Source organism: Syntrophomonas sp. (genome assembly GCF_028707975.1).
GTDB lineage: Bacteria > Bacillota > Syntrophomonadia > Syntrophomonadales > Syntrophomonadaceae > Syntrophomonas.
Genome location: NZ_JAQVZX010000010.1, coordinates 1 through 46504, shown reverse-complemented (window position 1 = coordinate 46504; position 46504 = coordinate 1). Strand labels below are relative to the sequence as shown.

Here is a 46504-nt window from a genome sequence, read left to right as displayed (position 1 = left end):
CCTGGTCAGGGCTTCCAATACCGGTCCTGAATTAATTGTTCGTTGTGAGGGCCGAAGTCCTGAAGCCCTGGAGCAGATAAAAGCCGAGCTATTTGGCTGCCTGCAATCCCTGGGCATGGAAGAAAAGGGAAACCCGGCCGGGTTTCCCTTTACCCCGGTTTACAATTATCCTGAGAGCGGATTTCAAGATCAGGTATAGTTAATTGTGTAATACGGGAAGATTTATTATAGTACCTTTGCTAAAGGAGTGTAGAACAATGATCCTACTCAATCTGGGAACCTATCCCCCCAAACAATGTGGTATCGCCACCTTTTCCATGGATTTACGCAACAGCCTGTTAATCAATGGTAATGAAGTTAAAGTTATGGCCGTATCGGATAATAGTTATCAATACCATTATACGGACGAAGTGCTTTTCAACCTGAAGCAAAACCAGAAACAGTCATATATACGAGCAGCTAATTTTTTAAACAAATCACCGGTGGAATTGATAATAATACAACATGAATACGGAATTTACGGAGGCAGGGAGGGCGAATATATAATGGAGTTGGTGCGACTCCTGCATAAACCCTTTGTCCTTATTACCCATACTGTTCTACCCCGGCCCTCTAAACGCCAGAAGCAGGTCTTAAATTACCTTTGTTCGCGGGCTTCAGCGATCGTTTGTATGACCAGGCGCTCGGAGCATCTCCTCTCCGACCTCTATGAAGCTCCACCCGAGCTTATCCAGGTAATACCGCATGGGGTACCAGAATTCAAAAAACAAGCGCAAGATAGCTTAAAAGAAAAACACGGCCTGCAGGGGCGGGATTTAATAAGCACCTTCGGGCTTATAGGACCGGGGAAGGGCCTGGAGCTTGGCATCCAGGCTATAGCTCAAATCGTAAAAGAACATCCCCAAACAACTTATTTAATCCTGGGCCAGACTCATCCCATGCTAAAAAAGCAGGAAGGTGAAAAATACCGGCATATGCTGGAAGATATGGTAGTTAAGCTGGGATTGGAGCATAATGTTGTTTTTGTCAATAAATTTTTGAGCGATGAAGAGCTGGGCGAATATCTCTATATGAGCGATATTTATCTTAGCCCCTATCCTAATAAAGACCAGGCCGTGAGCGGAACCATGGCTTTCGCTATAGGCTGTGGCCGGGCTATAGTATCAACCTCTTATGCCTATGCTTGTGAATTCTTAAGCGGTGGAAGAGGTCTTTTAGCCGCCGAAGCAGACCCCGAAGAACTGGCTGAGCTGATGAAAAAGATTCTCACGAATCCAGATCTTAAACAAAGCCTGCAGGATAATGCTTTAAAACTAGGTAAGAGCTGGAGTTGGCCCAGTGTTGGCCAAGAATACACTCGTCTGTTCGAAAAGTTATTAGCCGAGACTCCATTAACAAAGGAGCCCAGGATAAGTTATGCCAGACTATAGACATATGCAAGAAATGAGCCGGGAAAACGGCATTTTGCAGTTTTCTCATCTGGATAAAGCTGATTCTGCCAGTGGTTTTACCCTGGATGATAATGCCCGAGCCTTGATACTTGCCATGGAGATGCCGGGAGGTCGCGAATATGCCGTTTGCTATACTTCTTTTCTCGACCAATCCCAGCAGAAAGATGGAAGCTGGTCCAATTTTATGCTAGATGGACATTACTCTTCCCTTTTTAATTCCGATGACAGTGTGGGGCGGGCTCTGCTGGCCTGCAGCCTGGGGAGTTCCAGTCCCTGGCCGGAAATAAGTGAGAAATGCCAGGAAATGCTCTTAAGAAACCTGCCCCGGGCCTTTTCTTTTCAATCGCCCCGGGCCATTGCCTATACTTTAATTGGCCTGTGCAAGTGCCAATGGGCCGGATTGGGGGCCAGGCAACAGGATTCCATAAAAAAGCTGGGAGAGTTCTTAATCAATCTATATCAAGGGCAACATTCCCGAAAATGGCTGTGGTTTGAAGATTACCTCACTTACTGCAATGGTATTCTTCCCCAGGCCATGTTCGCACTGTACCAGCAAACTGCTGATAAAAAAGCCCTGAAAATAGGCTATGACTCCCTTAATTTTTTGAATAGCATCCTTTTTCGCCAGGGTTATCTCAATATTATAGGTAATGATGGCTGGTATTTCTGCGATCAAGAAACAGCTCTTTTTGACCAGCAACCAGTAGACGCCGCATCTACTGCTTTTGCCTGTATGGAAGCCTATGAAAGCATAGGTGAAATTGAGTTTTTAGAGCTGGCCATCCTGGCGCATAAATGGTACCGAGGTCATAATATTCATGGCTTATCTCTCTATAATGCAGAAACGGGCGGCTGTTATGATGCTCTTACTCCGGAAGGGGTTAATTTGAACCAGGGAGCGGAAGCGGTTTTATCTTTATTGTTAAGTGATAAACTTATGAAGAATTTTATCGGGGAGAAAGTTGATATTGACCAGTCTTCATAGGAAAAGTAGGATATCTAAGAAGATAAATCAAAATTGACTCTACTGCAAAAACCCCTCTTGTTGCATAAGGGTTGCATAAATATACAAAGCGCTGGCGAAGCCTGATTCGGAACGACACGGGGGTCGTTCCCTACACACCCTTCGGTCGCTTTTAATGTAGCTGAGCGGTATATTTATGCATGCTAATGCATATTTATAACTTTTTGCAGTGACATCAAAATTGAAATTTCAATATTCCCTCCAGCATATCCACTTCAAAACATACCTCAAAGGTAGTACCCAGGCTGCTGCTGTCTACCCTGATGCTGGCATTGTGCCGACGGGCAATGCTATAGCATATAGCCAGGCCCAGTCCCGTACCATCATCCTTGGTAGTAAAAAAAGGTGTGCCCAACTTTTCCCAATGACTTTTTTCTATTCCTTTGCCCTGATCCTTTATCGATAATATCACTTCATCTGCTTCCAGCCGGGTACTAATCTCCAAAGTCTGCCCAGTTTCCATGGCCTCCAGTCCATTGCGAACCAGGTTAATAATAAGCTGGCGCATCTCTTTATCATCCAATAATAAATTAGGGATTTCCCCTAATTCCAATAGAATATACTTGTCAGATATCATGGCATCAGCCAGAAGTAAAGGGTACAATTGCGTTATGATATCATTCAGGTTCAGGTTATGAAGGTTTACCATTTTATTCTTGGCCAGGGACAAAAATTCAGAAATAATTGAATTGGCCCGATCCAGTTCTTCCAACATAGTATCAAAATATGCCTGGTATTTGGATAATTCTGTATCCTGAGACATTAGCTGCAGGAAACCCTTTATTGTTGTCATGGGATTTCTTACTTCATGACCAATCCCGGCGGCCATTTCCCCCACTGTCTGTAGTTGGGCGAGTCTGAGCATCTCTTTCTCTATCCTGCGCTGCTCCGTGATATCTTCGGCCAGGATCTGCACCCCCTTTACAGATCCGTCCTTTATAATAGAGGAACCCTTTACCCGCACGAGCAATTCCCGTCCATCCCGGCACAAGACCCGGTGTTCATAGGTTTTTACCTCCCCCCAATGTTCGCGTTCTAGTACGCGAGCTTTAACCAATTCCAGGTCTTCTGCAGGGACAAAATCAAAAATTGACTTGCCTATCATCTCTTCCCGGCTGTAACCTAAACTCTCTATCGTCTTGCGGTTAACAAAACGCAGGCGAAAATCAGGCCCGTAGATATAGAAAAGCTCATTGAGATTATTGATAAGCTCCTGCTGCTCCTCAAGCTGGCATTGCAATTTATCCCGGGCCTCTCTGAGTTCGCTCACATCCCGGCTGAAAAACAACACTTCCAGCTTGCCCGCGGGGTTTCTTATAAGCTTTCCCTGGGCTTCAATCCATATATAGGAACCATCCTTCCTTTGATGCCGGCATTCACAGCTTCCCTCACCATTTTCCAGGACTTCCTGGAATGCAGAGCAAGCCCGGGCATGGTCCTCGGGATGAATCCAATAGAATAAATCCCGCCCCAATATATCTTCTGCAGTTAAACCCAGCATTTTATAAACTGTGGAATTCCAATATATATATTGCATGCTATCAGGACAAAATATGGAAATCATCAGGAAGGAGCTATCGGCAATAATGCGGTATCTCTCTTCCGAATACCTTAGGTCCTCCTCAGCCTGTTTTCTGTCGCTGATGTCGCGGGATATACAAAGCCATTCGGCCTGGCCGTCCCGGTAAATCACTTTGCCATTGTTATCCAACCAGATATAATTTCCGTCTTTTTTACGATAGCGGAATTCCCCGCTGTTTTCTCCGGTTTTTTCTCCTTCCTTTACTGCCTTAAAGATTCTCTCGCGGTCTTCCGGGTGAACCCGATCAAAAAGGTTAACATAGCGATACTCTTTGCTGGAATAACCCAGCATTTTTTCCAGGGTAGGATTTATGTATTTAGGACGGTAGCTGTCACAATCAACTACGGTTATTCCATCAGCAGCAGAATCCACTATATAGCGATATCTTTCTTCCGATGATTTAAGTGCCTCCTCCGCCTTTTTCCGGTCGCTGATGTCCCGGGTAACCAGTAGTATTTCTTCTTCTCCATGCTGATTCCAAATTATTCTACCTATCGCTTCCAGCCAGATATAGGATCCGTCTTTTTTTGCTGAGCGGTATTGCGCCCGACCATAGCCTGCATTTAATCCTTCTTCCAGCTTTTTGCTAACCCGGATCCGGTCATACGGGTGCATATGTTCAAAGCAGTTTTTCCCTATCAGTTCTTCTGGCGAATAACCCAGCATCCTTTGATGAGAAGGACTAAGATATCGATAGCAATGCGTCCTGGAGTCAATTAAGGTAATAAGGTCGAAGGCATTGTCCGCAATCAGACGATAACGCTCCTCCGACTTTCTTAATTTTATTTCAGCCTGTTCCTGCTCGCTGATATCATCCACAAATATATAGTAATACCGGCCATCACTGCTGCGTTTAACCACATATTTTAGCATTAAATCTTCACCATTTTTACCAGCAATCTTTAGCTTGTTTTTCTTTTTTCCTGGTCTAGAATTCTCATATTCAGCAATAATTGCAGATATAATTGCTTTAAGATCTTTGCGCTCATTTAACAACCTTAGTTCCTGCCGGCTATATCCCAAAGTGTTAAAGAGAGCCTGGTTTACCGCCTTAAAGGAAGTATCCTTGTTGACGGCCAAAAAGGCCTGGCTGGAATGTTTGAAAGCCCCCAGCATTAAGCGCAAGCTGTCACCTGGGGTCTCCCGGGACTCATCATCCGGATAAAAAAAGATTTCACTATTTGTATTGGCTTTCGTACTCTTTTCAGTACTTTCCGTTTTACCCGCCATTATTTCCCTCCATGGACTACAATCAAATTTAATTAGTACCATGCCATATTCTGCTTTTATTTTCTTTTTCCTGCTTATTTCTCTTTTTTTACATTACTCCACTGCCCGGCAATTTGCATTGATATCAACTATGAAACAGCCATACTTAGAGACCGAATACAAGCCATAGGTGATGTCACTGCAAAAAGTTATAAATATGCATTAGCGTGCATATTTATACCGCTCAGCTACATTAAGAGCGACCGAAGGGTGTGTAGGGAACGACCCCCGTGTCGTTCCGAATCAGGCTTCGCCAGCGCTTTGTATATTTATGCAACCCTTATGCAACAAGAGGGGTTTTTGCAATAGAGTCATAGGTAATAAGTGAAATAAGAAAGACTATAACAAAAGAAAAAGCTGGATCTCATTGAACCAGCTTTAAGCATATTTGACTTACTGCAAAAACTCTAAGCCTGAACCTCGATGCGGAAGGCCTCGGGTATCAGGTCGGCCAGGGTAGCCCGAGCCATTCCTATGTTGGTATCAGCCGCCCCATAATAGACCAGTATTTCATCATTGTCCTCCAGTATTTCCTTATCTGAAGCGGCTACTGCGCCACAGGTGAAAACTACATTGGGCACCCAGGCTCCTGAAAGTCCGATTTCATAGTCTTCTTCTGGTTCCAGAACGGGATTGGGTGAACGGTAAATTACCTTGGCCGGATCATTTAGATCAACCAGAATTACTCCCAAGCGGTAAACATAATTATAGTCCACCCCGTGGTAAATCAGAAGCCAACCATATTTGGTCTTCAAAGGCTGCGCCCCGGCTCCGATTTTTAGCGAATCCCACATTCGTCCCGGGCGGGGGCCAATGATAATAGCATGGTTTTCTTTCAGGGGAAAACTTATTTCTTTCATATACGTAGCCCATATACTGGGTTCGATGCGGTGGTAAATCACATATTTACCGTTGATTTTTTCCGGGAAAAGTATAGCATCTTTATCCCAGATGTTCTTAAAGGCCAGGCCTTCCCGCTTCCAGTTCTCATATTTCCCGGCCAGAAAATCCTCTACCTTTATGGAAGCGGCGGCTATTTGCGCAATATTCCCATCATAGGCGGTGTAGAGCATGATAATTTTATCTTCAATTATAATTAAGCGTGGGTCTTCACAGCCCCTCTTCTCCTCTGCGGTGGACGGAGAAAAAATAGGGCGGGGCAATCGCTCCAGAACCTTATAGCCATCCGAGATGGCAAGGCCGACATGAGAGATATCATCGCTGCCCACAGCCCGATAAAACAAATAGACCTTGTCCTTGATCCGTAAAGCTCCCGGATTCAATACATATTTAGATTCCCAATCATTATCCTCAATAGGTTCGAGAATAGGATTACCTTCATAGCGCTTCAAGTACTTGCTGGGCTCATTGGTGGTTTCCTGTACCACCACCGCTACATCGCGGGGTCGGGCGGGCAAGAGGGTATCCAAGAGGTTCTGGCTGCCCTTGTTCGCCTGGATAAGGCGAAAGATGATCTGCGCTATTTCTTGCGCTTCGTAGCCCAGTTCCTGATAAAGCAATTCCAGTAAATCATGATTGAACCAGCGGTTTTCCACGCTGGTAGTCATGGGGGTGGGAATCCTTATTCCGCCCTTGAAGCTATAACTGGCCCAGCTCCAGGCGGTGCAAGTAAGGAAAGTTTCATCTTCCAGAACCTGACTGAGTCCATAACCATCAGCCATCAGAGTAAATATCCGGGATTTTTCTTCATTTCCCTGTTCTGAAAGCCTTCTAGCCAGGTATCTCAGTTTTTCTACCAATTTGCGGTGGTGCTGGTTTTCAAAAATATTGAAGGCCGACAACTCATCGCCTTTTTGCAGTTTTAACAAAGAATTACCCACCTTGAGCCCCAGGTTTTTTCGTTCCCGTACAATCACTTGAAATAGCTGAGAAAAGTTCTCCGCTACCGCCAATCGCCGAATAATACTGGTAAAATACCTTAAGCGCGGGTATTTTCCTCCTTTCCCCTCTTCCAGATACTTGATGGTAATTCGACCGGTGACCCGGTTTAAATAGGATAAGCGTATCTGAGCCAATTCCCCCGGATGCAGCTCTTCTTTCAAAATGATAGGCTTCAAGTCCACCCATTGAAAGCTTTCCGGTTTAAGATTATCCAGCAGCCATAATAGGGTCCGATCAGAGTATAAGCGGCCCTCCACCAGGTTGGCATAGGTAAGAGCATCACGCGCTTCCATTTTCTTGATCAAGTCGGCCGGTTTGTAACAAGCCAAAGGAATCATAATATTAACCGGAGGGAAACGGACCAGCATTTCTCGTAAGAGGTCTTCCCCCACCGTAAACATGGAATGCTGAGGAAAAACCGCAAAAAGAGCCTCAACAAATTCTTCCAGTCCTTCCTCGTTATACAGGTCACCGGGGAAGAGCTCCTCCAGGCTCTGTTCCAGTCGCTCCATAAAATCCTCTATAGCTGCCACGATGATTTTGGGAGGAGCATTTACATCCACTGCTAATCCCTGCTCCAGGAAAGTATTAAAGGAATTCTCATAGCGTTTTCTTAATTCCCGGAATATACAATCCGTGTTAATCAAGCAGTGATCTTTTCCTAAGATTTTTTTAGGAACTACTATGGGTTTACCCGGAACATATTCCATGTATCCCAGCGGAACTATGGCTGGTTTGACCTGTTCCCGCCGGTGCAGCCATTGCCGGCTTAATTCGGGTTTTAACAACCAGAAACGGTTAGACAGGCATTGTCGTATATTATCCATCTTGCCTACCAATATGGCATCCTTTTCGCGAGTAGTGAGAAAGCCCAGCTGCTCGCTGAAGCTGCGCATTTCCAGGACATAGCTGGCTACTCGCCCATTATATAATGTAGTCAGAGCCGCCAGTATCTCCCGGCGATTTGCTCCCTCATCGAAGGAATAGGCCAGGAGAAAGCAAAAAAGCGTTGAGACCCATAGTTCATCGGAAAGGTGAAATTCTTCCGGGGGCAGTCGCAACTGCTTTTCGATCTCCTTCTCATGATCACAGCTTTGCAAAAGGCTGTGGTATTTCTGGTAACCTTTCTGAAAACTCTGCCAGAGGTCGGGAAAAGAATAGCTCTCGAAATCGGGCTGCTTGACTTCACTACGGGCCAAAATATCAGCCACCCTGATTACCAGACGATCCTGCAACCAGATGGCGCTGTCCCGCTTCAGCGCCTCAAATATGGTACCCAGGTTATCATAAAAAATCCTGTTTCTAGTTTCCAGACGGTGCGGTTTTATGACTCCCCCCATATTTACTTCGCAAATACTCTTGCCCCAGCAAAGAGCGCGGGTCAAGAGCCAAAAATCCACCCCATAGCCCCGGATATTATCGCCCCAGAAACGAGCTTCATGCGCCAGTTCCTCACAGAAGTCGTGCGAAATAGCATAGGTTCCTCCCAGGGGATCGCCCACCCGGCTGCCATAAAAAGCTTCCAGTACCGGTGCTGCCAGCATATGAGCGATACTGTCTATACCCAGATGACGGCGCAGGCTCCCCAAAACCAGGTCATAGTGCCCCTGTATGGGGGTTAAAAGGCTTTCCAACCAGGCTCCATCAATTCCAGGCCCCCTTTCGGTAGCCATATTAGCACTGAAAAGCAGCAGGTCCGCATCCAGGCGCGCACTTATTTCTATGATGGCTCTGATGCTCATACCCCGGCCGCTTATTTCCCGGGGTAAAAGGAACTCAATGTGCGGGTGTTTCAATTCCAGTTTTTTTATAGAATCGATAACCGCCTGGCCCGAGTTATCACCTATACAAACTATCAATTGCCGGCGTCCGATCCAGGACTGTAAAACCTGGTCCACCGATTGCAGTATTAAAGGTAGTGCCTCCACTTCATTGTGGAAAGGGATGCCAATAAGCAGGTCATAGTTGGCAAACTGCTCAAGTTCAGGCGCTATTTCCCTTAAAACTTCATCAAAGAGGCTTTCGGTATTTAAATTGCTCAATTCCTGGCCCCTCCTCGTCATTATGTGGCAAAAAAGCTAAAACCCTTTTGTTACCCGGTTACTATAATAATATGTTCATTTCGGCATCTTAATATTTATTTGCCGCTGATTAATTGCCAGCTGTAAAAGCACCTTTTATTAAAAATTGATTAACCAACACGGCCCAGGGGGTCACAACCACCGATAAAAAGTGGGTAAGTATGCGCTTGTATAATAAGATGTAGTTGGGATACCCTTCTAATCCCCGGCGTCTGGTGACCATACCGTCCTCCGATTTTCGCCTTCTGTCTTCCGTCTCCCGACGCCTGACGACCAACGACCAATAACCCCTCACCTCTCACCTCTCACCCCTCGCCCCTCACTTTCCTTACTAAGCAAAAAAAGCGCCAGGGCTCGTTCCCTGACGCCTGTTGTTGGGGCTCAGATGCTTAAATGTTCAACACTGCTTCCATTTCCGCCACCAGCCGGGCAAAAATATCCAAGGCTTTTTCTACCGGTTCAGGGGTAGTAAGATCAACCCCGGCTTTTTTAAGCAGATTAAGCGGGTAATCAGAGCTGCCCGACTTGAGAAATTCCAGGTAGCGGTCAACGGCCGGCTGACCTTCCTGCAGTATCTGTTCCTTCAAAGCTACCGCAGCGGAAAAACCGGTAGCATATTTATAAACATAGAAAGCAGAATAGAAATGAGGTATACGAGCCCATTCCATATCTATTTCTTCATCCAATACCGTATCCGGGCCATAGTACAAACGGTTTAAATCACGGTAGCTCTGGCCAAGACCTTCTGCCGTCAAGGTCTGGCCCTGTTCCACCTGCTCATGAATCTTCTTCTCAAATTCGGCAAACATGGTCTGGCGGTACACAGTGCCCCGGAACTGTTCCAGGTAGTGATTGATAAGATAGGCCTTTTCCCGGGGTTCGCGGCTTTGGGTTAAGAGGTAATCGATGAGTAGTAACTCATTTACTGTAGACGCCACTTCTGCCACGAAAATACTATACTGGCTGTAAACATAGGGCTGGTTTTCATTGGAATAATAGCTGTGCAGGGCATGACCCATCTCATGAGCCAGAGTAAAGACATCATCCAGTTTATCATCATAGTTCATAAGAACATAAGGATGGGAGTCGTAACAACCCCAGGAATAAGCCCCGCTGGTCTTTCCCTCGTTCTCATAAACATCAATCCAGCCGCTATTCAGCCCGCCATGCAAAATTGCCCGATATTCATCCCCCAAGGGCTGCAGGGCCTTTAACACCATTTCCCGGCTGTTCTCATAGCTTACCTTGCTTTTAAATTCCTTAACCAACGGAGCATAGATATCGTACATATGCAGTTCATCCAGGCCCAGAGCCTTTTTCCGCAAACGCAGGTAACGATACATGGGTTCCATGTTATTATGCACTGTTTCCACCAAACGCTCATAAACTTCACGAGAAATATTGTCTTGATCCAACGAAGCTTCCAGGACCGAGGGATACTTGCGCACCCGGGCGTAGAAAATATCATTTTTAACATTGGAAGCAAGGCTCATAGCCAGGGTATTTTTCACTTTACCATAAGAGCCATATAAAGCCGTAAAGGCTTCTTTTCTCACCCGGCGCTCATTACTCTCCATAAAGCTGCCATAGCGTCCTTTGGTAAGCTCCACCGCTTTGCCTTCTTCATCTTGAATTACCGGGAACTTGATATCGGCATTATTGAGCATTCCAAAGATGTTTTTGGCCGCCAAGGACAAATCCGCACTCATAGCCAATATGCGCTCTTCCGCCGGGGAGAGTATATGTTCTTTTTGCCGCATCAGTTCATCCAGCCAACGCGAATACAATTGCAGATCTTGATTTTCGTCCAAAAAAACACTTATTTTCTCCGGGGCCAGGCTGATTATCTCCGGAACAATATAGGAGCTGGCACTGCCCAGTTCTATACTTAGTCGCTGCACCCGGTCAAAGAGGGCCTGATAATGGGAATTGCCGTTATCCTCATCCCGCCTCATACGGGCATAAACATAGAGCTTTTCCGCCTTGCGTTCCAAGTCATGGGAAAAATTCAATACTTGCACGAGTTGGGCGGAAGAACTACCCAGTACTCCCTTATACTTCTCCAGCGCCGGTATCTGTTCTTCCAGCTCTTTATATTCCTCTTCCCATCTATTTTCGTCCGCATAAATATCTTCCAGCTTCCATTGGTATTCCGGGCTGATTTCTTCCCGTTTCTTGCTCTCGCCTTCCATTCTATTCCCCCTTTTCTTCCTGGCTTCGTATTATTCTTATTTTTCAAGCCTTTTAGCATTATACCCCATTTACCAGCTTATTTTGCAGTAGTATTCGATATAGGGTCGGGAAGACCCCTTCCTGAACGGGAGCGAAGGGAGTGATAGTTCACGAGCAAATAATCACTTTCTAAATTCGCCATACTACACATATAGTTGTTGAAACAAGATTTGGAAGGTGATATGATTTGAACAATAAGAATAACTGTGATGTTATTGATGGTTCTCCAGAGGAGGGCAATAAAATGTCAGTAATTGCAAAAACAGAAGAGGTATATAAGGACTTTCCTTGTCATCAAAAAAATTAAACGATATAACAGTTAAACCCAAAGTTAAATACGGAAAGTATTATTAGATAAAGAAAATAAAGACCATCGCTATATTGTTGAAGAGGAATGTTTATCCCTAATGCTTCTTGATATCGGCCCCCCCTCCAGGAGGGGTTTTACTTTTTTCTGAGACCCATATATGGTATAACGCTTGTTTTGTTAGGACTCTAGCCGCTTAAAGAAGCCGGAAAGATATTTCACTTCGTGTAGGCTGGTGGAAGCTACAGCAAGGGATTGGACTGGATGCTATCCGGCTGTTTCTGTCCCTCATCCGGCAGTACCGGAGCCGGTGTCGTCCCGCTTCCTCCACTATTATCCGGTGAATTCGCTCCCTCGACCGGCCCTGGCGCAAGCGGGGAATGCTCGGCTTCTTCCCCGCTGATATTTTCCTTTTCACCTGGAATAACCGGCTCTAAATAACCTTCAGGAGAAGAAAATTCTTCTGTTTCCGCAGCCTGTTCCTCCAGCAGCCCTGGTTCAAGCTCGCTGGCTTCAACCGACTCCTCGGAGCTTGGGGATGAGGCCGAAATCGGTTTCTGTTTAACCCAACTGGGCTTGGCTTGAGCCACCTCAAAGGTCTTGCCGGCAAAAAGGGCTGCCACTATACCATTGGCTATCTTTTCATCAGCCTGCCAGTAGCTGGCGCCGCTGGCCGGGTCGGTATAAGAATAGCCGGGCAAGGTCTGGGTGATCATATCCTCGGCCTTAAAATCCCGAGCGGTCTTCGCCAGGTAAATCATGTCATCCGCTGGTATATTGGTTTTAACATTTTTTGCTATCTCCGGCAGCAGACGGGGAAGTTTAAGGATGGTACTACCTTGTAGTACTTCATTCGCCAGAGCCTTGACAAAGGTCTGCTGCAAACCCGTACGGCCAATATCTGCGGTGGGCACATCCCGGAAGCGAACAAAGCTCAGGGCTTGCTGTCCGTCCAGGTGCTGCTGTCCCCGGGAAATATTTATCTGCAGCTTGGGGTCGGGATCCCAGTGGTCCATATCATGCTCCACATTGATGTCTACCCCTCCCAGGATATCAATAATCTTGGCAAAGCCATTAAAATTGCTTACCACATAGTAATTAACCGGGGTACCCAGCAATTCGCTTACTGCTTTACAGGCCGCCTCGGGCCCCTTGATATAATTCACACTATTTATCCTATCATGGCGGTTACGGGAAACCTCTATCCTGGTATCCCGGGGAATCCAAACCAGGGCCACTTTCTTATTCTTGCCGTCTATACTGGCCAGAATCATGGTATCACTGCGAGAATTTGCCTCATTGGAACGAGCATCAATACCCATAAGGAGAATATTTACCTGCTTGCCGCCGCTGACTCTAGTCTGCACTGATTGGTCGGTAAACTGCTCACCAATAAATTTTCCCAGCCCAAAAGTAGCCAAAAATATTAGACCAAATAAGACTATCTTCTTCCTGAAAATCTGTTTTATTCGCACCAAGGACTGCCTCACTTCTTTTAATATTTATTCAGCAAAATTTTCCCCACTCATTTTAACGCCGCCACTTTATCACTCATTTTAGCGCCGCCACTTTATATTGTCTATGCTTTTATGGCCCGGCTTCTTTCACATGATTTATCAGCCATGGAAAAACTTCACGAAAAACAGACTCTTAGAAATGAAATGGGGAGAAGCACTCAGCTATTGCAAGATAAGGTTTATCGCATGGCTTCCAACTGGGCTCTGATTTGGCCAAGCAAGTCCTCTATCCCCTGGCCAGTGCGGGCAGATACATAGTTGGGAGTAGCCTGCTTGGGATTTATTCCTTCCAAGAGGTCAACTTTATTGAAAACCGGCATAATTCTTTCTTTTTCGGCTCCCAATTCTTCCAGCACCCCTTCCACCACCTTGATCTTATCCAAGTAAGAAGGGTCGGCCAGATCGATTACATGTAAAAGCAAATCAGCTTCCACCGCTTCCTCCAGGGTAGAGCGAAAGGCGGCTACCAGGTGGTGAGGCAGGTTTTGAATAAAACCAACCGTGTCCGTAATGAGAACCTCATAGTGGGAATCCAAATTAATTTTCCGGGTAGTAGTATCCAGGGTTTGAAAAAGGCGGCTGTCAGCTTCAACCTGGGACTGCCCACTACTGTGGGCCACCCGGCACAGGGCATTAAACAACGAGGACTTACCTGCATTGGTATAGCCCACCAAAGATATAACCGGATATCCGGCCCGGCGCCGCTTTTTTTTGTGTAATTCCCGGGTCTTTTCCAGCTTTTCCATCTGCCGTTTTATTTCCCGAATACGACCTCTAATATGACGCCGATCCAATTCCAGTTTCTGCTCCCCAGCACCCCTGGTTCCTATTCCTGCCCCCAAGCGGCTCATTTCTTTTCCTATACCTGTAAGCCGTGGCAAACGGTATTCCAGAGTGGCCAGTTCCACCTGTAAAAGACCCTCCCGGCTTCTGGCCCGCTGCCCAAATATATCCAGAATCAAAAGAGTCCGATCAACTATTTTGCTCTGGAGTTTTTCCTCCAGATTTCTGAGCTGGGTGGGAGACAACTCACTACCGAACACCAAGAGATCAGGCTCCACTTCAGATACCAAGTGCTCCAGTTCCTGTAGTTTACCTTTACCGATATAAGTAGAAGCATGAGGCTTGTCCCGGGCCTGAGTCAAGGTAGTCACCACTTTCGCCCCAGCAGCCTCAGACAGCCCGGCCAGTTCCTGCATAGAGGAATTAAAATCCGAATCCCTTGTAGCCTCGGTTTTTACAGCTACCAATATCGCCTTCTCCCAAGCAGTTTTTTTATACAATGATTCAGCTCCTTATTCGTTTTCTTGATCCAAATGCGCTTAGTATGAAAATAGATTTTTTAGACGCTGAAGTACGCTGATTTTTATGATTCACGTTGATAACTATAACAAAAGAAAAATCATATTAAATCTGCGTTGATCTGCGTCAAAAACAGCCCCCTATGTAAGGCCAGTATATTTTAATGGGTGGTTGTGGCCCCTGAGCATGGGAGGGAGATACCCTTAATAGTTTTAGGCATTTAGCTTGGCCTGCAAGCGCTTGTAGGCAGTTTTTTCGATACTGCGTTTCATAATGGTATTCTTTAACTCAGGAAGCACCTCAACTATCTTATCCAAATCTTTAAAAGGTACCCCCAGCAAAACCTCATCTTCCCTCTGGTCGGTAGAGCCGCGCCCCCCAAAACAGCTGAGGCTCAAGTTGATATTTCCCTCTAAAAAGGGTATAACCGTGGCATCTACGCAAACTCCCTGTGAAACAGCGGTGCTGAAAGAGTAGCGTCCTCCTTTATGATAGTTGTCGGCTATCAGTACCCACATTAACATCGCGGGCTTACCCTGTAAGATAACCACCTGGGGCTCAAAATCCGCCTCATCCAGTGCTGCCAGCAATATCCCGGGATAAGCTCCCAGGGGAATTCGGGGGGTAAGTGCGGAGACCTGGGCCGCCATTTCGGGGGAGGCGAATAGATTCAGTCGGCTATGCATTTCCCCACTTCTTATTTTTTCCGGCAGAGGCCTTAAGCCCAGAGCAGCAGCACCATTGGCACAAGCCAGGTTATCGGCAGTAGCCATGAGTTTGTCACCACTCTGGGCCAGCATCACAAACTGGCAAAAACTAAGATCCCAATCGGAGCGGTAATCCGGTGGAACTTCCTCCTCATCGGAGAGAAAACGGATCGCCACCGGTCGCCGATACAATTCCAAAAAATACTTCAGCGCCTGGGCATAATCATAGTAATCCATTATCAAGCACCCCTTTCCCTTCCCCATCACTAATATTCGGCAACTTTGTCAGCAGTTTTTTAATTTACCCAAACCATATCTTTTTAATTAGCTTAATCTTTTTAAAACCACTAAATAGCGTAAATACCATTATTATAGCACAGCTTTTCCTCCCCTCCGTATCAGGAATATCTGCTTTACTTTTCTTTTTAGGAAGGAATAACCATGTTTTTAGCCAATAAATATATATGTGACTCCACTGCAAAAAACCTTTTTTGTTGCATAAGGGTTGCATGAATATACAAAACGAGCGTTGGCGAAAGTGAAAGCGGGCGGTCGAAGACCGCCCTTACAATGCCTTGCAGTCGCTATTAGGGTTGTTGCGCCTGATTCGGAACGACACGGGGGTCGTTCCCTACATGCCCTGCGATCGCTATTAAGGTTGCACCCTGCGGGCACTTCTGGTGCTCCCTTCGGTCGCTATTAAGGTTGCTGAGCGGTATATTTATGCACACTAATGCATATTTATTACTTTTTGCAGTGACATCATATGTAGATTTTCTGATTGTGGAGCTATTGCTAAAGAGTAAATTTTCAAAGGAGGTTCATTATGCAAAAAAAATTCTGGGCAGTCCTGTTATTCCTATCCCTTGTTCTTAACAGCTTTGTGTTTTCCGGGCCGCCCCTTTCCGCCGCTCCAAGCTTCCCGGATACCAGCACTCACTGGGCCAAAGATTATATCCAACAGTTATCCAGCTTGAATTATCTTTCCGGCTATCCTGATGGAACATTTAAACCCGACCGGGATATGAGCAAAGCTGAATTTATCACCGTATTAACCCTCTGCCTGGAGGCAGAAGCCGGTGACAAGAGCACTGTGAACTACAGTGATGCCAAAAAACACTGGGCTCTGGCGCGCATAAACGAGGCTGTCAAGCGAGGAATACTAATCCCCGCCGAGAATCCTGACGGTTTGCGCCCGGATGAAAGCATCAAACGCAGCCAGGCAGCAGCCATGCTGGTCAGGGCTCTGGGTAAACCGGCAGATAACGGCACTCTGCCCTTTAATGACCGGGCTACAGTGGAAAAAAGCGATTACCGCGGTTATATAAAAACCGCTTATGACCTGGGGCTAATATCGGGTTTCCCCAACGGCAACTTTGAGCCATTTCGCAATATGACCCGGGCCCAGGTCTGTACTGTAATGTCCAAATTTTTAGCTGCGCGGGGCATTTCCACTCCAGTCACTCCCCCGTCCAGTTCCGTCACCGGCAATATAAACACCCTGGCATTGGGAGAAAGATTGTTTAACCTGCAAACAACTCCCATTTATATCAAGATCAATTTTACCGACCTCAAAATCTCCTCTATTGTTGCCGCTGGATCTTCCGTTTTAATCAATGGAAATCAGAAGCTGCAACTGGAGTCCTTAAGCGATAATCCCGACCTTATTATCGACAACAACCGTTATGCTATTAGACGGTATTCGCTTAGCGGCAACAAACTGGTAGCCTACCCCGGCTGCCGCAAATTCAACCGGATCAGCCCCGGGACTTATACCTATAACTCAGATTATATCAAGCTCTATATTAATTCGGCGAACAGTGAACGCTATCTTTCTGACCTGGAGATAGTTGATGAGTATACGGTAAAACTGGGGGAGAAAAGCTATAATTTGAGCCAGGACAAGATTACCATCCAATTGGATAAGGAATTTTACGATATCAAGCGCGCAATCCTGGGGGACAGCGACACTTCACCCCAGCTCAGTAAAACCGATCCGGTGGTTTTTGAGGGTCTTTCCATGAGTGATATTCTGGCTATCTTTACCGGTACATCCACTGTAAACCTACAATCCAGCAGCCGCGTGGACTTCATTGTTAACGGGAAACGCTATACCATGTCGCAGGTGAAGGTGGATGCCAAAGGGAATTTTACGGTCGATGCCACGAACTACCCCTCAGCCAATGTCATAATGATTATTGACGGTACTCAGTACAAGATAAATCACATCGATATAAACAATAACAAATTCATATTTTATTGCGATGCCGGCAGCACTCACGAGTGGGTAATTATAAACAATGAATACCGCAACCCGGACGATGTAAGAATACTCTGGGACGGTGGTGTCTATGAGCTAGATGAGATAATTACCGTAAAGCGCAATGTCCTGCGCATAAAGGGCCGGCAATATGATCTTGATTCCAGCTTCAAGGTGCGCTTTGATAACAAAACCTATGATATTGACCGTATCGACTATGACGCCAGCATGCAAGCTACCGTAATAGAAACGGGTAAAACCAGCACTGGTTACCTGGCCAACCAGCCCCAGAAGTTTGTCTTCTTCAAAGGCAGCCGCAAGCTCCAGGAAGGAGCCAGCAATGTCACCATATATGTAAATTATGCCTGGGTGGATTTCAATCAAATCCTAATAGTGGATCCCTCGCACCTGACCTATAAGAACAGCAACTATGAGCTGATTGGAAGCCGCATAAAGATTGACCGTATTGAATACAAGATTGTAGACAGCTCATGGCATGGCCTGAGCCAGGTGCTGGATTTGTACCTGGAAGAAACTTGATAAAAAATAGTAGGCGATTTCCCAAATCCCTGAATAAAATTAGCCCGGGTAGGGATACAGAAACTTCCCTGCCCGGGCTAATTTGGTGCTTTCATGATTGCGGCCTTGGGTAGGCAGCAGTATATTATTTAACTGCTTTATACCATAGGGGGCAAGGTTATGGCATTTTGAACCGCCCTGTTGGGCAGAAATGATGATAAGGTAGATGATAAACGCTATAGTAAATATACAGCAAAATTTTCAAAACCACTGATAGGTCTTTTTTTAGGGAATACTATGTCCTCTTAAGGGTTTGAGAGGAGCAAAATAACCCTTTATGCAATTTGGATTTATGATACAAATTTGAATATGATTTTTTTCCTTAAAACCAGCGTTTGGGTATAATTCTTTTCCTTCTATAAAGCCGCCTTTAACGGAATCATAGGAACGATATCCATTTAATTTATTATAAGCATGTAGGTATTCTATTACGGCACAATCAAGATACCTTAATAATAAGTCCGAGTCGGAACCGACTGACTTGTTTTGGGGGAGTTCAGTAGTGGACTTGGAAAGCAAATCGTATGACTGTTTCATGAGCATCAGAGATTTTGATTCGAACAAATTTAAACAATAACCCAGGTCAATTATTGCTCCCAAGACAGCTGGTTCTTGGATAAAGCCTTTCCCTAGATGGGGATTTTTGCTTAAGGTTTGAGCATATTCTAAGGCCCTTTGAGGATTATTTTCCCAAAAATATATACCGTGACCAAGCCAATCATAATCATTATTGCTTGACTTAAGTCTCGTTTGGTCATACAGTACTTCTTGAACAATGCTTTTATCACACCCGTGAAACCCTAAAACGAAACTTGGATGAGAGGAGTACATTGAAGCATACATATTATTTATACCTATCTTTAAGTCTTCCTGCTTTGTCATACATTCCGGTCTGACTGAGTATCGAAGCGGCGCAAGCTTTTGAAGACTCAAGTTTTTGACCATATTGTTTCATTTCTTTCACTTGCTTCTGAGCATCACTATAAGTTTTGACTTGCTTTTGAGACTTTGCCATGAAAATCAACTCCTTAAGAGATGGACAATTTTCTATTAAACATATTATATCATATCCAGGGAGAATTAAGGATGATTCAATAGCTTAGACGGCTTATAGGGATTGTTATATAAACTCAAATAATTTCCGCCATTTTAAGCAATGCACACCCTTGTATAGCTTTGGACAAGCTGGAGAAAATAAAGATGCTTTTACCGACAAGCAGGATAGGGCAACGCAGGAGTGCAACCCGAGCGGCTTAGCGGATTTGGCTAAGTGACAGGGCGGCGAGCAATTGCCGTTTCATCAGAGCCCTGAACCGCGGCAGGATCACTGAAGCTGTGATGAATAACCTGTCGTCCAGGAAAGTAGGGACAGTTTTCTCGGGCATTATCACAGACCGTTACAACATAATCAAATTCCAAATCCTTAAATTCTTCGATACCCTTAGAACGGTGGCCTGACATATCTACACCGAGTAGCTCTAAAGCTTTAACTGCGAATGGATTGACCCTGAAGGGGTTGGTTCCAGCACTATATGACTCATATTTATCCCCATACATCATACGCAGCAAGGCTTCTGCCATTTGAGAACGTGCGGAATTCTGAGTGCATAGAAACAAAACCTTTTCTTTTTTGTCGTCAACCATTGAACTCTCCCCTTATAACTCAGCTATACCGGTAGCAAAGTACTTACGTCGGAATCTAAGAGCTACATTAACTAGACCTATCATAATCGGCACCTCAATCAACGGACCAATGACAGCAGCAAAGGCCTGACCGGACTGAATACCGAATACTGCAACTGCAACCGCTATAGCCAGCTCAAAGTTGTTACTAGCAGCAGTAAATGACAGCGTAGTTGTTTGCTCATAGTTGACACCCATCTTCTTGGAGATGAAGAAGGAAGCCATAAACATGACTAGGAAGTAGATACACAAAGGAATAGCGATACGAACCACATCCATTGGCAATGCCACGATATATTTACCCTTTAGGGAGAACATAACGATTATGGTAAAAAGAAGAGCGAGCAGAGCTATCGGTCCAATAGTCGGCACGAATTTGGTATCATACCAATCGGCACCTTTCATGGGGCGCAGGATAACGCGGGTCAAAAATCCAGCCGCGAAAGGTATGCCAAGGTAGATAGCTACACTCTTGGCTACTTCCCCCATCGAAACGTGAACCGCAATTCCCTCTAATCCCAGCCAGGTTGGGAACACTGAAATAAACAGATAGGCATATATAGAAAAGAAGATAACCTGGAATACCGAATTTAGAGCAACCAGAGCTGCGGCATACTCATTATCGCCATCTGCCAAGCTATTCCAGACGATAACCATCGCAATGCAGCGAGCCAGGCCTATTAAAATAAGCCCAGCCATGTATTCAGGGTAATTGTGCAGAAAAATTACAGCTAGGATGAACATTAAGATCGGACCCAGAATCCAGTTCTGCAGCAGTGACAATAGCATGACCCTACGGTTTTGAAATACCTTACCAATCTCCTCGTATCTGACCCTTGCCAAGGGCGGATACATCATAACTATCAGTCCAATGGCAATGGGAATGGATGTTGTGCCTACCGACATACCACTGAGCCATTTAGAAAAACCTGGAGAAAAGTACCCCAATCCAACTCCTACTGCCATAGCCAGGAAAATCCAAACCGTAAGATACCGATCCACCACCGATAATCTCCGGGTTACCGATTCTGACATTATCCAACCTCCTCAAAAAGTATTAGTTACAGGTCTTAAATGGTTTCCTTACAGGATCTTTTCAAGCATGTTTCACCAGTTACAGCAGGTATTCGTGCAACTTCTTCCGCCATTTCTGCAATTGATTCAATTGGTTTAGCTATATACTGAAGGAATTCATTAATTGTGTTGTTTAACGAAATCTGATTTAAACTGCATATTGTTCGCTGACCTTCCTTCCAATCGTTAACAAGTCCTGCATGCTTTAAAACTTTAAGATGTTGAGAAATACGAGGTTGGCTCATTTGCAGAATTTCCTCCAGGTCACAAACACATAGCTCCCTATGAGCTAACAGTTTAATGATCTTTAATCGGGTAGGCTCTCCCAAAGCCTTAAAAACCAATTCAAACACACTCCCACCTCCCCTATAAATATCTTACGTTATTTACGGTGATTGCTGATCGTTCATTTCGTCAATAACCCACAGGATCATCTCCCAACTTTCATCCATAAGTGTTTCAAAGTTAAGCTCTATGTACATAATAGATTAATTATATAAGTATTTTATTATGTGTCTATTATTCTGTCAATATGTACACTGAAATATGTAAAAAGTGGGTCTTTTCGAAAGGCTCAAAAAAAAGGTTTGCTGCCATCAAGGGATAGCAGCATTATTAATATTCACGTCTAATAAGATAGGTCCTATAGAAGAAATATCTGCGCTGATGTATCACATTAGCTGCAGCAGGGTTTACCGCCATCTTTGTCAGATTTCTTCTCTTTTTTGTCATCGTTCTCCGGTATCTCTTCGATCTCGAAACTACAACAGGAACTTTTCTTTGGCTTAGTTACTTTAATCAAGCGTCCAAATAACCCTTTCTTTTCATTATTGTTCTCTTTATCCATCGATTTATTTCCCCTTTCGTTTATTAATTGATACATTGCAAATACCTAAATTCCCATGCTGTTTGTGCTTAAATCATATTAAAAACATATCCACAAATTATCGCCGTAAGAAAAATAACGACTACAATTGATGCAACTAATTTCTTTTTAAAGATGCCTGCAAGCATGCTCATTTCAGGAATTGCCATCCCTGCGCCGCCAATTACCAAAGCAATTACAGCCCCAAGACTCATGCCTTTTTGCATTAATGACAAACCGATTGGTATCGCTGTTTCCGCTCTAATATAAAGCGGAACGCCGATTAACGCTGCAATCGGGATGGCAAATGGATTGTCACGTCCAGCATATTTTAATACTAATTCTTCTGGAAGATATCCATAAATTACTGCTCCTATGCCCACACCAATGAGCAAATAACCTAAAATACCGTAAAAATCCCCCCATGCTTTCATAAATGACAGTTTCAGTTTACTTTTGAATGCATGAGGGATCTCATTATCAGCATAACCACCTCCTTTAATACGTACATTCTTAACAAGTTTCGACATGCCGGTTTTCTCTAGGATAATTCCAAAAATAATAGCCGCGCCAAAAACGACGATAAAGTAGGTTATTGCTACCTTTAAGCCCATCAAAGCTAATAATATTGCTAAGATGATTGGATTAAGCAAAGGGGATGCAATGACAAATGACATAGTCGCGCCAAAAGGAACTCCTATTTCAAGAAAACCAAGCGTCATGGGGATCGTTGAGCAGGCGCAAAAAGGTGTTAATGCCCCAAATAAAGCCCCCACAAAATTGCTTAATATACCTTTGTTAGACATCCAGGCTTTGATTTTTTCCTGGGGCAAATACATAAGTATTAATGCTACGATTGTACTGATTCCAAGAAACAGTACCGTAAGCTCTGCTGTGATAACAAAAAAATACTTAATTGTGTTCATCAATGTGTTCACAGGAATACTCCTCCCTTTTCATCATAGGCTTTTAGAATTTATAATGTCTTGTCGATGCACTGATTTTATTAAAATTTCCATGGCGGTTTTTATATTATCGATCACTTGGGGTTCCAAATCCTGCAATAACTCTTCAACACAAATGGTGTTTTTCCTAATTATTTGGGAAATAACTTGAGAGCCCTTATCGGTAACCGGTACACAGCAAACCCTCCCGTCTGTTGAAGATCGTTCCCGCTTAACATAGCCCTTGGTTTCCAGACGATCGATAATTCTGGTGGCTCCGCTTTTAGTAAAATTTATGGCATTACCTATATCTTGGATGGAAAGATTACAATTCTCATAGGCTGCTTTTAATGCCATAAACTCAGCCATCGAAAGATCCTCGCAGCATTCTCCATTGATACCATGATCACCGAAGTGCCAGGCAAGCTCCTGCAACAAGCTATAAATATCAGAAAAGCTATTTTTCATCTTATCTACTCCCCGTATTTATTAGTTGACGCCTTCAACTATACTTTTATATTATGCAAGTTTCAGTTGACGTTGTCAACCACTGTAAATAAATCTCAAAAGCGAAGATTGCCCGCGAGTAACGGGACTCGATGAATACCCGCAAATATAGCTACAGCGTATAACAGGAGTCCGGATACTATCCAAAGGGAAAGCTAAACCTCCTGCTAATAGAAAAAACCTATAGCAACGGTTTCCAAAGAGCTTACCACAGATAGAATACAAAAGTTATATAATCCTAAATCTAAAGATGGCCGAAAAGACGGCAAGGGTGGGTTGGCTCCGCGAGTGTATAGAGAATCCATACAGTACTTCATAAGGCGTTGGAACAAGCAGTTATTACCCGAAGAATACCCTTTAACCCTGCTAAAGGGACAACCCTTCCGAAGCGGATACAGAAAGAAGTAAGAGCTTTAACGCCTCAGGAGCAGCAGGAGTTTGAAACAGTTCTAGTGGGAGAACGTTTGTAAGCGGGGTTTTTATCAGGGCTTTATGGTGGTTTAAGGCGTGGAGAGATACTAGGCTTACAATGGCCAGATTTTGATTTCGAGAAGTCTCAAGTTGCTGTTCGCCGAGCTTTGCTCAGAATTAAAGACAAAGAAACTGGTAAATCCAAATTAAGCATTGAACCACTTAAATCCAAAAAGACTTATCGAACTGTGCCTCTTCCCGAAGAATTTATGAACCAGTTAAAGAAACATAAGGCACAGCAGGCTAAAGAAAAACTCAAGGCCGGTCCTATGTCTCAAACACTGGTGGAGACGAGGGGATTCGAACCCCTGACCCCCTCGTTGCGAACGAGGTGCTCTCCCAGCTGAGCCACGCCCCCACGCCGACCATTATATCACAAAAAAATTTATTGCAGCTATAGTTTCGCTGTAATAATTAAAAGATAGCAATTTAGACGCTCCACCAGCATTCTACAATTCCTGTTCTCATTCTGTCTGATAGGCTTCCAATACCTGCCGATGCAGTTCATAGGCTGGGCGGTCAAAGAGAACAATGCGAATTTTCTTGATATGTTTTAATTCAGGTATGACCTCTATTATGGTCTTAAACATCACCTGCGCGGCTTCCCGCATCGGATAACCATAAACCCCGGTAGATATGGCGGGAAAAGCAATGGAATCGAGCTGTTTCTTTTCCGCCAGACGCAGGGCATTACGATAACAGCTGGCCAGGAGTTCTTCCTCGGGTTTATGCACCCCGTATACCGGTCCCACACAATGAATTACAAAGCGATTGGGCAAACGATAGGCCCCGGTAATAACCGCCTGGCCCGGACCTAAAGGAGCCAGGGCGGAGCTTTCTTTCTTTAATTCCGGACCCGCTGCCCGGTGTATAGCTCCATCAACCCCGCCGCCACCCCGAAGGCTGGAATTAGCTGCATTTACAATAACTGCCACATCTTCCTGCCGGGTGATATCCCCCTGAACAACTTGAATTTCCACACGCGATATCTTCATTATTCTTCCCTCCCAATAACTCAATAATGGTTCCGCCTCAGCTATGGTTATAAACTGCCAGCTTCTACATATATTTATAGCATATTTAAGCATGTCTCCACATGGCATCTTACACCGTTGATTCTGGTCATCGTGATGATCGCGAGCCTGCTCTCCGCCGCAGCAGATTAATCAGCAGCGGGACATACGATGAGCACAGGTATATTGAATATGAGGAACGACCGGGCGAATTTAAAAAGCACGATTATGTAACCGGTGTCCATGAGGTGGGCTCCGCTGCGAAAGATGTGGAAAACATAACACTTTGTGGCTACCAGGTCTTCACGAGCCTGTTCTGCTTCTTCATTCTATTTTGAATTATAGCAATAGCAGCTAAAACAATCCAATCGGCATTTGTTGGACTCTTTAATTGAAGCACAGTGTACCATATAAGCTTGCAAAAAATAATATTTCCTCATTGAGGCTATTGCTTTCAAACTCAAGCTATGCTAAACTAGCAAAAAAGAATATATCTCCGAGCTGGGGAGTCTAAGGCAAAGCTAGGATTCACCAAGCCTGTAGGTGTAAACTGGAAACGGTTGCGCCTTCCCGTATTGTGAAAAGGAGTAAGGATTAACTGTTCGAAATGCAGACAGATGTTGTGTGCTCTTATTCACATGCATCTGTTTTATTATTTTAACTGAATATTTGTTTCCAAGCCTTTGAACCTAAGGTTTAAAACTATGGTTCCCGGGCCGATGGGTATAGAATGGAAACGGCTATGCCTCCCCGTATTGTGGAAAGGAGACGACGAGAGCTTATTTTATATAGGTTTAAGTGGTCGTGTCCTTTTCCAGGACACGACCTTCTTGTTTTAGGAAGGTCAAAGCGGGATTCTTGCTGGTTCTCCCTATAAAAGGTTTTGGGAAGCAAACGGGTACATGTAGGCATAAAAAGCTAAAGTCTCAATTTTAATTCGGTAATATGCTGAAAGGCTATTACATACAATCCCAATCTTTTTCTCCCCGCTTGCAAAAAACAAGCGGGTTTTTTTTAAATCTCATCCATGAAGGATTTATATAGAAGTTTTTATATTTTCATTAACTTGCAATAGAAGCATGCATAGTAACTTAAACGGTCTCATGGTCAGCGCTTTGCACTTATAATCCCGGTATTTGTTTGCTACTAGAATCCTTATTTTCATAGAATGAGCAGCAAATACCTGACGGAAATATAACTACATAAACGAAATTATATCAATAATCTTGTTTATGCAAGTGTTTCCCAGAAGGGTTTATAGGAAGGTAATTCAATTAGCTCAATGACCTTGTTCATGAAGAATAGGGCATATTATATCTGGTCCAGTTTTTCTTAATAATATTATCCATGAAGGATATCGCTTAGATCCCTGAGTTGATCGATTCCAGGAGTGGATTTTATTAGAAGGAGGTGGGCCGTTTTTTATTGGGTTTATCCAGTTTAAAAGGAGGGAAAAGATTTGAGTACGGTTTTAAGTGATGGAGTGATTCATGTAAGTGATGACTGTAAAGCCTGCGACCATTGTACCTTTATTTGTCCAACCGGTGCTATTTCAGGAGTGCTCGGGCAAAAGCATCACATAAACCCGCAAAAATGCATTAACTGCGGGCAATGTTTGATAAACTGTCCTTTTAATGCCATCTATGACCTGTCCAAAGTTGAAGAACTGAAAAAGGTTCTGGCTGATTCCCAGAAGTTCGTGGTGGTACAGGAAGCGCCAGCGGTCAGGGTTGCTCTGGGTGAGGAATTCGGGCAAGCTCCGGGAACCAATGTCAAGAACAAAATGTATGCGGCCCTGCGTAAATTGGGTTTTGACAGGGTCTATGACACCGAGTTTACAGCTGACCTCACTATTATGGAGGAGGGTACCGAGCTTATTCATAGAGTTTACGGCGCCCTGGGGGTAGCTGGCTTTGAAAATGTCGGTCCCCTGCCCCAATTTACTTCCTGCTGCCCAGCCTGGATCAAATATGCGGAGGACAACTACCCCCTGGTATTACCTCATATTTCCTCAGCCAAATCGCCCCAACAAATGTGGGGAGCAGTGGCTAAAACCTATCTGGCGGAAAAACTTAATGTGAATCCGGCCAATATCTTCTCAGTATCAGTCATGCCCTGTACGGCTAAGAAATATGAATGTGAGCGTTCCGAATTTATTGCCAGTGGATATCAGGATGTGGATCTGGTAATAACTACCCGGGAATTGGCGCAAATGATCAAAGATGCCGAAATCGATTTCATGGGACTGGCTGATGAAGAAGCGGATCGTTTTGTGGGCCTTTCCACCGGTGCCGCCACCATATTCGGCGCTACCGGAGGGGTTATGGAAGCAGCTCTGCGCACCGCCTATGAGATTCTCAGCGGGGAAAGCCTGGGCAAAGTAGAATTCGATGCGGTCAGAGGATTGGATCCGGTCAGAGAAGCAACGGTAGAAGTCCCGGTCAAGGCGCTGGGCACAAGCCTGCCTGTCAGTGTTTGTATAGTAACCGGAACCAAGCATGTGGCCGAGGTAATTGAAGATGTCCTGGCCGGGCGCAGCAACTACCACTTCATAGAGGTCATGAATTGCCCAGGCGGCTGTATAAACGGTGGGGGCCAACCCATCCGCAGAGATACCTATTAGAAAGGAGGGCATTAATTAATGAAGTTATTCCATGAAAGTGAAGGCATCACCAGAAGACAGTTTTTTAAGGGCGCCGGCATGTTAACTGTTGCTGCTGTAATCAGCGGTGTTTTTGCTAAATTCGGCTTTGACGTCTTTGCTGCCAGCGATGACTACATCGCTAAAAGAGTGGCAGGCCTCTATACCCTGGATGAGTCCATGGCGATAAGAAAGTCGCATGAAAACCCTGAAATAATCCAAATATACAAAGATTTTCTCTCCCCGGGCAAGGTGGAGTGCGTGAGCCCCAAAGCCCACCACCTACTGCATACCAAATACGGCAATGATATTCCCGGCTTTATAGCTGAATTAAAGAATCCCCATCTTGTGCACGAAGCGGAACCGGCTGCTAATGAAGAGACCAGCACTGAAGAACCTGCAGCCTAGCTAGAAGGGAGGAAAACAGATGAGTAATGTAAATGGAAAAGTATTAAAACATGGTACCCAGACCAGAACCATGCACTGGATTCACTTGCTGGCCTTCATTATTCTGGGTCTGACAGGAATTGGCTTTTACTGGGATATAGGCGGCATAGCCAGTATCTTTGGCGGGGAAGCCAACGCCTCTCTGGTTCATCGTTGGGCCGGGGTTGTCTTTGTTGTAGGGCCACTACTATATGTCTTATTGAATTTTGACCGGTTTTCCCGTTTTATGGACAGCATTTCTCATTTCAGCAAAGACGATTTTGCCTGGCTTAAAGTGATGGGAGGATACCTCCCCTTTATCAAAGTAGATGAGGTTCCTCCGCAAGACAAATACAACGCGGGCCAAAAGATTCTGGGCTGGTTGATAATTATCGGCTGCCTTCTGATAATCCTCACCGGCTTCCCCATGTGGTTATGGCGTCATTCTGTACCTGCGGTATTTCTCGCCTTCTGTTACAATGTTCATTTTTGGACTGCCATTATCCTGATCTTGCTGGTGGCGGGACACTTCTTCCTGGCCGCCATTCACCCCAAATCCCGGGTTGAATTCTCCTCCATGATGCTGGATGGCTATATCGATGCCCAGATTAGCGCTCATCACAATGCCAAATGGTTTGCAGAACTTAAAGAATCACCTTAAAAGCTTCTCCTTAACATATCTTAACCCGCCTGCGGGCGGGTTTTTTTTACTCCAAGCTTATTTTGAAGCCTTGCATTATCCACTCTTTTAAATTACCATATTCTATAGTTCTTTTAGGTCAAAATCCCAGATGTTTTGAGTATTATATTTCTATTTGGGACAGGAATTTATTATGGCTTTGTCCTTGGGGAAATGGAGGTTTTAATTATGACATTTGATGCGGCCGTGATTACAGAAAAGGGTGTTACTTTTGTAATAATAATTGTAAAACCAGAAGTATTAAAACATGATTTCACCATAAACGAAGCCAGGAAAATTTTTTCCAAGTTTTTTCCCACTATGCCCATTGTTTTAATGGCTCAGGAATCAGCTACCACTCCTACTTACCAGGGACGGCAGGATTTGGTTAAGTTCTTAAATACAGTAGACTTTATGCTCCTTCCTTGGAAAACCTACACGGTAAAGGAAGGCTAGAATTTTGACAGTTAAATCATTAAGATATAATATTTAAAAACAAAACTCCAAGATAAGGAGAATATAAATATGATTCACAAACTTACTTTATTAAGAGATTTACCGGAAGCTGAGGCTGGCTTTAGTTTTTATTTAAAAGGCGGACTTGCTTCCAAAGATGGCGAAGATTGGTTTTCCTGGATTACGCGGGAGAGTATTTACACCCGCATTTATCATCTTTTTTTGGAAGAGCGTAATGATTGGGTTCTGGTAGAAGATAGCAACATTCCTGATAACCGCTACGACTTGCAGGATTGTTTCCCCGATCACCGGCTCCTTGGTTTCAAGGAAGCCCTGGACAGTCAGGGCTTTGTTTACGATGAAAGTTCTTATGGTATAAATAATATCCGCTGCTGTGGGGAACAGCTGCAAATGCTGGGAGCTACCAAAGCCGACTGTATTTTTTGTCATAATTGCGGCAAAGGGGTTCAGGATGCGGTAAATTACCTGGTTTGGGGATTAAAGGATGTCCCCCCTCCACGCACCTACCTTTACGAGTTTCGTTATGATCCTTTCAAAAAATACCTGGCGGGAACCATCAAGGACGAAAACCTGAAGAAAGAGTAAAAGCTTACTCTAATCATAATAAAAACAAAGATAGTGATTCATAATGTAATCGTTTTGATTCGTTTTTGAATCACTTTTTTGATTCGTAATTGTATCATTCGATTTTTCCCCCTGGCTTGCTTTGGTCTCAAACTCTTCTGAGACCGGGCTTTTGGCTATTTTTTCATCTTTCTTTTTCTTTTTCCTCGTTTTTTGGCATGCTATTTGCAGCATGATATATATAGAGGAATAAATTCAGCAAAAAATAATGTTTTACGATTTGGCAACGACTATAGAACAAGTCCTCCGTTGGAGTGAAAATAACCGGGGTACCAAAACCCTGGAATTAAAGGAGGTATTCTTTATGAAGAAGAATGATGAAAGAGTGAGAGAAGATTGGGTCAACTCCTACCTCGACATCATGGAACAGCTTCAAGGACCTGTTATGGAACAGGAAGCAATGAACTATGCAGAAATGAACGAAGTCTTGAGGCTAAATTGTATGCAGGAGGAGGAAGTGGGAGAATACTCCATGATTGACCGCTGGGTACAGCTCTACCTGGGGCTGATGGATCTCCTGCACGGGATATTCAAGCAGCCGAGCCCGGATATTGAGGCCATCAACCAGGAGTGGATACGCTGCTTCCAGCCCGCTGCAGTCCCCGTAAGCGAGCAGTTAACCGCGAAATGGGTCAACACTTACCTTGATTTTGTGGAGCAGTATCAAGGTCGGTTAGAACCAGAGAAAGCTGTGGCTATTGAGGAGATCAACCGAGAATGGATTCGCTGTTTCCTTCCTCAGGTGGCAGAGCAAGAGGGACAATTGATAGAAAAATGGGAGGCCATATTCCTGCAGCTTAGCAATGAACTGCGGGGAATAACGGAGACGAAGCCCGCGTTAAGCATTGAAGAAATCAACGATGAATGGTGCCGCCTGTTCTTACAAGGTGAAGTTATGACTCTCAGCCTCAAGAAGAAAGTGGCTTGATATGGACGGTATCTCTAAATGCTAATGCCATTTTATGTGTATCCGTTATTAGTCTTAAGCATTAATCGAATATCCCTGTTTATCTGACAAAGCCAATTCTATATCGCAGTTATAAGCTTCTCAAAATATAAGACTAAGCAAATGACATCAAAGTACCCGACCTGTACGCAGGGTCGGGTACTTTGATGTCCAGAAAATGCCGTCCTCTTCTCTCCTCTTACTTGTGATATAATGAGTTCGACAGGAGGATGAAATTGGATGAATTCCAGCAAAACAAGTATTAACCCTTATATAGTCGGGTATGATACCAGCCTTGAAGATATATCCTTAATTTTTGACCAGGGTGATAGCGAATTCCTACTGGTATGTGATGCAACAAAGCACATTATTGGCAGAATTTTTCCTATAAATATTGCAGAAGCGATAGAGCACGAACTGGCATTCGATACCCCGGTTCAACAGTTCATGCCTTTTGAGCAGCAATTTACTGAATTTATCCGTGATCTACAGAGTGTTCTGGAAGACCCTTTTGCGGCTGATTTTCATTCTACAACAGGCAATGAGACTGAGGATAATTATTTTCAGCTAATCTGGAAGTTATGCCGAATATGGCAAAAAAACGTATCGGAATGGGAGGCCTGTTTTGATTCAGTTTACAACCCGGTTATTTCCGTTGATGAAGAAGGTAGAATTAACCTTTTTAACCGTGCCCTGGAAAGGGTTTCCGGTATTAGTGCCTCCGACGCCCGTGGGCAAAAAGTCACCGATGTCTTTACCAACAGCAAACTGATCGATGTCTTGAACACGGGCCAAACCCAGGCTACCCGCAAGATTCAATACCAGGACAAGATCCTCCTAACTAACCGCACTCCTTTGTACAAGAACAGGAAGATTACCGGAGCAGTAGCTGTACTGCAAGATATCTCTGAACTGGAGCATATTGCCGAACAACTGGCTCGTACCCGGGAACTTAACCGGCAGTTGGATGCCATTTTTGAGTCTTCTTTTGATGGTCTCTATTTGACTGATGGGGAAGGAAATACCTTGCGCCTCAACCAGGGATTTGAGCGTATTACCGGGATTCGTATAGAAGAATGCGTTGGCTCCAACATGCGTGAATTAGTAGATACCGGGGTCTTTTCCGATTCCGGAACCTTACTGGCCCTGGAAAAACAGGAACGCGCTACCATCACTCTGGTAGCCAGAACCGGCAAGGAGGTTCTGGTTACCAGTACTCCTATTTTTGATGAAAATGGCAAAATTGCTTTTATTATTACCAATGTTCGCGACATTACCGAACTGAACGAGCTGGAACGCAAGCTCAAGCATGTGGGTTTGCGCGATCGGGAACTGGATACTATACTGGATTCCTCTTTTGATGGCATTTTTATAACCGATGGTGAAGCCAACACTCTGCGCCTAAATCAGGCCTTTGAACGCATTACCGGAGTCACGGCAGAAGAGTGCGTCGGGCGCAATATGAAAGAGCTGGTGGCCAAAAGTTATTTTTCCGGTTCCGGGAGCCTGCTGGTTCTAGAAACGAAGGAAAGAACTACCATTACTCTGGTAACCCGAACCGGGAAAGAGGTCCTGGTTACCAGTACACCCATCTTTGACGACCAGGGTGATATTATGCTTATAGTTACCAATGTCCGCGATATAACAGAATTAAATGAGCTGGAGCGGGAATTTAAAAAGATGGTGGGCCTGCGGGAGCAAGAATTGGATGCGGTTTTCGAATCCTCCTATGATGGGCTTTACATTACCGATGGTGAAGCCAATACCCTGAGGCTTAATGAGGCTTTTGAGCGCATACTCGGGGTAAAAGCTGAGGAATGTATAGGACGCAACATGAAAGAGCTGGTGGCCGAAGGTGTCTACTCCCGCAGTGGCACCCTATTGGCCCTGGAGGAACAGGGTCCAGTAACTATTACTTTACAGGCTAAAACCGGGAAGACCGCCCTGGTAACCAGTACACCCATACGCGATGAACATGGCAATATTATCCTGGTGGTAACCAATGTTCGGGACATCAGCGAGTTAAACGAACTGGAGGAAAAACTCGGGCACGCTGAAGGACTGAGCCGTTTCTTCCAAAGTGAATTACAGGAAATGAAACTTCGTACCCAGTGTGTAATTCACTCCAGCAAAATGCGGGAATTAATCAGTATGGTAGTCCGGGTAGCAGCAGTGGATTCCACTGTACTAATACAGGGTGAATCCGGGGTGGGCAAGGAACTGGTGGCCAACACCATACACAGCAACAGCAACCGCAGAGAGCAGCCAATGATAAAGATAAACTGCGGGGCCATTCCGGAAAATTTACTGGAATCAGAGCTCTTTGGCTATGAGCCGGGAGCCTTTACCGGAGCCAGCAAGCAGGGCAAGGTCGGTATGTTTGAGGTGGCGGATCAGGGAACCTTGTTTCTGGACGAAATTGGCGACCTTCCTCTGGGCCTGCAGGTTAAACTTCTGAGAGTACTGCAGGATAAAGAGATTTTGCGGGTAGGCGGTACCAAACCCATAAAGGTAGATGTACGTATACTGGCCGGCACCAATTATAATCTCCTGGAAATGGTGGATAAAAAGCTGTTCCGCAAAGACCTGTTTTATCGCTTGAATGTTATACCCATTACCGTTCCGCCCCTGCGCGAACGCCGGGATGATATCCCTATTCTAGCCAATCATTTTCTGGATAATTTTAATCAGAAGCATGGACTGAACAAGAAGCTGTCCGGCAGTATTCTGGCTTATTTTATGGAATACGACTGGCCAGGCAATGTTAGAGAGTTGGAAAACCTGATCGAGCGCCTGGTAGTAACCAGCCTCAACCAAACTATTACCGCTCACGATCTCTCGGCCTGGTCGGAACTGAAACCCCAAAACAAATCTGATGATGAACACGGAATCGTTCCTCTGCAGGATGCCCTGGAGAAAACCGAAAGACGGATTTTGGAAAATGCTTTTTCGGTTTGCAAGTCAACTTATGAAGTAGCAAGGGCACTGGGTATTAGCCAGCCTACCGTAGTTAGGAAAGCCGCCAAATATGGAATAAGGGGGTAAAAAGCCATCGCGGCTACTTACCCCCTTGGAATGCTTACTTTGCTTTTTTAAATGAGATACTCTTTTAGGATATAACTTGTACATTATTGGTGATGCCGGGGCGGCAGGGTGGATTTAGCAGCCACTAGCCCCCTACCGCCTCAGGCTATCCCTTAAACTATTTTGTTGCTCTTTCTCCAGATATTCATCTTTTGGGCTTCCTTAATCAATTCATCCTGGAAGTCAGGATGGGCTATTTTAATAAGTTCCTCAGCCCTTTCCCAGGTGCTCCTACCCTTCATAGTGGCAATTCCATATTCGGTTACCAACATATGGGTAGCTGTCCGCGGGTCAGTTACTATGGCTCCAGGAGTAAGAATTGGCTTGATTCTTGAAGTTACCTCACCTTTAATTTCAATGGTGGAAGGAAGACATACAAAACTCTGCCCATTCTTGGACTTATAAGCTCCTTCAACAAAATCCAACTGCCCACCGGTTCCGCTAATATGCCTGGTGCCAACACTTTCCGCACATACCTGGCCATACAAATCTACCTCAATACAGGCATTTATGGATACAAAATCGTCAATCTGGGCTACAACCCAGGGGTTATTGGTATAATCCACCGAATAAGAAGCCAGCCCAGGATTATCATTTAAATAGTCGTATAATTCTTGACTCCCCATCGCAAATGAATAAACCTGTTTATATTTATCAATGTTCTTTTTGGCACCAGTAATTTTGCCGGCCTTGTCCATTAAAAGATAGGCATCCACATACATTTCAGTATGTACTCCTAAATCCTTTAAATCAGAAGCAGCTACCATGCTGCCGACTGCATTTGGAGTACCCCCTATTCCCAGCTGAATGCAGTTGCCATCGTATAAACGTCCAATAATATGCTGGGCCATAGCAATTTCTACCGGGCTTGGATCAGCTGAACCAATAGTCGCAATCGGCTCGTTTTTACTTTGGATAATATAGTCAACCTGCGAAATATGAACACATTCCTGATTGCCACCCAGGCAACGAGGCATCTTTTCATTTACTTCCAGAATGGTAAGCCGGGCCGTTTCCATCATTGCACAACAGTTGACCGAACTGCCCCCAAAATTAAAATACCCGTGTTTATCCATAGGTGTACACTGAATAACCGCAACATTAGTAGGAACACAGTCTTTTCGGGTCATCATGGGGTTTTCGTGAAACTTCATTGGAATATAAAAAAGGTTCTTATTTATAAACTTTCGGTCATGTCCGGCAACATGCCAGCTATTCCAGGTAAAATGCTTATTGTCAGGGTCAACTTCAGCCGTAAAATGCTGGTAAGCTCCTATATCACAACGTATTTTAACATCTTCGATTTCATCTTTGCGTTGGGCCAAGGCTTCATCAAAATCCCGAGCACAGTTAATTCCAAAGCCATATTCCACCCAATCGCCTGATTGTACTTGTTTGGCTGCCTCGTCTGCAGTTAAAAGCTTACTTTTATACATATCCAACCATTTTTGATACACATAACCGCCTCCTTTATTTTATTATCCTCCAATTATGGTTTGCTTCTTTTTATTATAATTAGAGCGGAACTCTAATGAATTCCGCTCTTTTATATTCAACTAGAATATAAACGGTACTCTAACCTCAGGGTTGTGCTCTATCCGCACTACATAAACGCTTCTTCGGGCATGTCAATGGAGCTGGTGTCGGCAACTTTCATGGCCTTCAAGGTTCCGAAGATGCCGGGAACAACATTCATGACATAGAACCTGGCGGTAGCAATTTTCCCCTTATAGAACATAGCATCAAAGTGGTCTTCACCCAGTTCCGCTAGCTTCTTGGCAGCCAGCAGGGCCTGGTCGAGCATCAACTGGCCGCAGATTATCATCGCCGCCGCTTGCAGCATCCGGGTCGCAAAGAGCTGAACTAGTTGCGGATTGCTGGCCCTCCAGGCTTCTTTGGTGCTTAGGATTTCATTGTAAGCGCCGAAGGCATCATCCATCATAGCGAATTCATCTGCAAACGCGGGATCCTTTTTCGAAGCCAGGAAATCGGCGATTTGAGCAACCCATTTCTTCATCGGTTCGCCCTTCTTCATGGTGGTCTTGCGATTGTTGAAGTCTTGCGCCTGAATGAAGTTAGTGCCTTCCCACAGGGAGTAGATCTTGCAGTCCCGGGCCAACTCAGCCGGGGCATACTCTTCGATAAAGCCGTAGCCGCCGAGGCACTGAATCGCTTGCTCGGTGCTAATCCACGCCATATCCGAAATGTAAGCCTTGCACAGCGGGATTTGGATCATGGTCATATCATCATAGTATTCCCTCTCTGCTGGATCGGCAGCATCGTGGGACAGATCCTGATAGAAGTAAGTGGTAAAGAGCAACGCCCGGCAGGCTTCCATGATGGACTTCTGGAACATCAACATGCGGCGGACATCTTCGTGCTCGATAATCCGGACACTGGGACCCCTTGGATCGGTAAACTTGGGGCTCTGCACGCGCATCTTGCAATAATCCAGAGCTGCGTAATAGGCTGAGCCGATGCAGCCCTGGGCGAAGGTACCGGTGTTTAGACGCTCTTCGTTCATCATCTGGAACATCTGCGCCATCCCTTTGCCGCGGCCCTCTACTGGTCCATCGCCGATCATCCAGCCATAGCAATTGTCATTTTCGCCAAAGGACAGGGACAGGGTGGAAGAGCCGTGAATACCCATTTTGTGCTCAATGCCGGTGGAAATTACATCATTCCATGCACCCTGGGAGCCATCTTCGTTGACCCAAAACTTGGGAACGATCAGGCAATTAATGCCAGAGGTACCTGGTTTTGCATCCGGGGTCTTGGCCAGCACGAGATGGATAATGTTCGAAGCAAGGTCATGGTCGCCGGAGGTGATGAAGCACTTCTGGCCTTTGATCTTGTAGAGGCCCGGGGTATCGGTGGGGAAGCACTTGGTGGCAACCGCGCCGACTTCAGAACCCGCACCCGGCTCGGTCAGACCCATGGTACCGCCCCATTCACCCGAGTACATCTTAGGCAGGAAGCGTTCCTTCAGTTCTTCTGAGGCGTTATGCTGGATCACGGTGCAAGCACCTGCGGTCAGACACCAAAACATCACTATTCCCGGGGATGCACCGGACTGCATTTCCAGAATCGGAGCCTCCCAAACCAACGGCATGCGGCCTTCCGCTGAACGGTCGGAGAACTGGGGGCCAAGGCCGGCTTCGCAAACCGTGTTATAGGCATTCTTAAAGCTGTCCGGGGTTGTGACCGCATGTTCGTTATCGGCGGTCCACTTACAGCCGGGATCATCAGCATCTTTGTTAGCCGGGCAAAGCACATCACGGCAGATTTTAAAGTTAACATCGAGAAAGGCATCAATGTCGTCAACGCCATAGTAGTCTTTGTAAGCATCGCAGGACAAGAGCTTGTTCATGTCCAGCCATTCTTTTACCGCGAACTTAATATCCCGCATCTGATATAGATAATTTTCGTGTGCCAAAAAAATTCCCTCCTCATTTTTAGAATTTATTTTTCTTATTAACCATCCATGCGCCGGGGGCACCACTACTGATAAAAAGCGAATCCGCTTGTGCCTCACAGCATGGTTTAACTATCGTTTAGCCATCGCTGCACCATTTACAGGGCTTCAACAATCAGGGCCGTACCCATACCACCACCGATGCAGAGAGTGGCTAGACCCTTCTTGGAACCACGTTTTTGCATTTCATACAATAGAGTTACAAGAATTCTGGCCCCGGACGATCCAATGGGATGTCCAATGGCTATGGCGCCGCCGTTGACATTTACTTTGTCCATCTTGTCAGCCCAGCCCAGGTCACGTGCTACCGCAATGGACTGCGCGGCAAAGGCTTCGTTGGCTTCAATCAGGTCGATGTCATCAATGGTCAAGCCGGCTTTTTCCAGAGCTTTGCGGCTGGCAGGGATCGGTCCTAAACCCATAACGGAGGGATCCACTCCACCGGAGGCATAGCTTACTACTTTGGCCATAGGCTTGATGCCCAGCTCATCAGCTTTTTCTTTGGACATTACGATCACAGCAGCCGCAGCATCGTTGATTCCAGAAGCGTTGCCGGCAGTTACACTGCCACCTTTCTTGAAAGCAGGGGACAGCTTGGCCATGGCTTCGGGCGTGCTCTTACGGGGATGTTCATCGGTATCAAATACGATATCACCCTTTTTACCCTTGATAACCACGGGTACTATTTCGTCTTTGAAGCGGCCGGATTCAATGGCCTGAGCGGCCAAGGTCTGGCTACGGAAGCCGAAAGCATCCTGCTCTTCCCGGGTAATGCCATACATATCGTTAATATTCTCAGCGGTGATTCCCATGTGGTAGCCGTTGAATATATCAAACAAGCCGCCAAATACCATCTCATCAACAAGGTCTCCCTTGGGCATACTCATTCTATATCCCCAGCGGGCATTGGGCAGTATAAAGGGAGCCTTGTCCATGTTCTCGGTTCCGCCAGCCATAATAATGTCGGCATCCCCGGCTTTAATTACCTGGGCGGCCAGGCTGACTGCTCTTAAACCAGAACCGCAAACCTTATTGATAGTAAAGGCGGTTACTTCTTTGGGAATTCCAGCATTAATCATACACTGCCGGGCCACATTCTGCCCCAGGCCCGCCTGCAATACACAACCAAAAATAACTTCATCGATTTGTTCCGCCTTGATTCCAGCCCTCTTAATGGCTTCCTCCATGACTACTGCTCCCAGTTTTGCAGCGCCAACATCTTTAAGGGTTCCTCCAAAGGTACCGACCGGAGTACGGCAAGCGCCTACCAGCACAACTTCTCTCGTCATCTTAATATTTCCCCTTTCTATATATGCTTTTTTTATATATTTTTTCAACCTTCTACTTTCTTTTAGTAGACAAAGAAACCTTCGCCGGTTTTGCGTCCCAGTTTATTGGCCCGAACCATTTTCACCAGCAAGGGGCAAGGGCGATATTTGGGATCGCCAAATTCTTTGTACAGGGTCTCCATAATCTTCAGGCAGATATCCAAACCAATCATGTCCGCCAAAGCCAGAGGTCCCATGGGATGCCCAGCGCCAAACTTCATGGAGGTGTCGATATCGGCGGCATTGGCTACGCCTTCCATCAAACAATACATACCTTCGTTCAGCATAGGAATCAACAGGCGGTTTACCACAAAGCCAGGAGCTTCATTGATTTCTACTGGAGACTTGCCCATTTTTACGGAAAGGTCCTTGATGGCATCATAAGTAGCCTGACTGGTGGATGCGCCCCGAATAACTTCAACCAACTTCATAGCCGGTACGGGGTTGAAGAAGTGCATGCCGATAACCTTGTCGGCTCTGCCCGTGGCAGCAGCAATCTCAGTAACACTCAAGGCCGAAGTGTTGGAGGCCAATATGCACTCGGGCTTGCAGATGGAATCCAGTTCCTTGAAGATAGCTTTCTTGATATCCATTACTTCCAGAGCAGCTTCGATTATCAAATCACAGTCCGCCGCAGCACCCATGTCAACGGTTCCGGAAATTCTGCCCATAACGGCAGCTTTATCTTCGGCCGTCATTCTGCCTTTACCCACATTCTTGCTCAGCAACTTATCAATTCCGGCAATACCCTTATCAACGAATTCCTGCTTGATATCGCGTACAATTACCTCAAAACCAGCCTGTGCCGCAGTCTGCACAATGCCTGCTCCCATGGTACCTGCACCAAGCACCATTATCTTCATAGTAGTTACCTCCTAAATTCTTTATAAATAATTTGCTTGCCGCAAAACTACTTACTAATAAAATTAGCTTTTCTCTTCTCAAGAAAAGCCGTCATTCCTTCCTTCTGATCCTGTGTAGCAAAACAAAGACCAAAAGCATCCGCTTCTATACTCATAGCCCGGTCAATATCGGTCTGCATGCCTTCATTGGCAGCCGCTTTGGATAAGCGAACGGCGAGCTGACCTTTGCTTAAAATACGCCCGGCTATTTTTTTTACTTCAGACAATAATTCTTCCGGTTGCACTACTTTATTAACCAGACCAATGCGGAAAGCTTCATCAGCATTAATTACATCAGCCGTATACAATAATTGTTTGGCCATTCCTGAGCCAACCAACCTGGGTAGACGCTGAGTGCCGCCAAAACCAGGAGTGATTCCCAGCCCGACTTCCGGTTGCCCAAACTTGGCGTTGCTGGCCGCAATGCGAAAATCACAACACATAGCCAATTCACAACCGCCACCCAGGGCAAAACCGTTTACTGCTGCAATAGCCGGTTTCTCCATCGCTTCTATCAGGCGAAATACTTTTTGTCCCAGCGCCCCAAATTCCCGCGCTTCCATAGCACTCAGGTTTTGCATAAAAGCTATGTCGGCACCGGCGACAAAGGACTTGTCTCCGCTTCCAGTAATAATTAACAATTCAACCGTTGGATCATCTTTAATTGCCGTAACGGCATCTTTAATTTCCAGAAGTGTTTCTTTGTTGAGCGCGTTCATCGCTTTAGGCCGGTTGATGTATAGTACCGCCAGTTTCTCTTCTTTTTCCAGAATAATGTTTTCGTAAGCCATTTAATTCCCCCCTTCTCTATTTATTTTTCTGGTAAAGCTTTTCCTAAAGTATCATTTACTTTTTCAAGGAAAAGTATGTAGTTATGCCGTACTATCCCTCCTTTTTGCTGAATAATTTATCTAAATATAAGTTTGCTTGCTACTCAATAAATTTGAGTATAATATATCGAATGCCTTGAAGCATGGAAAACGATGTTAAAGAAAAAAGGGGACTACTGTTCTATGATGTTACAGGGCTTAGATATTCCGTTCGCACCAGGCTTTGTCCTCAACCCGGTCTGCCCTAAGCATCACAGAGCAGTAGTTTAATAAAAAAAATATAAGGGGGTTACAAACATGACTGTTTGCGTAACACCCTTATACTGTTGCAAGTTGCGTGCCAATTTTTCTATTCCAAGAAAATCTAGATGTTTTTGTCGTTATATTGGGCTTTCTAAAGCAAAAATGCATTGGCAGAAATAAAAAGAAACGATGCATAATTGAATTATTGATTCAATCCCGTATCGCTTTTCGCATATTTTAGAACATTTTAAGATTTTAGGTAGTAGGTATGGGGGCACACCTTCCTTTTAGGTATGGGGACAGAGGAATGTCCCCGTATGTTTCATCACCCCATATGCTTGCTATTTCCTTTTTAATAGCAAGCTCTCCAGTTCTTCCAGTCTTAAGTCCTTTTGCCCAACAGCCAGCAAATCGAGCAAAACCTCAATAACTGCTCTGACCTGGTAGATATCTGCAGAACCATTCTCCACTTCCGCTTCATAGATGCAAAAATGTTCGTTTTCTCTGCTCCGTAAATAATCACATGCCTGGCAATCATTACCCAGCAATGGAACTTGCTGCAGAGAACAAAATATAAAGTTGCCCAGTAAAATCGGCTTCTCCATTTTACTCACTCTTTTCTTCCGCTTCAACTAAGAACCCGGCCAGCTACCCCTCAGCTACCAAAGGTATCAATTTAACCTGAGCATAATAGCAAAATGCATCCTGCTTCAAAAAGGAACGATTAATTCTTGATTCAACGTCTGCTGCATAAATTCCTGCCGCAAAAAGAAATGCTTTTGGCTGCACTATTCAGAAGCGGGAACCAGAGACCACAGACAGTAAAAACCAGTAAAAAAGAAGCAGCCGTTTTGCAGCTGCTCTTTAAAGTCTTAATAATAGTTATTTTTTTATCAAATCATTTAAAGCTTTTAACATCGCATCAACATCAATACCGTGAGCCAATGCCCCTTGTTCCAGCGTTTCAAAAAGTGCCCCGCTGCATCCCAGGCACCCCATATTGAACTGTCCGAAAACCGGAAGAGTCTGAGGATACTTGGTCACAATTTCCTGTATCACCATGTCCTTGGTAATCAAAGCCACACCTCCAATCATAATTTAGAAGGGTTTTGTGGGATATTATTTCCCAACTTTTAAACTTGGAACCCTGCTTTAATAAAAGCAACCCCTGCAGAGGTTAACATTTTGTCATAATTATACACAGCATCCAGGCTTCATGCAATAGGAAGGCTTGCGCTTTATAAGCGTACTCCTTTTCTTATCCGGATGCGGCTGGAGAACTGCTGCGCTTTGCCTATTATATGCTGGCCTCCCCGCGTCCAACTGCGGCAGATCTCCTCTATGGCGATTTTTAAATCCAAGGCCCTCCTGCCGGTATAATGGTGGGTTCGCACCATCTCATAGCCCTGCTCCGCTATTTGCAGGCGTTCCTCCTCGTGCTGCAGGTAATACTCCGCCTTTTCCTCAAAATCATATTCATTGATATCAACAAAATGCACCCCGGGCTGGAAACCCAGATCGGCAAGCTCCTGGGAAGCTGGAGCCAGAAGCAGGGTTTTACAGGCCAGAACCTCATAATACTTGGCTAGAGGGTAACGGTAAATAGAGTCACAGCTCAAAAATATTTTAGCCCGGTTGATTTCCCCGGCATAGCGTGTTCCCACCAAAGCCCCGTCTTCTTCAGAAAAATTCTGATATCCCGGATGTTCATGATAAACAAAGCCCGGCTTGTCACTCATTTTCTCCAGTATCCGGCAACGCAAGGGATAGATTCTTTCATGCACCGCCCCCAGCATCAGATAATCTATATCCCGGTTTAAAGCATGATCATAAAAAACCTCAGTATTGGCGTGGTGAGGAAGCCACCTGAACTGGGGCCAGAACTCCGGATACCATTCGGAAAACCTGTCCCGGTAAAGCGAAAATACCCCGGGTGCATTTATCTCTCTTAACATCCTTTTACGAGACTCAATTTCGAAATGCAGGTCATGGAGCAAAACCGCCCAGGGTATGGCCAGGCCCGCAAGGCCAGTAATAACAGGGGAATTGGTCTCGGCAAATTCGTTAACAAAAACAAAGTCCGGCTTTACATCCAGGCTACGAATAATCTCATTGATATCCCCCGACCAGTGCCAAAGCTCAATATCCACCATCTTACCCAATTCCGTAAGCAAGTAGTGAAAATTGGGCGAGAGATAGCGGCTAAAATCTCCAGTCGTTACCAGTACTCTCATTTCTTTCACTCCTAAAAGTTGACTCTACTGAAAACTCCTTTTATTTCGTAAGAATTGCATAAATATGCAAGCGATTGCCCGGCACCCAGAGAAGACAAACGAAACCTCCCCCTGTCTCGGGTTCTGGCTGCTTTCCTGACATCTACATCTGCAGCAAACGATCGAGTCCTATAACCTCATTAATAAAAGAATCGCTCACAATCTTTCCCGTAATCAGGCTTTCCATACCCGAGCCCAGGTCTACAGCTACCTTGCCTAAATGGCGCGCAATATATGAAGCCAGTATTACCGCATTCACCCCTGCCCCCAGTAGGCAAAGGTCAAAGTTTTGGCGGGCAATCTGTTCCTTTACCCAGGGTATCTCTTCAAATTCATAGAGAGGGATGGCTGCCGCTATTTCGAAACCCAGGCGGTGCTTTAATTTGGTGTTTAAAACCAGAGCCGCTTGCGGCGCCAGGGCTCCAATTAAAAGAATTCTCCTGCCCGCCAGTATCCGCTCAAACCTTTCCTTCTGTGAGAACATCAATACCCGGCGCAGGTGAGCTTCAAAGTAAAATCGAGGATGGATTTGATGCAGTGCAAAAACCTTTTCCGTTAAATCTCGCGCTACCGCTTCAATGGTATTGTAGCCTACAATATCAGCTTTTTTCACTGCTTCTACGGCTTCATCCCGGGCTGCTATATTGGGAAAACGAATACCCCGATGCATAAAGCCTTCCCGGCTACCCTGGTTGGCTATTTCGGCCTCCCGGTGGCTTAAGAATTCTTCTTCGGAAAACAAAACATACTGGGCCATTACAAAAGCCTCCGTCTGTCCGATGGAAACCACCGACAACCCCTGCTTTTTTTCCAGAGCCAACCATATTTTATGCATTAATTGTGCTGAGTTAAGCCAGGGAGTATTGAAAGAAACGATAGGGGCTTCTCTAATGGAATAGGGGGAAGAACCAGGAAGCAAAGATACCCTACTGCTCCTTCCCACCCTTATTCTAATAGTTGGATTATTTCCCATCAGAATCACCTCCAAATAACTTTATTATCAAATTATGTTAAAATCCCATAGGTGTTACTTTTTCACCTTAATAACGCCATACCCGGAACTCAGCACACATGATAAATTGTGAACCAATACGAAGGAGACATGCTGAGTTCCGGAATAAAATGTGAAAGCTTAGTGCTTGAAGAGTGAATTATACCTGGTATATTAAACCTCACGCCTTACTCCTCACTTTTCTTATTAACCATCGACTCCACTGCAAAAAACCCTTTTTGTTGCATAAGGGTTGCATAAATATACAAAACGAGCGTTGGCGAAGGTGAAAGCGGGCGGGCGAAGAACGGCCTTACAATGCCTTGCAGTCGCTATTATGGGTGCTGAGCGGTATACTTATGCACACTAATGCATATTTATTACTTTTTGCAGTGATATCACCATCTAATAAGTTAACAACTTAAGTGCCTGGCACCGCGGTCATACTCAATAGTTTTACACAGTCCCTCTTGCAATGGATAAGAGGGTTCCCAATCCAGAAGCTCAGCAGCCTTGCGCTGGTCAAAATAACTATGCATTATATCTCCCGGGCGTTCCGGTACATATACCGGCTGCAGTTGGCTGCATAGAAGTTCTTTTAAGCTGGCATACAGCTGGTTAATACTAAGCTCCTTTCCCGTTCCCAGGTTGAGAACTTCATTTTCCGCCCGGGTCAAAGCCTGGATATTAGCCTCAACTATATCAGCCACATAAATAAAATCCCGGCTCTGCTCTCCCTGTCCGAAAATCACGGGCGCTTCACCTTTTAAAAGAGAAGAAAGGAAAATAGCTACTACTCCCCCCTCCCCGTCACTGCGCTGTCGGGGGCCATACACATTGGCATAGCGCAGGATGGTGAATTTAAGACCAAATAGCCCGGCATAATACTTAAGATAGATTTCCGCCAGGTATTTGGAAAGTCCATAAAAAGAAAGCGGTTTAACCGGATGTTTTTCATCGATGCCCAGGTATAGTGGCTCACCATATATGGCGGCGGAAGAAGCATAGATTATTTTTTTCACTTTGTACTGCCGGCAGTTTTCAAAAAGGTTTAGTGAGCCAATAATATTAGTAACCGCATCAAACACTGGATTATCCCAGGAATTATTGACACTGACCTGAGCCGCATGGTGTATTACCAGCTCAGGTTTTTCAATCTGGAATACCAGGGCAATAGCCGGATCACAGAGGTCAAGTTGGTAAAAATAAGCCCGGGGATTTAACAGCTCCAGCCTCCCCGTTGAGAGGTTGTCGATTACTACCACTTCATGCCCTTCACAAATAAGCCGGTCGCATATATGAGAAGCAATGAAACCAGCGCCGCCGGTAAGCAGGATCTTCACATTAATTCTCCCTTTCAACTTAACAGGGGAAAAAAATAGAGCTAATGCATAATATGACTAGAGAAGCATTTACCTTTCTTATAATATGCATTAGCCAGCTATAGTGATAAATGTTCAGGGAGAAAGACTGGTCATAAGGGAATAACTTTTTGGTAGATCTAATCAAGAGGAGGGGTTCGGTGGGCAGGTTCATTATCTACAAGGACGATTTTGCAGAACTAACGGAAATAACCGGGCGGATCAACTATTGTTTGCGTAACCAGCTAGGCTTCTCCCTGGTGCGGATAGGGGATGCTGAAAACCAGGTCATGGCCCAGGGAACCATCATAGCGGAAGATGAAATTGCGGAGATATGGTGGGCTGAAGATGAAAACTGGACGGGGGTAACCTTGCCCAATTATCCAGCCCGTAATCGTTTGCTGGATGCAGTTCAGAAGGCAGATATTGTGGGAGTGCTCCATCAGGAGGAGGTTTTTATATGGAAACCCCTTACGGAAGAGGTCTTCTCCTACTATAATATAAAGCCTCGTCAGCTCTGTTATGCCTTTATCAATACCTATTTACCCAAATCAGATCAATTTATCAGCCTGTTGCAACACTACCGCCTGTTGCTGATAGGCAAAGCGGCCAGCAGCCTGGCTTCGCTCTTGCAAGAAAAATACGGAATAGCAGTGGCCGGAACTATTTCTATAAGCAATTACGCTGAACTGGGGCGGGTAATGGAGGAAAGCAGCAAGCTTGATTTCGATCTGGCTCTTATTTCCGCTGGTTCCAATGCCGTAATACTGGCGGTAGAACTGGCGGCACAAGGCAAAGTGGCTATTGATTTAGGCCGGGGAATGCAGCTAGAGTTTTGGAAATGAACTTTACATCTGCAACAGCGTCTCCAGGCCGATTATATTTCCCAGCCAGGGGTCAACAAATATTTCTCCACTGATCATGGTTTCCATGCACCAGCCGATGTCAAAAGCAACTTTACCCAGATATTCGGCTATATAAGCTGCCAGGATGATGGCGTTCACACCGGCGGCTAACAAGCAGAGGTCAAAGTCATAGCGGTCAAGCTGTCTTTTTACTTCCGGGATTTCTTCATAGTCATAAATACTAAGCGCAGCGACTAAATCACAATCCAGCCGGTCTTTGTATTCCTGCTGCCGTATAGTTTTGAGCCGGGGGGCCAGGGAACTGATCAGCAGCACTTTCCGGCCTCTTAACATAGCCTCGAACTTTTTCTCCTGGGAGAACATCAAAACCCTCCTGATATTAGCCTCAAACAAAAACCGGGGCTGAATAGCATAAGCCTCCAAAACCTTCTCCGCCATTTCCCGGGCCGGCTCAACCAGGCTGTTATAACCCACTATATGAGCCTTTCTAACTGCCTCCACCGTTTCGTCCCGAGCCCAAATATTGGGAAATGAAATTCCCCGGTGTCCGTGTCCACCCCGCACCCCCCGATTGGCCACCAGGGCCTC

At 45.1% G+C, this 46504-nt stretch carries 38 protein-coding genes, 1 tRNA gene, 2 pseudogenes and 2 riboswitches; of the genes and pseudogenes, 14 read left to right on the top strand and 27 right to left on the bottom strand.

The genetic code is table 11. The annotated features are described in order from the left end of the window. The 3 genes and pseudogenes from PHP87_RS02775 to PHP87_RS02765 form a co-directional block, all read left to right on the top strand. Positions 1-199, top strand: a pseudogene (locus tag PHP87_RS02775) (phosphomannomutase); the annotation flags it as partial. 58 nt (positions 200-257) lie between these two features. Beyond that, positions 258-1430 (top strand): glycosyltransferase family 4 protein, encoded by a 1173-nt coding sequence (locus PHP87_RS02770; RefSeq protein ID WP_299918161.1) that lies wholly within the window; start codon positions 258-260, stop codon positions 1428-1430. Continuing rightward, positions 1417-2436: a hypothetical protein gene (locus tag PHP87_RS02765; RefSeq protein ID WP_299918159.1), complete on the top strand. Its 1020-nt coding sequence runs from the start codon at positions 1417-1419 to the stop codon at positions 2434-2436. Before PHP87_RS02770 ends, PHP87_RS02765 begins: the two co-directional genes overlap by 14 nt. Before the next feature lie 214 nt (positions 2437-2650). Here the strand turns inward: PHP87_RS02765 and PHP87_RS02760 are convergent, their stop codons facing one another. The 6 genes from PHP87_RS02760 to PHP87_RS02735 all read right to left on the bottom strand — a co-directional run bounded on the left by PHP87_RS02760 (position 2651) and on the right by PHP87_RS02735 (position 15611). Further along, positions 2651-5287, bottom strand: coding sequence for a PAS domain-containing sensor histidine kinase (locus PHP87_RS02760; RefSeq protein WP_299918157.1), 2637 nt, complete (start codon positions 5285-5287; stop codon positions 2651-2653). A gap of 446 nt (positions 5288-5733) precedes the next feature. Next, the gene (locus PHP87_RS02755) at positions 5734-9270 is read right to left on the bottom strand and encodes a glycosidase (protein ID WP_299918154.1); all 3537 of its coding nucleotides are present in this window, start codon (positions 9268-9270) and stop codon (positions 5734-5736) included. Positions 9271-9698: 428 nt separating this feature from the next. Beyond that, the gene (pepF, locus tag PHP87_RS02750) at positions 9699-11501 is read right to left on the bottom strand and encodes an oligoendopeptidase F (protein ID WP_299918153.1); all 1803 of its coding nucleotides are present in this window, start codon (positions 11499-11501) and stop codon (positions 9699-9701) included. 589 nt (positions 11502-12090) lie between these two features. After that, positions 12091-13323 carry an LCP family protein gene (locus PHP87_RS02745; protein WP_299918150.1) on the bottom strand — a complete coding sequence of 411 codons (1233 nt, stop codon included), beginning with the start codon at positions 13321-13323 and terminating at the stop codon, positions 12091-12093. A gap of 221 nt (positions 13324-13544) precedes the next feature. After that, positions 13545-14648 carry a GTPase HflX gene (gene hflX, locus PHP87_RS02740; protein ID WP_299918147.1) on the bottom strand — a complete coding sequence of 368 codons (1104 nt, stop codon included), beginning with the start codon at positions 14646-14648 and terminating at the stop codon, positions 13545-13547. 231 nt (positions 14649-14879) lie between these two features. Further along, a complete protein-coding gene (locus tag PHP87_RS02735) occupies positions 14880-15611 on the bottom strand; it encodes a DUF169 domain-containing protein (protein WP_299918145.1) in 732 nt (243 codons plus the stop codon). A 589-nt stretch (positions 15612-16200) separates the two neighbouring features. On the opposite strand from PHP87_RS02735, the gene PHP87_RS02730 reads away from it, so the two are divergent. Then, positions 16201-18174 (top strand): S-layer homology domain-containing protein, encoded by a 1974-nt coding sequence (locus tag PHP87_RS02730; RefSeq protein ID WP_299918143.1) that lies wholly within the window; start codon positions 16201-16203, stop codon positions 18172-18174. A 264-nt stretch (positions 18175-18438) separates the two neighbouring features. On the opposite strand, the gene PHP87_RS02725 is transcribed toward PHP87_RS02730, so the two are convergent. From PHP87_RS02725 to PHP87_RS02690, 8 genes are all read right to left on the bottom strand, one after another. Next, entirely contained in the window at positions 18439-19095 is a 657-nt protein-coding gene (locus PHP87_RS02725) for a hypothetical protein (protein ID WP_299918141.1), read from the bottom strand. Continuing rightward, a complete protein-coding gene (locus PHP87_RS02720) occupies positions 19058-19228 on the bottom strand; it encodes a hypothetical protein (RefSeq protein ID WP_299918138.1) in 171 nt (56 codons plus the stop codon). The genes PHP87_RS02725 and PHP87_RS02720 overlap by 38 nt, the downstream gene beginning before the upstream one ends. A gap of 251 nt (positions 19229-19479) precedes the next feature. Further along, a complete protein-coding gene (locus PHP87_RS02715) occupies positions 19480-19857 on the bottom strand; it encodes an arsenate reductase ArsC (protein ID WP_299918135.1) in 378 nt (125 codons plus the stop codon). A 12-nt stretch (positions 19858-19869) separates the two neighbouring features. Next, positions 19870-20931, bottom strand: a complete 1062-nt coding sequence (gene arsB, locus PHP87_RS02710) for an ACR3 family arsenite efflux transporter (protein ID WP_299918134.1) — start codon at positions 20929-20931, stop codon at positions 19870-19872. Positions 20932-20966: 35 nt separating this feature from the next. Then, positions 20967-21323 carry a metalloregulator ArsR/SmtB family transcription factor gene (locus PHP87_RS02705; RefSeq protein ID WP_299918133.1) on the bottom strand — a complete coding sequence of 119 codons (357 nt, stop codon included), beginning with the start codon at positions 21321-21323 and terminating at the stop codon, positions 20967-20969. Between the two features lie 323 nt (positions 21324-21646). Then, on the bottom strand, positions 21647-21817 hold the full coding sequence (locus tag PHP87_RS02700) for a hypothetical protein (protein ID WP_299918131.1): 171 nt from the start codon (positions 21815-21817) through the stop codon (positions 21647-21649). Positions 21818-21885: 68 nt separating this feature from the next. Beyond that, positions 21886-22773, bottom strand: a complete 888-nt coding sequence (locus PHP87_RS02695) for a permease (RefSeq protein ID WP_299918128.1) — start codon at positions 22771-22773, stop codon at positions 21886-21888. A gap of 21 nt (positions 22774-22794) precedes the next feature. After that, positions 22795-23247, bottom strand: coding sequence for a MarR family transcriptional regulator (locus PHP87_RS02690; protein WP_299918127.1), 453 nt, complete (start codon positions 23245-23247; stop codon positions 22795-22797). A gap of 542 nt (positions 23248-23789) precedes the next feature. Between PHP87_RS02690 and PHP87_RS11885 the strand changes: the two are divergent. Next, positions 23790-24005 (top strand): annotated as a pseudogene (locus PHP87_RS11885) (site-specific integrase); the annotation flags it as partial. Positions 24006-24039: 34 nt separating this feature from the next. Here PHP87_RS11885 and PHP87_RS02685 read toward each other — a convergent pair. Together PHP87_RS02685 and PHP87_RS02680 are read right to left on the bottom strand one after the other, a co-directional pair. After that, a tRNA-Ala gene (locus PHP87_RS02685) sits at positions 24040-24115 on the bottom strand. Between the two features lie 106 nt (positions 24116-24221). Continuing rightward, positions 24222-24752, bottom strand: coding sequence for an O-acetyl-ADP-ribose deacetylase (locus tag PHP87_RS02680; RefSeq protein WP_299918125.1), 531 nt, complete (start codon positions 24750-24752; stop codon positions 24222-24224). A gap of 101 nt (positions 24753-24853) precedes the next feature. Here PHP87_RS02680 and PHP87_RS02675 point away from each other — a divergent pair, with 101 nt between their 5' ends. The 8 genes from PHP87_RS02675 to PHP87_RS02640 all read left to right on the top strand — a co-directional run bounded on the left by PHP87_RS02675 (position 24854) and on the right by PHP87_RS02640 (position 33608). After that, positions 24854-25108: a hypothetical protein gene (locus tag PHP87_RS02675; protein WP_299918124.1), complete on the top strand. Its 255-nt coding sequence runs from the start codon at positions 24854-24856 to the stop codon at positions 25106-25108. A gap of 144 nt (positions 25109-25252) precedes the next feature. After that, positions 25253-25374: riboswitch (molybdenum cofactor riboswitch) on the top strand. Positions 25375-25431: 57 nt separating this feature from the next. Beyond that, positions 25432-25554: riboswitch (molybdenum cofactor riboswitch) on the top strand. Between the two features lie 675 nt (positions 25555-26229). Continuing rightward, the gene (locus PHP87_RS02670) at positions 26230-27393 is read left to right on the top strand and encodes a [FeFe] hydrogenase, group A (RefSeq protein WP_299918121.1); all 1164 of its coding nucleotides are present in this window, start codon (positions 26230-26232) and stop codon (positions 27391-27393) included. Positions 27394-27411: 18 nt separating this feature from the next. After that, a complete protein-coding gene (locus PHP87_RS02665; protein ID WP_299918119.1) occupies positions 27412-27819 on the top strand; it encodes an iron hydrogenase small subunit in 408 nt (135 codons plus the stop codon). A gap of 19 nt (positions 27820-27838) precedes the next feature. Next, complete coding sequence (locus PHP87_RS02660; RefSeq protein WP_299918117.1) at positions 27839-28498, top strand: cytochrome b/b6 domain-containing protein; 660 nt, start codon at positions 27839-27841, stop codon at positions 28496-28498. Between the two features lie 207 nt (positions 28499-28705). Beyond that, positions 28706-28972, top strand: coding sequence for a hypothetical protein (locus PHP87_RS02655; protein WP_299918115.1), 267 nt, complete (start codon positions 28706-28708; stop codon positions 28970-28972). Between the two features lie 69 nt (positions 28973-29041). Continuing rightward, positions 29042-29578 carry a hypothetical protein gene (locus tag PHP87_RS02650; RefSeq protein WP_299918113.1) on the top strand — a complete coding sequence of 179 codons (537 nt, stop codon included), beginning with the start codon at positions 29042-29044 and terminating at the stop codon, positions 29576-29578. Positions 29579-29921: 343 nt separating this feature from the next. Continuing rightward, positions 29922-30545, top strand: a complete 624-nt coding sequence (locus PHP87_RS02645; RefSeq protein WP_299918112.1) for a hypothetical protein — start codon at positions 29922-29924, stop codon at positions 30543-30545. 258 nt (positions 30546-30803) lie between these two features. Continuing rightward, positions 30804-33608, top strand: coding sequence for a sigma 54-interacting transcriptional regulator (locus PHP87_RS02640; RefSeq protein WP_299918110.1), 2805 nt, complete (start codon positions 30804-30806; stop codon positions 33606-33608). Positions 33609-33760: 152 nt separating this feature from the next. On the opposite strand, the gene PHP87_RS02635 is transcribed toward PHP87_RS02640, so the two are convergent. From PHP87_RS02635 to PHP87_RS02590, 10 genes are all read right to left on the bottom strand, one after another. Continuing rightward, on the bottom strand, positions 33761-35104 hold the full coding sequence (locus tag PHP87_RS02635; protein WP_366942879.1) for an acetyl-CoA hydrolase/transferase C-terminal domain-containing protein: 1344 nt from the start codon (positions 35102-35104) through the stop codon (positions 33761-33763). Positions 35105-35250: 146 nt separating this feature from the next. Further along, entirely contained in the window at positions 35251-37083 is a 1833-nt protein-coding gene (locus tag PHP87_RS02630) for an acyl-CoA dehydrogenase (RefSeq protein ID WP_299918108.1), read from the bottom strand. Between the two features lie 137 nt (positions 37084-37220). Beyond that, complete coding sequence (locus tag PHP87_RS02625) at positions 37221-38411, bottom strand: acetyl-CoA C-acetyltransferase (protein WP_299918107.1); 1191 nt, start codon at positions 38409-38411, stop codon at positions 37221-37223. A gap of 62 nt (positions 38412-38473) precedes the next feature. Continuing rightward, positions 38474-39313, bottom strand: coding sequence for a 3-hydroxybutyryl-CoA dehydrogenase (locus PHP87_RS02620; protein ID WP_299918106.1), 840 nt, complete (start codon positions 39311-39313; stop codon positions 38474-38476). A gap of 47 nt (positions 39314-39360) precedes the next feature. Beyond that, positions 39361-40143, bottom strand: coding sequence for a short-chain-enoyl-CoA hydratase (locus tag PHP87_RS02615; RefSeq protein WP_299918105.1), 783 nt, complete (start codon positions 40141-40143; stop codon positions 39361-39363). Between the two features lie 623 nt (positions 40144-40766). After that, the gene (locus tag PHP87_RS02610; protein WP_299918103.1) at positions 40767-41039 is read right to left on the bottom strand and encodes a hypothetical protein; all 273 of its coding nucleotides are present in this window, start codon (positions 41037-41039) and stop codon (positions 40767-40769) included. A gap of 268 nt (positions 41040-41307) precedes the next feature. Then, on the bottom strand, positions 41308-41508 hold the full coding sequence (locus tag PHP87_RS02605; protein ID WP_366942878.1) for a DUF1858 domain-containing protein: 201 nt from the start codon (positions 41506-41508) through the stop codon (positions 41308-41310). Positions 41509-41663: 155 nt separating this feature from the next. Next, on the bottom strand, positions 41664-42659 hold the full coding sequence (locus PHP87_RS02600) for a glycosyltransferase (RefSeq protein WP_299918097.1): 996 nt from the start codon (positions 42657-42659) through the stop codon (positions 41664-41666). A gap of 142 nt (positions 42660-42801) precedes the next feature. Further along, positions 42802-43671 carry a GT-D fold domain-containing glycosyltransferase gene (locus PHP87_RS02595; protein ID WP_299918096.1) on the bottom strand — a complete coding sequence of 290 codons (870 nt, stop codon included), beginning with the start codon at positions 43669-43671 and terminating at the stop codon, positions 42802-42804. Positions 43672-44102: 431 nt separating this feature from the next. After that, on the bottom strand, positions 44103-45032 hold the full coding sequence (locus PHP87_RS02590) for an NAD-dependent epimerase/dehydratase family protein (protein WP_299918095.1): 930 nt from the start codon (positions 45030-45032) through the stop codon (positions 44103-44105). Between the two features lie 179 nt (positions 45033-45211). Between PHP87_RS02590 and PHP87_RS02585 the strand changes: the two genes are divergently transcribed. Next, the gene (locus tag PHP87_RS02585; protein ID WP_299918094.1) at positions 45212-45895 is read left to right on the top strand and encodes a GT-D fold domain-containing glycosyltransferase; all 684 of its coding nucleotides are present in this window, start codon (positions 45212-45214) and stop codon (positions 45893-45895) included. A 3-nt stretch (positions 45896-45898) separates the two neighbouring features. Here the strand turns inward: PHP87_RS02585 and PHP87_RS02580 are convergent. Further along, positions 45899-46504: GT-D fold domain-containing glycosyltransferase (locus tag PHP87_RS02580; protein ID WP_299918093.1), on the bottom strand; the 606-nt coding region annotated here is incomplete at its 5' end.

Excerpts from the sequence above, each read along its gene's own strand:
- PHP87_RS02770 (WP_299918161.1), top strand. The coding sequence starts at position 258 with ATGATCCTACTCAATCTGGGAACCTATCCCCCCAAACAATGTGGTATC.
- PHP87_RS02765 (WP_299918159.1), top strand. The coding sequence starts at position 1,417 with ATGCCAGACTATAGACATATGCAAGAAATGAGCCGGGAAAACGGCATT.
- PHP87_RS02760 (WP_299918157.1), bottom strand. The coding sequence starts at position 5,287 with ATGGCGGGTAAAACGGAAAGTACTGAAAAGAGTACGAAAGCCAATACA.
- pepF (WP_299918153.1), bottom strand. The coding sequence starts at position 11,501 with ATGGAAGGCGAGAGCAAGAAACGGGAAGAAATCAGCCCGGAATACCAA.
- PHP87_RS02735 (WP_299918145.1), bottom strand. The coding sequence starts at position 15,611 with ATGGATTACTATGATTATGCCCAGGCGCTGAAGTATTTTTTGGAATTG.
- PHP87_RS02730 (WP_299918143.1), top strand. The coding sequence starts at position 16,201 with ATGCAAAAAAAATTCTGGGCAGTCCTGTTATTCCTATCCCTTGTTCTT.
- PHP87_RS02725 (WP_299918141.1), bottom strand. The coding sequence starts at position 19,095 with ATGACAAAGCAGGAAGACTTAAAGATAGGTATAAATAATATGTATGCT.
- PHP87_RS02720 (WP_299918138.1), bottom strand. The coding sequence starts at position 19,228 with ATGGCAAAGTCTCAAAAGCAAGTCAAAACTTATAGTGATGCTCAGAAG.
- PHP87_RS02715 (WP_299918135.1), bottom strand. The coding sequence starts at position 19,857 with ATGGTTGACGACAAAAAAGAAAAGGTTTTGTTTCTATGCACTCAGAAT.
- arsB (WP_299918134.1), bottom strand. The coding sequence starts at position 20,931 with ATGTCAGAATCGGTAACCCGGAGATTATCGGTGGTGGATCGGTATCTT.
- PHP87_RS02700 (WP_299918131.1), bottom strand. The coding sequence starts at position 21,817 with ATGGATAAAGAGAACAATAATGAAAAGAAAGGGTTATTTGGACGCTTG.
- PHP87_RS02690 (WP_299918127.1), bottom strand. The coding sequence starts at position 23,247 with ATGAAAAATAGCTTTTCTGATATTTATAGCTTGTTGCAGGAGCTTGCC.
- PHP87_RS02680 (WP_299918125.1), bottom strand. The coding sequence starts at position 24,752 with ATGAAGATATCGCGTGTGGAAATTCAAGTTGTTCAGGGGGATATCACC.
- PHP87_RS02675 (WP_299918124.1), top strand. The coding sequence starts at position 24,854 with ATGGCATCTTACACCGTTGATTCTGGTCATCGTGATGATCGCGAGCCT.
- PHP87_RS02665 (WP_299918119.1), top strand. The coding sequence starts at position 27,412 with ATGAAGTTATTCCATGAAAGTGAAGGCATCACCAGAAGACAGTTTTTT.
- PHP87_RS02660 (WP_299918117.1), top strand. The coding sequence starts at position 27,839 with ATGAGTAATGTAAATGGAAAAGTATTAAAACATGGTACCCAGACCAGA.
- PHP87_RS02655 (WP_299918115.1), top strand. The coding sequence starts at position 28,706 with ATGACATTTGATGCGGCCGTGATTACAGAAAAGGGTGTTACTTTTGTA.
- PHP87_RS02650 (WP_299918113.1), top strand. The coding sequence starts at position 29,042 with ATGATTCACAAACTTACTTTATTAAGAGATTTACCGGAAGCTGAGGCT.
- PHP87_RS02645 (WP_299918112.1), top strand. The coding sequence starts at position 29,922 with ATGAAGAAGAATGATGAAAGAGTGAGAGAAGATTGGGTCAACTCCTAC.
- PHP87_RS02640 (WP_299918110.1), top strand. The coding sequence starts at position 30,804 with ATGAATTCCAGCAAAACAAGTATTAACCCTTATATAGTCGGGTATGAT.
- PHP87_RS02625 (WP_299918107.1), bottom strand. The coding sequence starts at position 38,411 with ATGACGAGAGAAGTTGTGCTGGTAGGCGCTTGCCGTACTCCGGTCGGT.
- PHP87_RS02620 (WP_299918106.1), bottom strand. The coding sequence starts at position 39,313 with ATGAAGATAATGGTGCTTGGTGCAGGTACCATGGGAGCAGGCATTGTG.
- PHP87_RS02615 (WP_299918105.1), bottom strand. The coding sequence starts at position 40,143 with ATGGCTTACGAAAACATTATTCTGGAAAAAGAAGAGAAACTGGCGGTA.
- PHP87_RS02600 (WP_299918097.1), bottom strand. The coding sequence starts at position 42,659 with ATGAGAGTACTGGTAACGACTGGAGATTTTAGCCGCTATCTCTCGCCC.
- PHP87_RS02595 (WP_299918096.1), bottom strand. The coding sequence starts at position 43,671 with ATGGGAAATAATCCAACTATTAGAATAAGGGTGGGAAGGAGCAGTAGG.